45 protein-coding genes, 10 pseudogenes and 1 riboswitch are annotated in these 57,671 nt (G+C 68.1%); of the genes and pseudogenes, 25 read left to right on the top strand and 30 right to left on the bottom strand.

The annotated features are described in order from the left end of the window. The first annotated feature begins 324 nt into the window (after positions 1-324). From KPF47_RS11965 to KPF47_RS11945, 5 genes are all read left to right on the top strand, one after another. Positions 325-819: an XRE family transcriptional regulator gene (locus KPF47_RS11965; protein WP_224388943.1), complete on the top strand. Its 495-nt coding sequence runs from the start codon at positions 325-327 to the stop codon at positions 817-819. Between the two features lie 1,994 nt (positions 820-2,813). Beyond that, positions 2,814-3,287 carry a hypothetical protein gene (locus tag KPF47_RS11960; protein WP_224388941.1) on the top strand — a complete coding sequence of 158 codons (474 nt, stop codon included), beginning with the start codon at positions 2,814-2,816 and terminating at the stop codon, positions 3,285-3,287. A 448-nt stretch (positions 3,288-3,735) separates the two neighbouring features. Further along, on the top strand, positions 3,736-5,250 hold the full coding sequence (locus KPF47_RS11955; protein ID WP_224388939.1) for an ATP-binding protein: 1,515 nt from the start codon (positions 3,736-3,738) through the stop codon (positions 5,248-5,250). Between the two features lie 13 nt (positions 5,251-5,263). Beyond that, a complete protein-coding gene (locus KPF47_RS11950) occupies positions 5,264-6,448 on the top strand; it encodes an AAA family ATPase (protein WP_308015383.1) in 1,185 nt (394 codons plus the stop codon). A 319-nt stretch (positions 6,449-6,767) separates the two neighbouring features. After that, on the top strand, positions 6,768-7,400 hold the full coding sequence (locus tag KPF47_RS11945; RefSeq protein WP_224388937.1) for an ATP-binding protein: 633 nt from the start codon (positions 6,768-6,770) through the stop codon (positions 7,398-7,400). A gap of 189 nt (positions 7,401-7,589) precedes the next feature. Here the strand turns inward: KPF47_RS11945 and KPF47_RS11940 are convergent, their stop codons facing one another. The 6 genes and pseudogenes from KPF47_RS11940 to KPF47_RS11915 form a co-directional block, all read right to left on the bottom strand. Continuing rightward, complete coding sequence (locus tag KPF47_RS11940; protein WP_224388935.1) at positions 7,590-8,261, bottom strand: response regulator transcription factor; 672 nt, start codon at positions 8,259-8,261, stop codon at positions 7,590-7,592. Continuing rightward, positions 8,258-9,211 (bottom strand): histidine kinase, encoded by a 954-nt coding sequence (locus KPF47_RS11935; RefSeq protein WP_224388933.1) that lies wholly within the window; start codon positions 9,209-9,211, stop codon positions 8,258-8,260. Before KPF47_RS11935 ends, KPF47_RS11940 begins: the two co-directional genes overlap by 4 nt. Then, positions 9,208-10,557 (bottom strand): serine hydrolase, encoded by a 1,350-nt coding sequence (locus tag KPF47_RS11930; protein ID WP_224388931.1) that lies wholly within the window; start codon positions 10,555-10,557, stop codon positions 9,208-9,210. The genes KPF47_RS11935 and KPF47_RS11930 overlap by 4 nt, the downstream gene beginning before the upstream one ends. 144 nt (positions 10,558-10,701) lie before the next feature. Beyond that, positions 10,702-11,028 (bottom strand): annotated as a pseudogene (locus tag KPF47_RS11925) (hypothetical protein); the annotation flags it as partial. Positions 11,029-11,208: 180 nt separating this feature from the next. Continuing rightward, positions 11,209-11,826 carry a Fic family protein gene (locus tag KPF47_RS11920; RefSeq protein ID WP_224388930.1) on the bottom strand — a complete coding sequence of 206 codons (618 nt, stop codon included), beginning with the start codon at positions 11,824-11,826 and terminating at the stop codon, positions 11,209-11,211. Beyond that, positions 11,823-12,131, bottom strand: coding sequence for a type II toxin-antitoxin system Phd/YefM family antitoxin (locus tag KPF47_RS11915; RefSeq protein WP_224388928.1), 309 nt, complete (start codon positions 12,129-12,131; stop codon positions 11,823-11,825). Before KPF47_RS11915 ends, KPF47_RS11920 begins: the two co-directional genes overlap by 4 nt. Positions 12,132-12,575: 444 nt before the next feature. Here KPF47_RS11915 and KPF47_RS11910 point away from each other — a divergent pair, with 444 nt between their 5' ends. Further along, complete coding sequence (locus tag KPF47_RS11910) at positions 12,576-13,349, top strand: class I SAM-dependent methyltransferase (protein WP_224388926.1); 774 nt, start codon at positions 12,576-12,578, stop codon at positions 13,347-13,349. A 205-nt stretch (positions 13,350-13,554) separates the two neighbouring features. Here the strand turns inward: KPF47_RS11910 and KPF47_RS11905 are convergent, their stop codons facing one another. The 4 genes from KPF47_RS11905 to KPF47_RS11890 form a co-directional block, all read right to left on the bottom strand. Next, positions 13,555-14,484 carry a methylenetetrahydrofolate reductase gene (locus tag KPF47_RS11905; protein ID WP_224388924.1) on the bottom strand — a complete coding sequence of 310 codons (930 nt, stop codon included), beginning with the start codon at positions 14,482-14,484 and terminating at the stop codon, positions 13,555-13,557. 346 nt (positions 14,485-14,830) lie between these two features. Then, complete coding sequence (locus KPF47_RS11900) at positions 14,831-15,673, bottom strand: IS5 family transposase (protein WP_224386276.1); 843 nt, start codon at positions 15,671-15,673, stop codon at positions 14,831-14,833. A 125-nt stretch (positions 15,674-15,798) separates the two neighbouring features. Beyond that, entirely contained in the window at positions 15,799-16,872 is a 1,074-nt protein-coding gene (locus KPF47_RS11895; protein WP_224388922.1) for a hypothetical protein, read from the bottom strand. Between the two features lie 119 nt (positions 16,873-16,991). Beyond that, the gene (locus KPF47_RS11890; RefSeq protein ID WP_224388920.1) at positions 16,992-17,852 is read right to left on the bottom strand and encodes an inositol monophosphatase family protein; all 861 of its coding nucleotides are present in this window, start codon (positions 17,850-17,852) and stop codon (positions 16,992-16,994) included. Between the two features lie 1,050 nt (positions 17,853-18,902). Between KPF47_RS11890 and KPF47_RS40830 the strand changes: the two genes are divergently transcribed. The 3 genes from KPF47_RS40830 (at position 18,903) to KPF47_RS11875 (ending at position 21,209) form a co-directional block, all read left to right on the top strand. Further along, entirely contained in the window at positions 18,903-19,124 is a 222-nt protein-coding gene (locus KPF47_RS40830) for a 2-phosphosulfolactate phosphatase (RefSeq protein WP_374108831.1), read from the top strand. Between the two features lie 35 nt (positions 19,125-19,159). Then, positions 19,160-19,576, top strand: coding sequence for a hypothetical protein (locus KPF47_RS11880; RefSeq protein ID WP_224388918.1), 417 nt, complete (start codon positions 19,160-19,162; stop codon positions 19,574-19,576). A gap of 355 nt (positions 19,577-19,931) precedes the next feature. Next, positions 19,932-21,209: a hypothetical protein gene (locus KPF47_RS11875; protein ID WP_224388916.1), complete on the top strand. Its 1,278-nt coding sequence runs from the start codon at positions 19,932-19,934 to the stop codon at positions 21,207-21,209. 75 nt (positions 21,210-21,284) lie between these two features. On the opposite strand, the gene KPF47_RS11870 is transcribed toward KPF47_RS11875, so the two are convergent. After that, positions 21,285-22,532: an IS110 family transposase gene (locus tag KPF47_RS11870; protein ID WP_224386790.1), complete on the bottom strand. Its 1,248-nt coding sequence runs from the start codon at positions 22,530-22,532 to the stop codon at positions 21,285-21,287. 225 nt (positions 22,533-22,757) lie between these two features. On the opposite strand from KPF47_RS11870, the gene KPF47_RS11865 reads away from it, so the two are divergent. The 4 genes from KPF47_RS11865 (at position 22,758) to KPF47_RS11850 (ending at position 25,514) form a co-directional block, all read left to right on the top strand. After that, a complete protein-coding gene (locus KPF47_RS11865) occupies positions 22,758-23,078 on the top strand; it encodes a hypothetical protein (protein WP_224388914.1) in 321 nt (106 codons plus the stop codon). After that, positions 23,075-23,215 carry a hypothetical protein gene (locus tag KPF47_RS11860; RefSeq protein WP_224388913.1) on the top strand — a complete coding sequence of 47 codons (141 nt, stop codon included), beginning with the start codon at positions 23,075-23,077 and terminating at the stop codon, positions 23,213-23,215. The genes KPF47_RS11865 and KPF47_RS11860 overlap by 4 nt, the downstream gene beginning before the upstream one ends. Positions 23,216-23,632: 417 nt before the next feature. Next, positions 23,633-23,992 carry a hypothetical protein gene (locus KPF47_RS11855; RefSeq protein ID WP_075313129.1) on the top strand — a complete coding sequence of 120 codons (360 nt, stop codon included), beginning with the start codon at positions 23,633-23,635 and terminating at the stop codon, positions 23,990-23,992. Between the two features lie 133 nt (positions 23,993-24,125). Beyond that, a complete protein-coding gene (locus tag KPF47_RS11850; RefSeq protein ID WP_224388911.1) occupies positions 24,126-25,514 on the top strand; it encodes a hypothetical protein in 1,389 nt (462 codons plus the stop codon). Positions 25,515-26,201: 687 nt separating this feature from the next. On the opposite strand, the gene KPF47_RS11845 is transcribed toward KPF47_RS11850, so the two are convergent. After that, the gene (locus tag KPF47_RS11845; RefSeq protein ID WP_224386186.1) at positions 26,202-29,204 is read right to left on the bottom strand and encodes a Tn3 family transposase; all 3,003 of its coding nucleotides are present in this window, start codon (positions 29,202-29,204) and stop codon (positions 26,202-26,204) included. Between the two features lie 105 nt (positions 29,205-29,309). On the opposite strand from KPF47_RS11845, the pseudogene KPF47_RS11840 reads away from it, so the two are divergent. Further along, a pseudogene (locus KPF47_RS11840) lies at positions 29,310-29,717 on the top strand (transposase); the annotation flags it as partial. Between the two features lie 389 nt (positions 29,718-30,106). Here KPF47_RS11840 and KPF47_RS11835 read toward each other — a convergent pair. The 3 genes from KPF47_RS11835 to KPF47_RS11825 all read right to left on the bottom strand — a co-directional run bounded on the left by KPF47_RS11835 (position 30,107) and on the right by KPF47_RS11825 (position 33,183). Next, positions 30,107-31,180: an IS630 family transposase gene (locus KPF47_RS11835; RefSeq protein WP_255659547.1), complete on the bottom strand. Its 1,074-nt coding sequence runs from the start codon at positions 31,178-31,180 to the stop codon at positions 30,107-30,109. Between the two features lie 111 nt (positions 31,181-31,291). After that, complete coding sequence (locus tag KPF47_RS11830) at positions 31,292-32,224, bottom strand: hypothetical protein (RefSeq protein ID WP_224388907.1); 933 nt, start codon at positions 32,222-32,224, stop codon at positions 31,292-31,294. Positions 32,225-32,625: 401 nt separating this feature from the next. Continuing rightward, a complete protein-coding gene (locus KPF47_RS11825; RefSeq protein WP_224388905.1) occupies positions 32,626-33,183 on the bottom strand; it encodes a hypothetical protein in 558 nt (185 codons plus the stop codon). Between the two features lie 321 nt (positions 33,184-33,504). Here KPF47_RS11825 and KPF47_RS11820 point away from each other — a divergent pair. The 3 genes and pseudogenes from KPF47_RS11820 to KPF47_RS11810 all read left to right on the top strand — a co-directional run. Further along, positions 33,505-34,153: pseudogene (locus KPF47_RS11820) on the top strand (transposase family protein); the annotation flags it as partial. A 148-nt stretch (positions 34,154-34,301) separates the two neighbouring features. Next, positions 34,302-35,076, top strand: a pseudogene (locus KPF47_RS11815) (transposase family protein). Between the two features lie 174 nt (positions 35,077-35,250). After that, positions 35,251-36,315 carry an IS630 family transposase gene (locus tag KPF47_RS11810; protein WP_255659546.1) on the top strand — a complete coding sequence of 355 codons (1,065 nt, stop codon included), beginning with the start codon at positions 35,251-35,253 and terminating at the stop codon, positions 36,313-36,315. 215 nt (positions 36,316-36,530) lie between these two features. Here KPF47_RS11810 and KPF47_RS11805 read toward each other — a convergent pair. Both KPF47_RS11805 and KPF47_RS40825 read right to left on the bottom strand, forming a co-directional pair. Next, a pseudogene (locus tag KPF47_RS11805) lies at positions 36,531-38,143 on the bottom strand (ABC transporter ATP-binding protein). A gap of 16 nt (positions 38,144-38,159) precedes the next feature. Beyond that, complete coding sequence (locus KPF47_RS40825) at positions 38,160-38,537, bottom strand: lasso peptide biosynthesis B2 protein (protein ID WP_224388902.1); 378 nt, start codon at positions 38,535-38,537, stop codon at positions 38,160-38,162. Between the two features lie 135 nt (positions 38,538-38,672). On the opposite strand from KPF47_RS40825, the pseudogene KPF47_RS11795 reads away from it, so the two are divergent. Beyond that, positions 38,673-38,891 (top strand): annotated as a pseudogene (locus KPF47_RS11795) (DUF6444 domain-containing protein); the annotation flags it as partial. A gap of 1 nt (position 38,892) precedes the next feature. Continuing rightward, positions 38,893-40,155, top strand: a complete 1,263-nt coding sequence (locus KPF47_RS11790; RefSeq protein ID WP_308015381.1) for an IS66 family transposase — start codon at positions 38,893-38,895, stop codon at positions 40,153-40,155. Here the strand turns inward: KPF47_RS11790 and KPF47_RS11785 are convergent. Beyond that, positions 40,122-41,018, bottom strand: coding sequence for an IS3 family transposase (locus KPF47_RS11785; RefSeq protein ID WP_224388898.1), 897 nt, complete (start codon positions 41,016-41,018; stop codon positions 40,122-40,124). The two genes, KPF47_RS11790 and KPF47_RS11785, sit on opposite strands and share 34 nt — an antisense overlap. Then, positions 41,015-41,326: a transposase gene (locus KPF47_RS11780; RefSeq protein ID WP_224388530.1), complete on the bottom strand. Its 312-nt coding sequence runs from the start codon at positions 41,324-41,326 to the stop codon at positions 41,015-41,017. The genes KPF47_RS11785 and KPF47_RS11780 overlap by 4 nt, the downstream gene beginning before the upstream one ends. 625 nt (positions 41,327-41,951) lie before the next feature. Between KPF47_RS11780 and KPF47_RS11775 the strand changes: the two are divergent. Beyond that, positions 41,952-42,263, top strand: a pseudogene (locus KPF47_RS11775) (transposase); the annotation flags it as partial. Between the two features lie 99 nt (positions 42,264-42,362). On the opposite strand, the gene KPF47_RS11770 reads toward KPF47_RS11775, so the two are convergent. Both KPF47_RS11770 and KPF47_RS11765 read right to left on the bottom strand, forming a co-directional pair. Then, entirely contained in the window at positions 42,363-42,740 is a 378-nt protein-coding gene (locus tag KPF47_RS11770) for a multidrug efflux SMR transporter (protein ID WP_224388996.1), read from the bottom strand. After that, complete coding sequence (locus KPF47_RS11765; RefSeq protein ID WP_255659543.1) at positions 42,740-42,997, bottom strand: multidrug efflux SMR transporter; 258 nt, start codon at positions 42,995-42,997, stop codon at positions 42,740-42,742. The genes KPF47_RS11770 and KPF47_RS11765 overlap by 1 nt, the downstream gene beginning before the upstream one ends. Between KPF47_RS11765 and KPF47_RS11760 the strand changes: the two genes are divergently transcribed. Beyond that, the gene (locus KPF47_RS11760) at positions 42,966-43,151 is read left to right on the top strand and encodes a hypothetical protein (RefSeq protein ID WP_224388896.1); all 186 of its coding nucleotides are present in this window, start codon (positions 42,966-42,968) and stop codon (positions 43,149-43,151) included. The two genes, KPF47_RS11765 and KPF47_RS11760, sit on opposite strands and share 32 nt — an antisense overlap. Before the next feature lie 36 nt (positions 43,152-43,187). Continuing rightward, positions 43,188-43,255: riboswitch (guanidine-III (ykkC-III) riboswitch) on the bottom strand. 319 nt (positions 43,256-43,574) lie between these two features. Here the strand turns inward: KPF47_RS11760 and KPF47_RS11755 are convergent. The 4 genes from KPF47_RS11755 to KPF47_RS11740 form a co-directional block, all read right to left on the bottom strand. Then, the gene (locus tag KPF47_RS11755) at positions 43,575-44,546 is read right to left on the bottom strand and encodes an isocyanide synthase family protein (protein ID WP_224388894.1); all 972 of its coding nucleotides are present in this window, start codon (positions 44,544-44,546) and stop codon (positions 43,575-43,577) included. A 58-nt stretch (positions 44,547-44,604) separates the two neighbouring features. After that, complete coding sequence (locus tag KPF47_RS11750; RefSeq protein ID WP_224388892.1) at positions 44,605-45,744, bottom strand: cytochrome P450; 1,140 nt, start codon at positions 45,742-45,744, stop codon at positions 44,605-44,607. 118 nt (positions 45,745-45,862) lie between these two features. Then, positions 45,863-47,704, bottom strand: a complete 1,842-nt coding sequence (asnB, locus tag KPF47_RS11745) for an asparagine synthase (glutamine-hydrolyzing) (RefSeq protein WP_224388890.1) — start codon at positions 47,702-47,704, stop codon at positions 45,863-45,865. Further along, positions 47,704-49,077, bottom strand: coding sequence for an MFS transporter (locus KPF47_RS11740; RefSeq protein ID WP_224388888.1), 1,374 nt, complete (start codon positions 49,075-49,077; stop codon positions 47,704-47,706). Before KPF47_RS11740 ends, asnB begins: the two co-directional genes overlap by 1 nt. 404 nt (positions 49,078-49,481) lie before the next feature. Between KPF47_RS11740 and KPF47_RS11735 the strand changes: the two genes are divergently transcribed. Genes KPF47_RS11735 through KPF47_RS11725 form a run of 3 tightly spaced genes read left to right on the top strand, consistent with a single transcriptional unit; the run spans position 49,482 to position 52,236 of the window. Next, the gene (locus KPF47_RS11735) at positions 49,482-50,297 is read left to right on the top strand and encodes an ABC transporter substrate-binding protein (RefSeq protein ID WP_224388886.1); all 816 of its coding nucleotides are present in this window, start codon (positions 49,482-49,484) and stop codon (positions 50,295-50,297) included. Next, a complete protein-coding gene (locus KPF47_RS11730; protein WP_224388884.1) occupies positions 50,294-51,448 on the top strand; it encodes an iron ABC transporter permease in 1,155 nt (384 codons plus the stop codon). Before KPF47_RS11735 ends, KPF47_RS11730 begins: the two co-directional genes overlap by 4 nt. Continuing rightward, the gene (locus KPF47_RS11725) at positions 51,445-52,236 is read left to right on the top strand and encodes an ABC transporter ATP-binding protein (RefSeq protein WP_224388882.1); all 792 of its coding nucleotides are present in this window, start codon (positions 51,445-51,447) and stop codon (positions 52,234-52,236) included. The genes KPF47_RS11730 and KPF47_RS11725 overlap by 4 nt, the downstream gene beginning before the upstream one ends. Positions 52,237-52,422: 186 nt before the next feature. Here KPF47_RS11725 and KPF47_RS11720 read toward each other — a convergent pair whose 3' ends face one another. The 5 genes and pseudogenes from KPF47_RS11720 to KPF47_RS38620 form a co-directional block, all read right to left on the bottom strand. Continuing rightward, positions 52,423-53,016 carry a hypothetical protein gene (locus KPF47_RS11720; RefSeq protein WP_224388880.1) on the bottom strand — a complete coding sequence of 198 codons (594 nt, stop codon included), beginning with the start codon at positions 53,014-53,016 and terminating at the stop codon, positions 52,423-52,425. Then, entirely contained in the window at positions 52,973-54,193 is a 1,221-nt protein-coding gene (locus KPF47_RS11715) for an NAD(P)/FAD-dependent oxidoreductase (RefSeq protein WP_308015384.1), read from the bottom strand. The genes KPF47_RS11720 and KPF47_RS11715 overlap by 44 nt, the downstream gene beginning before the upstream one ends. Before the next feature lie 83 nt (positions 54,194-54,276). Next, a pseudogene (locus KPF47_RS40075) lies at positions 54,277-54,336 on the bottom strand (hypothetical protein); the annotation flags it as partial. 143 nt (positions 54,337-54,479) lie between these two features. Continuing rightward, the gene (locus KPF47_RS38625; protein ID WP_255659560.1) at positions 54,480-55,298 is read right to left on the bottom strand and encodes a DUF3556 domain-containing protein; all 819 of its coding nucleotides are present in this window, start codon (positions 55,296-55,298) and stop codon (positions 54,480-54,482) included. 103 nt (positions 55,299-55,401) lie between these two features. After that, positions 55,402-56,514, bottom strand: a pseudogene (locus KPF47_RS38620) (DUF3556 domain-containing protein); the annotation flags it as partial. A 561-nt stretch (positions 56,515-57,075) separates the two neighbouring features. Between KPF47_RS38620 and KPF47_RS11705 the strand changes: the two are divergent. After that, positions 57,076-57,671: pseudogene (locus KPF47_RS11705) on the top strand (DnaB-like helicase N-terminal domain-containing protein); the annotation flags it as partial.

The raw sequence follows: 57,671 nt of genomic DNA, 5'->3' as shown, positions 1-57,671 counted from the left end.
TCTTGGCTGGCCGACCGGCCGCGTGCTGTGGAGTCCTCACTGGGGGTGCTGGGACCCCGGGCAGGTGATCTACATGTGTCACAGGCTGGCCTCCACGATCGTCACGCCGCGGGCTGATCCTCGCGATCGACTCCGACCGGCCGTCGTCATCGTCGGATCGCAAGCTTCACCTCCACCGGCGAGGTAGCAGATACTCGGGTGGTCTCTTGCAGTGTCGTCGTCGCCTCACCTCTTGTCAATCACTCTCGCGTCCACGAGCATCGCGGAGAGCCGTGTCAGTGAAATTCCGTGAGCACCCCGCTACCGAGAAGAAGGTCTGTACCGATGTCTGAGCCTCGTCCTGAGACCAGCCCACCCGCCTCACAGCAGCTTCCGACGCTTGCCGAGAAGATCAACCAGGCGTTCGAGTCGATTCACCCACCGGGCCGGAAGCCGTATACCAATCGAGAAGTAGTACGTTGGCTAGCCGAGAATAAATTCGACGATGACTCTACCATTAGCGAGACTTACCTTTCTCTTCTGCGTTCGGGCGAGCGACGCAACCCGACGGTTCGGCATCTCCAGGCACTTTCTCGGTTCTTCGAACTTCCGGAGGAGTACTTCATCAGTTCTGGCCGATATTCTTTCGATGTGCTATCCGATCTGAAACTTCTCGCAGCCATGCGGGATGCGAAGATTCGTGGAATCGCTGCGCGAGCCGTGGATCTGCCGCAGGATATGCGCGATTGGATCTACGAGATAGTTGCGTTGGCGCCTAATCAGAATCGCCGTGATCGGGACTGGCAAAAGAGGTTTTCACTGGACGAGGGAGGAGAGTAGTCTCCCGTGGAGAGCGGCGTCGCCTCGTTCGTTCAAGGGACATGAATCTAGTTGATTTATACTCTCGAGGAGGAGGACTGTGCGGTATCTAACTCCTCATTCTGTGGCTAAGAGATGCGTTGAGAAGCTCGTTGCACCTGTCTTCGGGTCCGGTGAAGTAACGGATGTCTATGATTTATGTGAGCGCGTCGCTGTCACGCGAGGCCGGCCCATTCAGTTGATTCCGTTCGTGTTTTTGACTCCGGCGATTACTGCGCTGTACGTCAAGACCGCAAGTGTTGATTGCTTCCTGGTCGAGCCAGATATCGATCGTGAGTTTCAGATCTTCAGTGTGTGTCACGAGATTGGTCACTGCTTACTAGAGCACGGCTGTGAAGGCGACGCGGATATAGTTCAAAGTATTCTCCCACGTCTACCTCCGGAGGTAGTCAAGGTTTGTTTGCAGCGCTCTTACATAGGTACTCGTGCCGAACTTGAAGCCGAGGAGGTGGCGACACTTCTGACGTCACGACTCACTCGCCGAACGGCTCTCCAGAGCGAAGTGCCATGCACACCCATGGACGCGGCGTTCGGCACGAGCACGAGGAGTCAACCGTGCTGACCGCCTTACTTGATCTGCTGCAAGTGTTTCTGGGAATCTTGCTGGCAAGTGCTGCAATATGGCGCTTAGAGGTCATTTCAGAACGAGGTCGACGTGTCTGTTGTAGACGACAAGCGGCTATCTGACCTGCCGTTTGATCTGTCGTCGAGGGGTCAATGGAAACTCGACAAGTCGTTCTGAAACGACCTCTTAATAGCTTTGCTGACATCACCGAAGAGGCATGATACCTATCCCATTTTAGGAGCAAGTTTGTTCGTGCTGCTTGCCCTTGCATATATTATCGAGCTACCGATCGTTTCGGGGGCGCCGTAGTATCCGGAATTTTTCGGGCGGATATGGAGGATGCAGGGCTGTGACCTCGTGGTTCGTGGGGATAGGTCAGATAACGGGAGATTATCGCGTGTCTCAGCCGCACAGGCGGAAGCGACCAGGTGTGGCGCCCACGACGACCGACACGAGGTAGACCCGCCCGCGGGAAACGCCCCTGAACAGGGCGGACTCCCCTGCCCTTCCCGCGCCCGCCGGATCCTGGGAGGCTGGCTGCATGGCTCCGATCCGGAAGGTCCATGCCGCGTAAGCGCCCCGCCCAGGTACGGGCGAGAAACCAGCGTCAGCCGCGCCCGACTGCCATCCACGGTGTTCCGCTCTCGACCAGCCGGGCGCTCGACCGACTCGACCGGCCACAGCTCACCTCGGGCAGCGTCCACACCGATCTTCTCTCGTGGCGTCGCGTCACCCTCAAACCACGTTCCACGCTCCAGCGAGAGAACAACGACTGGGTCCAGTTCATCGGCCCGTTCAGCCGAGACGTCCTCGAACAGGCTCTGCACGCCCTACCTCGGCATCGTCGCGCATCGCTCCGCCGCCAGATCGCCCAGCTCGACGCCCGGTTCCTAAGAGGTCGTTTCAGAACGACTTGTCGAGTTTCCATTGACCCCTCGACGACAGATCAAACGGCAGGTCAGATAGCCGCTTGTCGTCTACAACAGACACGTCGACCTCGTTCTGAAATGACCTCTAAACAAGACTCTGAACAATTCCACCGCCGATCCGTCACTTCCCTGGTGGTGGCGCCGCACCTGAGCTGCACCGACTGGGATTGTCCGAACGATCGTGTGTGGCGGTGGTCCGGCAGCCTGAAGCGGAGTCGTTTCAGCCGGGAAGAACACCGCCACACACGATCCTTCGGACAATCCCGGGTCTCGTATCCGCATCTCAGGAGCGCCTCTGTTCGATGAGATCGGTCCTGCGGTGGCAGTGGGCGCCCTGACACATCGATGTTGCGTAGGGCGCTCCGTCCGCTGTGGCTGTTCCACGGCCATCGCAAGCGACAGGTGCCAGACGACCAGAAACTCACTACCGGCCGGCCGCTGCGGACCGGTAAGGGTGCGCCATGAATTTCGACGAACAGTGGCCAACGGTAGAGCTGATCCGGGCCGCAGTGGACCGCTTCACCGTTCAGATGCCTGGCTGGACCCCGACGGCGGCCTACGGTGTCGCGTTCGTCCCGACCGACGAGGCCGTCTCGTGGTCGTTCCCGGTGGTCAACGTCGGCTGGCTGCACCGCCTGCCGGCCTTGGTGCTCGGCATCGTGACCGGCCGCCGTACTGGCACGGGAACCTACGATCTGACGCCCGCGGATCTGCGGAGAGCGGTGGATCTCCTGGCACCGGCGGAGGCCGCGCTCATGTACCGGCATCCGAACCTGGTCGCGTGGCGAGCGATGCTCGACCGCATCGCGGCGGGAGAGCGCGGCCGGATCGTGGCGGTGTTCGTCGATTCGCTCGACGACGAGCCGAGCAGCCCGTTCGACGCCGTGTTCCGCGGGCAGATCGCCCGAGGCGAGCGCTCAGAACTGCACGTGTGACTGGTAGTCCGCTCATCTCCGAGACACTCCTCCGTCAGGCCCGCTGGAGTGGCTCCAGACGACGAGTACCGCAGATCTGGAATATCGCACGTGCGCCAGTCGAGACCGACCGGCCCCGCTCACCCAGACCGTCACGCCGGCCTAATGACGGGATCTTGCGCAACGAGATGGCCCCGTAGAAGACCAAAGTCACCGCAACTTCACTGACATCATGGCGATGACCGCGCTCGACCGGTCGCAGAACTTCGCCCATGCTGAGCAACCTGACCACGGGCCATCGCGCCGCACGGGCGCACAGCGAATCGGACCGCCGTTGTAAGCGACGATGGCTGCGCCGGCGTGGTCGCCGTGTCGTCTTCGCTCCGCCCCGAAGTTCGGGCATCATGACTGTTCAAGATAGATCGGTGACACGCATCTCCTGACACCGTTCGCTAGGACGGAGGTAGACGTGACCGCCGATGAGGTCTCGGTCAACTTGGGAGATGCGACGCCCCGACGCCTGCTGGTGGAATGGGCGAACGGGCAGGACGCGTGGGTGCGTGAGCTCACCGCTGAAACTATTCTCTCCCGGCAGGCCCCAAGTGACCCCCTGCTGAACGCCGCGTATGCCACCTTCCTCGCCGAGAAGGGTCTCGGTGACAGTGACGCCCCCGACATCCCCAAGCTCGAGCTGGTGGCGGTAGATGCAGCGGAGGAGGACACGCTCGAACTGGTCAGTCTGGCAAGCATCGAAGGTGTCAACGCACTCGCTGCGGACCAGGAACTCGGTTTTGATTCGGAGCTGACGGTGCTGTTCGGGCAGAACGGATCAGGGAAAACCGGGTATGCGCGAATCCTGAAGCGGATATCGGCCGTGCGCACGGCCGAGGATATCTTGCCGAACGCACACGCCGTGTATCTCGACACTCCGTCATCTCCCAGCGCAGACATCACCTATCGTCTGTCCGGCACTGAGTCGTCGGTTCGATGGCGCGATGAAGCTGGCCTGACACCGTTTACTCGCATCAGTGTATTCGACGCCAGTGCGGTCTCCCTGCATGTCGACAGCGACCTGGGCTATGTCTACACGCCCGCGGAACTCGCGCTGTTTGCTCACGTCGCCACGGGCATACAAGGAGTGCAGCAGCGGATTGCATCGGAGGTGAGCACCCTCGCGCCAGGGAGCAACCCGTTACTCTCACGGTTCGCACGCGGCACGAAGGTGTACCCCGTGATCGAGACGCTCGGTGCCGCCACCGACCTTGCGGAACTTGACGCCCTCGCAACGCTGCCCGATGACGCGGAGTCCGACCGCGAACGGCTGGAAGGCGAGGTCGCCGCGCTGCGCTCGAACTCTCTCGACGCGATCCTCTCTAGTTCTCAGGAGACGGAGCGGCAACTCACACGCTTGCTCGGCATCCTCAACGCCGCGCAGAAATTCAACGCGGCCGCCTATGAGATGGCGCGATCCAAGCTTGGACAGGCCGAGCAGCGGAGAGCGGAGGCACGGGAACAGCTCTTCAGCCAGGACGAACTGCCAGGAACTCCGGATGAAGAGTGGCAAGATTTCATCGTTGCCGGCGACTCGTATCGACAGCACCTTGGCCGTGAGCACTACCCGGCCACCGGCGACTCCTGCTTGTACTGCATGCAGGAACTCAGTCCGACGGCTCTAAGAGGTCGTTTCAGAACGACTTGTCGAGTTTCCATTGACCCCTCGACGACAGATCAAACGGCAGGTCAGATAGCCGCTTGTCGTCTACAACAGACACGTCGACCTCGTTCTGAAATGACCTCTAAACCTGCTCACTCGCTACCGCACGTTCCTGGACGAGACGCTCATCCGTCAGGTGCAAGATGCGAACGCCACGCTGGCGGCTTCGAAGTTCACCGTCAACGAAGCAGAACTCACCCGCGCGATCGAGTTCGCCTCGGAGCAGCAGGACCGCGAGATACCTCCTGCATGGGCACACCAAGCGTGTGAGGTTCTCGGGGCGATGCGTGTCATCGCGCAGGACACCGCTGACGGACAGCCAATCAATCAGGGCACGCTCCGCGAGGATGCACGTGGGGTTGCTATCGCCGTGTCAACAGAACTGGAGACTCTGAGTGTCGCCGTGCGGCAGATGGCGGACGACAAGGCCAACGCTGCTACCGCGCTCGCCGAGAAGCAGAGGGCCGTCTCGGAGCTCGTCGCGCGCATCGAGCTGAACCGAAACCTTGCCGCCGCCCGCGAGTATGTGCGACGCGCGCGACGAGCTCAGCAACTCGAGAAGCTCTCTCGTGTCATATCGAGCGGTGCATCGAAGCAGCTCACGGTGCAGTCGAAACTCGCGAGCGAGGATCTCGTGAACAAGAACTTCGAGACGCTCTTCGTCGAAGAGTGCGCCCGCCTGCGCGCGCCACAGGTCGCGCTCCGATTCCAAGGTAGGAGCGGGCAGGCTCAACGTAAGAAGGCGGTCGCGTCCTACAAGCCGTCCGCTGTGCTCTCAGAAGGTGAGCAGAAGGTCTTGGCGTTGGCGGACTTCCTCGCCGAAAGCCGGATGCGGGGGACGAAAGCGCCGTTGATCTTCGACGACCCAGTGACGAGTCTCGACTATCGTCGGCTCGACGAGGTCGCGGCTCGTATCCAGAACCTTGCCGAGACGCACCAGGTCGTTGTCTTGACTCACAACATTATGTTCGCGTCGGCGCTCATCGCGGCTCGGCAGAACAAGAAACTCCGAACACGCATCTACGAGGTCCGCGATGGCGGCGAGACCAAGGGAATCCTGGCGGCGGACGTCGAGCCGAGGTTGGACACGCCCGCTGACCTCGCGAAGCGGATCAACGTCAAACTGCAGGAGATGCTCAGTGCCGAACCTGTAGTTCAAGATGCGCTCATCAAGGAGACATACGACCTGATCCGCGCCTGGTGCGAGGCTTTCGTAGAGCAGGAGCTGCTGCAAAACGTCACGCAGCGTTACCGCAAGAATATCATGATGACGCGCTTGTCCAAGATCGACAGTTCCCGCCTTGATGACGCGATCGCGATCATCGAGCCTCTCTTCGACCGCGCGTGCGAGCGCATGACCGGGCACTCTCACGCGGTCGAGTACATGAGCACCAAACCGACCGTCGGAGATGTCCAGGAGGATTGGGAGAAAGCCAAGGCAGCGCGGGCTGCCTACAACGCAGCCTGAACGATGACGGCATCACCAGGGATGCGTCAGATCGTGGCCGACGAGGTCGTCTGCATCCTCGAGGTGAGTGTCAGCCTCGGTAGCGGCTCGCTCGCTCCTGGCCGACCGGCGGGCTACACGTGCGGAGTCGGAAGCAGTAAGCCGATAACAAAGATTATGACAGTCGATCTGTAGGTCCCGCAGCCGATCCCCGATCCGGGCGGGCCTAGAGCGGGCACTCGCTGCCCCTCGGGCACCGGACCGCAGGTCACAGCGAATGACACCGGAGAACGCCGCTGTCATCCTGGCTCGGGTGCAAAGCCATCCCGAGAACTGGGCCGTGACCACGCACGAGTGGACCCGCACGCTCGACCTCGAGCACATTCGACGCATCCAGGCTGACCCGTCTACCTTCGCGCGCTCGGTCTGGCACCTCCTCCTCGAAGTCCTCGCCTACGCTCGGGACGAAGCGTCCAGTAAGGGGACCGGGCACGCCACCGTCACGCTGCACGCCGACGGCACCATCGACGTCACAGACAACGGGCGCGGTACCGACACACGCACTAATCACACCGGCCGCCTCGTGCGCAAACCCGTTATGGCCACCCGAGACGTTCGGTTCTTCGACGACCCCACCGCCGAGCTTCTCCTCGACGGCTTCCCGCGCCGGGGCATGTCCGTCGTCGCAGGCTCCAGCGACGTCCTCGTTCACACCAACCGCCGCCATGACGGTGCCTGGACCCAACGCTACGAGCACGACCTGCCCGTCCAGGACCTGAGTCCCGCACCAACCGATGGGACGACAGGCACCACTGTGACTTTCAGGCCTCGCCCCGATCTGCCTGGCATCGCCAGCACCGCGACCGACCTCGGGTATCGCCTCGAAAGATTGCTGCCGCTCACCGTTGAGCTCCGGGACCAACGGACTCCGGCTGGGGATCCGAGTTCACCGTTGCCCGAGGGGTCAGATTGAAGGGCTCCCTTAGAGGTCATTTCAGAACGAGGTCGACGTGTCTGTTGTAGACGACAAGCGGCTATCTGACCTGCCGTTTGATCTGTCGTCGAGGGGTCAATGGAAACTCGACAAGTCGTTCTGAAACGACCTCTTAGGTCTGGTCTCAGAACCTCTGAGGTGTCGCTGCGGGTCTGTGACTTTTGGTGTTCATTGCTGGCTTGCGGCTGTCCAGATGACGGCGGCGCGGACCCGGTTGTCCACACCGAGCCGGGCCAGCAGGGCGCTGAGATGTGCCTTCACGGTGCCTTCCGAGACAAAGAGTTCGCGGCCGATCTCGTGGTTGGACAGGCCTCGGGCGAGCAGGGCCAGCACGTCGCGCTCGCGGTCGGTGAGGGTGGCAACGAGCTTTCGGGCTCGGACGCGTTCACTGTCGCTGTCCTCGTCGGGCCGGCTCTGGAGCCGGCGCAGGACGCGTGCGGTGATTCGTGGGGAGAGGTAGCCATCGCCGTCGGCAGTGGCGCGGATCGCGGCGAGCAGCTCTCGCGGGTCGGCGGCCTTGAGCAGGAAGCCGGCGGCTCCGGCGCGGACGGCACGGGCGACGTACTCGTCCTCGTCGAAGGTGGTGAGCACGGTGACCGCGATACCGGGCTGGTGGCGGCGCAGGTGCTCGATCGTGTCGAGACCGTCCCCGGCGGGTGTCGGACCGGGCATCCGAACGTCGAGCAATACAACGTCAGGTCTGTGTGCCTCGGTGAGAGTGATGGCCTCGCGGCTGTTGGACGCTTCGGCCACAACGGTGATGTCGTCATCGGTCTCGAGGATGCTGCGCAGACCGGCTCGGATGAGTGCTTCGTCATCGGCGAGCAGGACGCGGATCAACGCGGGGCCCGGAGCTCGGTGATCCAGCCGTCGCCGGCTGGTCCGGCGTGCACCTGTGCACCGAGGGCGCGGGCCTGCTGGCGCAGCTGGGCGAGTCCACGCCCGGTGCCGGGCTCACCTGCCCGACCGGTTCCGTTCACGACGCGGAGGACGAGCCCGGCCGGCTCAACGGTGTAGTAGACGGTGATCAGCGCGCCGTTGGCGTGGCGGGCGGCGTTGGCGATGCCTTCTCGGACGACGTGTTCGGCGAGGCGGGCCAACGGCTCCGGCAGGTCCTCGGTGTCCAGGGTGTCGGCGGTGACGCGCGTGAGCTCGACCTCCAGTCCAGCACGTCGGGCCCGCTCCACTACGGCGTCGACGGAGGTGGGCGGGCAAGCGGGTTCGAGCAGGTCGAGGGCGCGGCGCAGGTGGTCCGTGGCGGCAGCGGCGGAGGCGCGGAGGGCGGCCGCGGCGTCGCGCTGGGAGGATGAATCGCCGCTGAGCTCCAGGGCGCCGGCGCGCACTCCGAGCAGTGCGAGTTCATGACCGAGGGTGTGGTGGATGTCGGCGGCGAGCCGTGAGCGCTCGGCCAGGCGTGCCTGTTCGGCGACAGCGCTCCGCTCGGCGATCAGAGCTTCGCTGCGCGCCCGCTCGGTCGCGAGCAGCTCGACCTGCTGGCGCCGCGCCTGAGCCAACGACCACGGCAAAGCCACCGTCAACCCCGCGACCACGACCGCGGACACCGCCTCCCACACATCGAGAACGGCGACCACGACCATGAGGGCCCCGCCGGGCAGCAGCGCCCACGCGGCACCGCGGACGGGGCGGTAACGGCCGATGGCCGCCGCGGCGACAATCAGCACGACGTACAGCGGACCTGACCACGGTTGCAGGCCCCCGTCGAGGCCCAGCCCGGCGACCAGCCCCGCGAGGACGAGCACTGCGTGCCCGGCCACACGAAGCGCCCTCACGAACCGGAGCCTAGCCGAGCGATCCGGCGCAGCGCCGCGACGCGAGCAACCAGCGTCACCGCCCCCGCAGTACCCGCTACGACCACGAGGGTCGTGACCGACGCCAGGAAGGTAAACAGCACCGCCCAGGTCAGCGTTCGGCCGAACAGCACGCCGCCGATCCAGGGCAGACCCAGCATCACGGCGAGGGCGGCTGCCGAGGGGAGTAGGCGCAGCACCACGGTCCACCGTCGGGACGAGGCTCGCCGCTCGGACCATCGGCGTGCTCGGGCGACGCCGAGCGCGCCCAGTATCGCTGCGAGCAAGGAGGCTCCGGCCAGGACTCCGTCGACGATCTGCCGCACGGGCGGCGGCGGGTCGACGGGCGCGCCGGCAGCCGTGGCATAGAGCCGTCGGGCCATCTCGTAGGTGTCGTCCGACATCGACGCGCTTTCGGTGGCCACCGCGACCCCGATGCCGGTGCGGGGATCAATGATCTGCGCCGAGCTGCGGGTCAGCATGCTGCCGGTGTGTCCGAGCACTGGATGGTCGGCGGTGGCGTCGTCGACGATCCAGCCCATGGCGTAGGTCCGTCGAGGGTCGCCGGGGACGTGCATCGAGGTGAGGTCGCGCGCGGACAGTAGCGGAGCGCCGTCACCGTTCTGAAAGCCGAACCATCGGCCCATATCGCGAGCGGTGGACACGACCCCTGCGGCGCCTCCCGAGGACAGCAGCGAGGCCGGCCAAGTGCGGGGCGCCCACACCCCCAGCACGGACACCGCCCCGGGCTGGGTGTCGGTACGCGCCCCCACGCGGGTGTCGACCATGCCCAGCGGCGCGAAGACTTCCCGCCGCAAGATCTCGGCGAACGGCGCACCGCCGGCCACCTCCAGCAAGCGCGCAATGACCTCGTAGTTGGCGTTGGTGTAGGCGAACCGAGCACCAGGACCGGCCGCAAGGGTCGCGCTGTGCAAGCGCGCGACCGCACCGGCCGGGTCCCACGCATTGTCGATGGCCTCGGCGTGAGCGGTCGCATCGGTGAGACCGGAAGTCTGGGTGAGCAGATGGCGCGGCGTGATGAGCGCGCCGCGCGGGTCTGCCGTGTCGAACTCCGCCAGCTGGGCCACGACGGGGCGGTCGAGGGCGATCTCGCCCCGGGCGGCGAGGCGCACGGCGGCGACAGCGGTAAACGACTTGCTCAGTGACGCCAGGCTAAGCGGGGTCGTAGCGGTCATCGGTGCGCCAGCATGATCGACGCCGCGGCCGCCGGCACAGAGCAGCGAGGTGCCGCGCGTCACCGTGACGGCGAATCCCGGCAGACCGCTGTGTGCGGCCTCCGCATCGACCTGAGCCGCGATGGCGGCCACGGGCGGGGAGGCTGCCGCAGCAGACGGCATGGTCAGTAGGAGCAGCAGGACCGGGAGAACCAGCAGGAGCGGTCGGTGAGGCACGGCAGCGAAGGTCGCAGTTCGTACCCGAGCGCCGGATCGGTCGACCGGCTGGAGGAGTGGCTAGCCTGACGCGGACCGGGACGCAGGCCGGTCCTCGCTGTGCATCACGAGGCGACGGAGGTTGATGAACGACACGGCGAGCAGCAACAGCGGGCGCAGGGTGGCTTCGGTGCGGTCGTGACGCAGACCGAGGCGCTTGAAGCGGAGCAGCCAGGACACGGTGCGTTCCACGACCTAGCGGTGGCGCCCGAGCTTGGCCTTGTCCTCGATCCCGCGCCGGTGCAGGTAGCGCCGGCAGCAGGGGTAGCCGTAGCCCTTGGCGGCGTGCAGCTTCTCGGGTCGACGCCGAGGACGGCCAGGCCGGTGGCGGTGTCCGCGCACCGCCGGTTGGCCTCGAGCAGCGGCTCGAACAGCTTCCCCGTCGCGTCCGGCGTACGCCACGAAGCCCGCCGCGGCCGTCCCCAGCAGGAGCCACACGAAGTTGCCCTGGAAGGTCGGCGAGCTGAGGCCGATGGCGTGCAGCGAGTACGCCCCCCGGCTGGACCGAGGTCGAGGCGGAGGCGCTGCTCAGCTGTCGGTGGATGCCGGCCGTGACTGGGGTAGCTGACGGAGTGGCCTGATGAGGCGGGCGAGCATGGTGTGCAGGGCGGTGGTGTCGCCGGCCAGCGAGAGCGCGGACGCGCGGTTGTTCTCGGCGGGGTCCATCGTGGTCCAGCGCAGCTCGTAGCCGGCGTCGTGGGCGAGCTGGGCCAGGAACGCCCGCTGGGTGCGCCCGTTGCCCTCCCGGAACGGGTGCAGGGCGTTGATGTCGCCCAGTAGCTCGGCCAGGCCGGTGACGAAGCCGTCGAGGTCACGCCCCCGCAGCACGTGCTGGGTGTGGAGGCGATCGAAGATGTCGGCGGCGAAGGTCTCGAGGTGTTGAGGCAGGCAGAACAGCTGTCCCTTGCCGATGGACACGGTGCGCAGCTGCCCGGCCCAGTCGTAGAGGTCGCTGAAAATGTGGTGGTGGAAGTCCTGCAGATGGTCCAGGTCGTAGCGCCCGGGCAGCAGCTGCTCGCGCAGCTCGATCAGGCGTAGCGCGGTGAGCTCGGCCTCGGCCTGGGCGAGCTCTGCCGGATCGGTGATCCCCAGCCGGTTCCGCAGAACGCCGGTGTCGAGGTCGAGGTAGGGGTCCGGGCCGGTCAACGGCGGTAACGGGCCAAGACACGCTCACGAGCCTCGCCGGTACTCAACGAGCCGGCGGCGACACCGTCGAGCAGAGCCAGACCCACCGTGCTCGGCTCCAGGCCCTCGGCCCGGACCGAGGCGAGCGCCTCCTCGACATCGGCCCGTCGCTGCGCAGCCCCGATGAGCTGCTCGTAGCGGGCCACCGACATCACCACCGCCTCGGGCTTGCGATGAGCACCCACGAACACCGGCTCGGCCTCGGGCTCCTGCACCCGCTTCAACGTCGCCGCCAACGCCGTACGGAACTCACGAAACGACAACACCTCAGGCACCCACACACAGCGCAGAGTACCCGAACGCGTACACATTCGAGTACACACCGTGGAGTCGTTGAGGGCCCCTGCGAAGGCCGGCCAGGTCACCGACACGCATCCTGACCGCGCCGGCGTCCGTGGGCGACCCGCGCTGGTCGCCGGCGACCCCGCAGTCGACCTCGCCGCTGCCTGGGTACTGCCTCCGGACGGCAGCGCCGAGCGCTTCTTATCCGCCTACGGCGACATCGACGAAGCGACAATCCGGCGCGCCCGGGACTTGCCGTGTCCAAGAGCCCGTTCCTCATACTGATGAGTCAGAACGGCGAACGCGGCCTACCCGGCGGCAAGCGAGCATGGAGAAACGACTTGCGAAGCGTCACGGTTAAGTCGCCGACCAGACGTCGAGCGAGCACGTCAACTAGTCGAATGAGTCATTCGAAGGAAGGCAGGGACATGACGGACGATGGTGCCCGGCAGGAACGTGCCAGCGAGCTATTCGACAAGGTGGCCAGTGCATACGCAGGCCACCGCCCGATCTACCCCGCACAGGTGTATGAGCGGATCGCCGATGCGCTCGCGACACCGCTCGACGAAGTGTTCGCCGCAGACATCGGAGCGGGCACGGGTATCGCGACAGCCGTGCTGCACGCCTGTTGCGCTTCGGTGGTGGCGGTCGACCCAGCGGACAACATGCTGGCCCAGCTGAGGGAGGCGTTGCCCGGCGTCGATACCGTGCAGTCATCGGGTGACAAGCTCCCTTTCAGCGACGACTCGTTCGACTTGGTGACCTACGCTCAAGCGCTGCACTGGACTGACCCCGAGCGGTCCGTGCCCGAGGCGATGCGAGTGCTGCGACCAGGCGGGCGTCTCGCTGTGTGGTGGAACGTCCCCGACTTCACCGTTGGCTGGGTGTCTGAGCAGCGGGACCGCCTCCGACAAGCGGCGCCCCGCTACCACGCTTTCGCTGGCTCCGACCTCGGTGAGCGGCTTGGTGAAGCTCCGTTCGGCCTCGTGGCGGAGCACCACTCGTTTCGTTGGACCCGCCCTTCAAGCCCCGACCGGCACGTGGCGAACCTCGCCACTCAGTCCTATGTCGTCGCGATGCCCGACGACGAGCGGGAGCGCTTCCTCACCGACGAGATCAGCTACCTGCGCGCTACGTTTCCCGACGGCGAGCTGGACGAGCCCTACGTCACCGCCCTGACCATCGCCGCTCACCCTGACTGACACCCCAGCGCTTCCTCGTGCACTGGCTTCTCAGCGTGGCGCCCTCGGACGGAAGACCGCGCGGCTTCGCGATTGGGGCGGGGCCCGGGGCGGGAGGCTCGTTGTCGCAGAAACCAGCCCAGACCCTGTGCCAGTCCGCCAGCCGGTCATGATGCCGAGCACCAGAGCAGGCAGGCGGTGCCGCCGGCCGACGATGACCACTGAGTCATCGGCGCGGGCGGTGCAGTTCCTGCCCCAGCCGGGCGGCGAGCTGGACGGCCTGCTCGATCTCGGCGCGGCGGCTGGACACACTCTCGATGTTGAGCCCGAACGGGACACCGAGCCGCCGGCAGAAAGTGATGAGGTCGAGGGCACAGGACAAAGACTGCTCGTAGGAGGTGGAGAGCACGTCGTCGGAGTGGATCAAATCGTTCTGGATCCAGCGCGGTACCACCACCCCGAGCCAGCTCAGGAACTCCAGGGTCTTCGTCGAGCCCACGACGGTGAAAGTGAAAACGATCGGCGCTGGGGCGATGTCGCGGGCGATGCACTCGAGGCGGTAGTCGGAGACGACGTTCTTGGCCGCGTTCACGTCGTAGACGACCTGAGTGATGAAGAACCTGCACCCGGCGTCCTGTTTCGCGACCAGCCGTAGGTGTTCGTCGCCGCTGCGGGTATGTCGTTCCGGGATGGCGACTCCACCGACCGCGAGCTCCGGGCTGGCCTGGGCCCGCAATCCGTGGGCTTGCTTCAGCGACATCGCGACCTCCTTGTCCCGCGAGGAGGCGCCGACGAACACCGAGAGCACCTGCTCGGGATCCTGGGCGTCGAGCCAGGGCCGCAGTTCGGCTTCGGGATACTTGCCCACCACCCGGTAGATCACCGCGGGTGCGGTCCACGTGGTGAGGTACCGCGCAAGGTAGTCGGCCGGGTCCAACGTCGACACGAACGGGAACGGCCGCTGTTCGGCATTGCGATCGCTCTCGTCGTCGATGTCGTAGAGCACAAGGCCATCCAGACCCAGTGGGCGCAACCGGGCCATCGTGGCGTCGGCGATCTCCTCCACCCGCTGCGGCGAGGTCGACTTCCGGGGCGGGGTCACGGCGAAGAGCAGGAACTCGCCGTGACGGTCCGAGATGCGCCGCCGAAGATCCACGACAACGACCGTAGGTGTCGACCACCGCGACCGTCGACCCATCGCTCCACGGCGCCTGTCCACGAGGCATGCAGAGCGGGAGTACGGGTGGTCTCCGACGAGTGCAGCCGCGCCCCGAGCTCCAGGGCCAGCTCCAACACCTGCCCGCAGGCCGGCCGGTGTGTACCAGCACGCCGATCGCGTCGTTGCTATCGCCGGTGAAGACTGGTGAGCGGCCGCAGAAGCATCCGCGTCACGACGTGGTGGATGCGATCCCGGCAAGGCCACACCGTCCGGCACCCGCATGCTGAGCCCTACGCCGATCTGGACTCCGATCGTGTAAGAGGTCGCGCGGATTGGTTGGTGATCATGGACGTCGTGCAGGTCGGGCGTTCCAGCGGTGTGTGGTCCAGGCCTGCCGAATCAAGCTACGGAGTGTGACGATCGTGTCGGCGAGGTCGAAGAACGCGTCGACGACGATTTCTCGTCGTTCGTAGCAGCGCTGCAGCCGGTTGAAGCTGTTGTGCCAAGCGTTGGTCCGCTCGACGTGCCAGCGGCGGGTGGCCTGGATCGGCGCTTTCTCACCCTTGTGCGCGATCTCGCCGTGCAGGCCTCGTTCGGCCAGCGTGTCGCGGGTCTTGCCGGAGTCATAGCCGGCGTCGAGGTGCACGGTGATGTCGTCGGGCAGCGGGCCGAGAGCATCGAGGCGGTCGAGGGTGGGGCCCAGTAGCGGGGAGTCGTGCCGGTTGGCTCCGGCCAGGACTCGGCCCAGCGGGATGCCGTATCCCTCGACGAGCACCGAACGTTTCATACCCTGTTTGCGCCGGTCCACCGGCGACGGACCGGCGACCTCGCCGCCGCCGGGGGCCTTGGTGATGGCGCCATCGACGGCGATGTCGTGCAGCAGCAGACCGACGATGCGGTCGTAGGCGTCCAGGACGATCCGACGCAGCTGGGCGAAGACCCCGAGCCTGATCCACTCGTCACGACGATCGCGGATGGTGGTCGCCGAGCAGGTGCTGTCAGCGATGCCCTCATACGAGCAGCCGAACCGCAGTACCTGCAGGAGCTTGTCGAACACGATCCGATCCGCGATCCGGCGGCGATGGCAGCCCAGCGGATGGGTGGGATCGAACTCGTCTCGATGAGGCAGCAGCGCGGTGAACTGGTCCCACAACGGCTCGGTCAGCCATGATGGCAGGGTGGGCACGCGGCCTCCAGACGATCACGAAGCGTAGATAACTTCATGATCGGCAGGCCCGTACCCGCCCTCGCCCCCAGACACTCGACCGCGGCCAAGCTGTGACCAATCCGCGCGACCTCTAAGCGCATCGATCAGCAGGTCGGCAGATCAAGCGTCAGCGACGCCACCGACAGGTAGAACGGTGCGGGCACCGGCGGGCGACGCAGCCGGGCGACCCGCCCAAGCATCAGGCGAGGCCACCGCGGTGCGTCCCGGACCCCCGTCAGCAGCACCGTGACGCGAGCGGGATAGGCAGGATCGAACGCGAGCCCCGGGCCGTAGGTTCCGCGGGCCATCCAGATGGGAGTACCCGGCGCGTCGGTGTCGAGGAACCGCCGCGGCTGCGACCAGTCCGCGCGGTCGGCGCTGGGGTGCGCCGCCGTGCTCCACCACAGGCCCTGCGGCGGGAAGCCGCCCGTGTCGTGCAGGTCGGACCCGCGTGCATGCAGCATCACCCACCTGACGCCGCGCGGCGCGATCGCGATGTCGAAGAAGCCCTCGTCCGGCCCGGCGGATACGCGCGGCGGTGTCCATCCGGTCAGGCCGTCCTCACTCTCGACGCATCGCAGCTCGTAGTCGGGGTGCTCGCCGGGGCCGATCTCGTGCGGGTTCGCCTGGTACCACATCCGGTAGCGACCCCCGGAGTGAACGACGCGCGGTTCCAGCACGCTCCACCGTGGGGCGCCACCCTCCAGCACCGGCGTTCTGCGCTGCCGCCACTGGCCGTCGAGGTGCTCCAGCACGCCGATCGCGTAGCTGCTCCCAGGCCCGTAAAGCTTGGCGTTCGCCCGGCCCGAGTAATAGATCCGGGCGCCGTTGCCCGCAGCCGGCGGGACGTAGCTCGGGGTGTGCATGCCGGCAGCGTCCCAACTGCCCTTCGGCGGGTCGGCGCCCAGCGGTCGGACCCGGCCCCGAGGGTCGCGGTCGCCCCGGCATGGACCGCTGGGGCCGGTCGTCTCGTCGACCAGGTGTGCGCGGAACAGACGGTTGCGGAACGTGGTGGTGAAGCCGCCGACGAACAGGGTCCACCGGTCGTCGACGAGGTGGACGTTCGGGTCGCCGACCCCGAGAAGCCCTCGCGGCATCGGACCGTCAAGCATGTCCCACAGCACAATCGGCGCGGGGCTGCCCTGGGATCGCCACAGATCGGGCTGGTCGGCGTTCATGGGTGCGACCTCCTGGCTGGAGACGCGCGGCAGCGCGCTGACTCCCCCGCGGATCAGGTAGATCGGTTCCCAGAAACTACCGCGGTGTCCGGTTCGACAACAATCGGTTCACACGATGCCTACGTTCTTGCGGCCCTTACGTCCCGATCGCTCACGATGTCCCTCCGCGGCTGGTCCGGCTGTTCGCTCAGCAGGTGCCTGAGCAGGTCACTGATGCCCGGCACCGCAAACAGCACCTCGGCGCCGTTCAGATCCGGCGGCAGCGTCCGGGCGGGTCCCGGCAGGAGGGTGCGCACTGCGCCGGCCTCGGTCGCGATCAGGCCAGCCGCCGCGACGTCCCATGGGTGCAGGGTCTCGGTGTGCGCATCCAAGCGTCCGGCGGCGAGCCAGGAGAGGTCCAGAGCGGGCGAGGACGCCCGGCGGATGTCCTGGCAGTGCGTGATCAGCCGGCGCATACGCTCGACCAGCGCCTCGATGTCCGGGCGGACGTGGGGGAACCCGGTGCTGACGATCGCGGCGGCGAGCGAGTACCGGTCGGTCACCCGGATCGGGGCTCCGTCCAGAGCGGCGCCCTGGCCGAGGATCGCGGTGAACGTCTCGGCCAGCAGGGGGGCGTGCACCACGCCGACCCGGACGATGCCGTCGATGGCGAAAGCGATCGAGACGGCGACGTAGCGGTGCCCGCGGGCGAAGTTCGCCGTGCCGTCGATCGGGTCGACGATCCACAACGGCCCCTCACCGACGACGGGCACGTCATCGGACTCTTCGCTCAGCAACGGGACGCTTGGGAAGCATCTGCCGAGTACGCCCCGGATGATCCGGTCCGAGCGCAGGTCGGAGTCCGTGACCGGCTCGACGCCGTTCTTCATCCGCAGTACCGGCCCGCCGTCCGCCTGCGCCGCGCGGGCGATCTCCCGCCCGGCGGTCAGCGCAGCTGACACGGCGCAGTCGAGCACGGCGTGCAGGTCGTAGTGACTCACAGTCGTCCACTGTGCAGCACAGCGCAGATCCAGTCTCACCGGAAATGTTCGTGGTGTTGCGCGCAGGGTTGCGGAGGTGGGTGGCTCAGGTGAAGCAACGGATCCACGAGTTCGTAGCAGCACGGCCGGCGAGAAGGCGTGACGACAGCGATCCGGGAGCCCGCCCAAACGCGCTCAGGGGCTCCCTACTCCAGATCTGGTCCGGGCTACTGGTCACGAGGGAGTCTGACCCGGTGGAGGGCGGAGCTATCACCTGCCAACGAGAGCGCGGACGCATGATTGTTCTCGGCCGGGTCCATCGCGGTCCAGCGCAGCTCGTAGCCCGCGGCGTGGGCGAGCCGGGCCAGGAACGCCGCCGGGTACGCCCGTTGCCCTCCCGGAACTCTATCTGCACGGAGAAGAAAATCTTCGCCGGTGCGACGAGGAGCCGCGCGTCATGGACTAGTCCTCGGGCGACTGTGATCATCCGCTGCATCACTGATCGAAGTACTGTTCACCGCGTGACATCAGGGTCGACTGCCCATGGGCAGAGCGCGTATTCGCTCCGCATGGAGTGGGGTCTCGCCGGAGCCGCTGCTGTGGTTCCGGACTGCGATATCGCCGTAGTCGTCGACGTCCTGAGCTTCACCACGACGTTGACCGTGGCCGCCGATCGAGGCGTCGTCGTCTATCCGCTGACCTGGCGAAAGGACGCGGCCGCCACTTTCGCTGCTAACCTGTGCTGCGACTCTCGCCGTTGGCAGATCGGAAGCCCGAGCAGGTCAGGTCAGCTTGTCGCCGGCCAGCATCCGGAACGCTCAATCGTTAGAGCGTCTCGTACTTCCGTCTCCTAACGGGTCTTCGATCAGCTTCGAGCTCGCTAGGTCGCAGGCAGACGTGCTCGGTTGCAGCCTGCGCAACCGCGCCGCCGTGGCAAGTTGGATCCACGCCCGACGCGCCGCCGCCCCAGACATTCGCGTCGCAATTATCCCGGCCGGCGAGAAGTGGCCAGACCAGAGCCTCCGCCCTGCCGTGGAAGATCTATGAGGAGCAGGCGCACTGATCTCTGCATTGCACAGCTTTGGCTGGACTGACCTTTCGCCGGAGGCCTTCGTCGCAGCAACGGCGTTTGAGACCGCCTCGGCTCAGATCACTCAGCTCCTCCGTGAATGCGCCAGCGGGCGGGAACTGATCGACAGCGGACATGAGGACGACGTCCAAACCGCGAGTGAACTGGACTCCAGCTCACTCGTCCCGATCTTGCGGGGCGACATGTTCGTCGCCAACGTCTAGTTCGGGGACCCTCGCGACGACGGAAAGAAGCGAACATGACCGTCAGCCTGTGGGACGCGGCCGCCATCAGCCTCTACCGACGCTTCTGCGCCGGTGACGTCACCCCGGCGGAGATGGCGGTCGAGCTGCCGCCGATCTGGCGGTTCCGTTCTGATCGCGATCCTCTGCACGGCCCCGTGGCCTGGCAGGCCATGGTCGAGCATGCTGGCTACTTCTGTTGGAGTCCGGGCGGGCGCCGGCCGGGTCGGCGCCCGAGGCGGCCCCACCGACTGTTCCGGGGGGCGGTCCGCCAGCGGCGGCAGGGCATGTCGTGGACCACGAATCCGGCCATCGCCCGATGGTTCGCCGAGCATCGGCAGGCGCCCGCTGAGGTCGGCTTAGAGGTCGTTTCAGAACGACTTGTCGAGTTTCCATTGACCCCTCGACGACAGATCAAACGGCAGGTCAGATAGCCGCTTGTCGTCTACAACAGACACGTCGACCTCGTTCTGAAATGACCTCTTAGGACGGGTGTGGGTCGCGGTCGTGGAACCGAGTCGAGTCCTGGGATACCTCCACGACGAACGGGAGTTCCTCGTCGATGCCACTGATCTCGCCGTTCGCCCCTGGACCGGCTCCGACTCCGGTCCCGTCGTCCGAACCCGGCGATGGATCGCCGACAACGTCTACTGGTGAACAGGACGAGCACGGAGGCCAGAGACCCAGGCGCAGTTGCTGGCGGATACCGAGAATGCTCGCGCGGGGGCTGCCGTAGCGTCGCGGCGATGCCCCCTGCCAGGTCCGTCTCTGCGATCGCCCCGGGGCGCCGTGAGTTGGGGGGACTCGCTGGCTCTGACGCTCACCTCGGTGTTCAACTCCGTCGCCGGCCTTCTGGGGTTCCTGATCGCGGCGTGGGTGATGCCCCAGGACCAGGTCGGGCGGGCGACGGAGTTCGTCTCGGCCATGCAGCTAATCGGCGGCGCGGCCCAGCTCAATCTCGGTATCGGCATCATGAGGTGGCTGCCCGGGGCCGGCCGCAAGTCCGTGCGGCTGGTGTTCGGCAGCCTGTTGCTGATCATGCCGTTGTCCGGGCTGGCCGGCCTGGTCTACGGGCTGCTCGTCCCGCGGGTGGCCTTGGTCGCCGCCGGTGAGGGCGCCTTCGGGCTCGGCCTGTTGCTGCTGGTGCTGGGCTGTGCCGGGTGGGGCGTGTTCGTCGTGCACGACTTCGTCATGGTCGCCGCGGGCCGGCCCTGGCTGGCGGTCTGGCGCAGCGGGACCTTCGCCATGGCCCGCATCGGCCTGCTCGCCGTGCTCGGGGCAGGCCTGGCATCGCAGGGCATGGTGCTGTCCTGGGCGATCCCGGTCGTGGTGTGGATCGGGGTCGGCACGATCGTGCTGTGGTTCCTGGTCCGCAGATTCGCCGCCGCGGGCGGGCCCGGTGTCCTGCCCAGCCGGGCCACGATGGCCGGGTTCCTAGCCCCGACCGCGGTGGCCCAACTCGGGGCGGTACTGCTCTACAACCAGATCCCGCTGCTGGCGAACTTCCGAATGGGCAACGCCATCGGCGCGGTGTTCTTCATCGCCTGGCAGGCCACCGTCGTCATCGACACCGCCGCGGTGTACTTCACCAACTCCCTCGCCGTGCAGACCGCGCGCGAGCCCCACCGCGCCGTCGAGCTCGCCCGCCGGACACGACGTCGCATGCTGATGCTGTTCATCCCGCTCCTCGCCCTCGGCGCGGCCCTGGGCTGGCCGGTCCTGCGGGTCCTGGGACCCGGCTACACCGTCGGCGCACCGATCATCGCCGCGCTCATGGTCGGAGTGCTATTCCGGCTCGTCGTGGTCTTCGAGCTGGCACGACGCCAGGCCGACGGCGACGGCACCGGCTACGCCCGCCTGTCACTGCTCAACTGCGGGCTGGTCGTCGCTATCGCCTCGCTCACCCCGCTGCCGGACCCGGTGACGACACACTCCGCGCTGGTGATGCTGCCCTTCGTCCTCGGCTACGTCGTCGTTCAGGCCGCCTTCGCCACCGTCCTGATGATCGCCGACCGGCGGGCGCAGAACCGCCTCTCGACCCGGGCCTCTCCTCGGATGCCCAGGTGACCATTCACGGCCCTTAGGTGACAGGTGCGGCAGATATGCTGGAGGTCCGCGAGGGAAGGAATCCGAATGATGGTGTCAAGCCGCGGTAGCGGGTTGTGGTGCGGTGATGGTGAACATTCTCCGGTCACGCAGCAGGGCCCACAGGACGTCGACCAGGCGTCGGGCCAGGGCGAGCAGAGCTTGGGTGTGCAGCATTCTTTCGCTGCGTTTGCGCTGGTAAAAGGCCCGGGACGGGCCGTTGACCTTGAGGCTGGACAGCGCGGCCATGTAGAACACTCGCCGCAGGCGGCGGTTGTAGCGTCGTGGGCGGCGCAGGTTCCCGCTGATCCGGCCGGAGTCCTGGGGCACTGGGACGAGGCCGGCGTAGGAGGCCAGCCGTCCCGAGCTGGCGAAGCCACCCAGCTCGGAGCCGACATCAGCGCCGATACTGCTGCTGACACCGCCGTTGGTGGCGGTGAGGAATTCCGCGCCCAGAATGGGGCCGAGTCCGGGCAGCGACTCGATGATCGCCGCGTCCGGGTGGGTGCGGAACACGGTGGTGATCAGCTTGTCGGTGTCTTTGATCTCCCGGTCGAGCTCCAACAGCCGCCGGGCCAGGCCGGCGACAAGGACCGCGGTCCGCGTCTCGCTGGGCAGGGTCACGGTCTGGGCGTGGGCTGCGGCGACCGCGGTGGCCGCCATCGTGGGGATGCCTGGTGCCCATGCCCGGTGGGCGTGCAGATACTCGATCACTCCGGCTGTGTCCGCGTCTCGGAGCGCCTGCGGTGTCTGGAACCCGGTGACCAGCACCAGAGCGCTGCGGGTGGAGTAGTCGAAGGCCGCCTCGAGACCGGGAAAGATCGACCCGAGCAGGTCACGCAGCCGGTTGACCCCGCGTACCCAGTCAGCCATCAGGTCCTCGCGGTGGGCCACGAGCCGACGCAGCTCAGCAGTGGTCTCGTCAGTGGCGGTAACCACGGTGAGGTCGGCGCCGGACATGCGGGCGGTGTCGGCGATGACCTTTGCGTCGCGGGCGTCGGTCTTGGCCTCCCCACGGAACACGCCGCTCATCCGGTTGACGACCCGCCCGGGAACGTAGACCACCCGCTGGTCGGCTGCGGTGAGGACGACCTGCAACAGCGCGGCATAGCTGTTGGTCAGATCGATCGCCCACCGCACGTCCTCGGCCGCGGCGGACGCCCGATCGAGCAGAGCTTCGATCGCGGCCTGGTCGTTGCCGACCTTGCGGGAGAACACAACCTTGCCCTCGGCATCGACAGCGCAGGCGTGGTGGGTCCTTTTCCCGACGTCGATCCCGATCCAGACCACTGCTCGTCGCGCCACGAACAAACTCCTGTTGTTGCAGTTCACGCCCGTGGACAACCCGCCATCAGGTCCCTAATCAGCGACGGTTCGCATCAGATCCGAATCAGTGGCCAGGCCTGTCCAGAACGACGGGGCGGCCATTCCTTCCGAGCCACCGAAGCGGCAACAGCTCATCAGCCACACCCCGTCGTCCCGGGCATCCGGGGCATCAACCCCGAACACCTGCGACCTTAGGGACCGCCCATGGTGAGTTCGAGAACGGCGACCATCCCGGAAGACGTGGTTGCCGACCTCCCACGGCAGCAGTGGAGCAGCGACACCGCGGTGAGCTACGAAGCCGCGCAGGAAGCGATCAACGAGGTCCTCGCCTGCTACGTCGCCCTGCTCGAGCGAGAAGGCGGGAAGCCGGTGCCTGACCGCGAGCGGATCGAGGACCTGCGAGCGCGCATCGCTGACTGCGCGCACCAGCAGCGTGTCCTGTCGCCCAAGTACCCCGGGGAGCTCGCAGCGGTCCGTGGGAGCTACAGCCGTCGCCTTGCCGAGCTGCGAGACGAACTGGGGTGAGCTCCGATAGCGAGGACGTCGCTCGCTATCGGCTCAGCCAGGCGGACAACGAACGCATCTTCCGCGGCCTGATCATCCCCACCCGCCTCTCCAGCGTCGAGCGTCAGTCCACTCGCGACGACGCGGCCACACCGTGAACGGTGTCGTTCCGACGTGCCTCGGCCAAAGCCCGCCGCGCCAGCGGCGTCTGCGTCCGCGCTGACGGGTCCGTTGCTGCCGACGCTGGCGGGGCGACTCATCGCAGGAGCGGCCTAAGAGGTCGTTTCAGAACGACTTGTCGAGTTTCCATTGACCCCTCGACGACAGATCAAACGGCAGGTCAGATAGCCGCTTGTCGTCTACAACAGACACGTCGACCTCGTTCTGAAATGACCTCTAAATCGTCACCCACCTCGCAGCGTCTGAGCGTCGACGAGAGGGGGCCCGCCCCGATGTCGCTCCAGAATTTCTGAAAGTTGGCGGGCGTGTCGCGCTGTTCCCCTTTCAGAAAACCAGGCAGGATCATCGCCATGGCGAGAAGACCAACAGGGCGCCCGTCGAAGGGCCCGCGTGCAGTGGTTCTTCCACGGGTACTGCTGGCCGACGATCTTGCGCTCAAGACGCTGGCCACCAACCTCGGCTGGTACGTCTCAGAGACTGCCGCAAAGCTCATCAACATCGGGCTCCAGCACGTCGACGAGCTCCCAGACGAGTTGCCTCTTCGTGTCCCCACCAGCGAGTCGACAGACTTCACCGCCCGGATCCCTCTCACCGACGACCAGGTCGTCCGCGAGATCGCCCGGGAACGCGACCGCAGCATCTCGCTCGTCGCAGGCTCACTGATCCACCTGGGCCTGCGCTACCGCAACGAGATCCCGGGCCAGATCCCGGTCCAGTACAACCGCCCGGAGCAGCCCCTGACCAAGGCCTCCTAAAAGAACGAGACGGTCTCCCTGCCAGGAGACCGCCTCGGATCGTTCTCGCGTCAGCCGGACCTGCACCCGCCTGATGCCGTAGCCCCGGCGAACCGGGGCCGTTACCCCACCTGCGAAGAAGGGGCGCTTTCGCGTGTCCAGGATACATCCTGGGCCGGGAGCCAACCACCTTAGACACGGGGCGAATTCGTCATGCCCGGAAAACCGCCGCTCACCAGCGGCGGAGACCGGGTTCTGCATCCGCTGCTACGAGCACGGCGCGTTCACCCTGGCCTCCGGCCCCACCTCCGACCTCTGCCTCATCCACCAGCTCCCCCTCGGCGCGCAACCGCCCGCCGGCGACTTCGGCATCCGCTACACCACCGGGGCCCGACGCACGCCACGCGGCCGCGCCGCCCGCCCGCCCGCGGGCCCCACCAGCGGGCCCGGGCGCCCGAGCCGCGCCCTGCCTCCCACCGCCCGAGCGCGCGCCCGCGGTGTCACCCGCGCCCGCGCCCGACACGCCCGCGGGTTCACCCCGCACCCTGGGTGGCGCAACTTCATCGACCGCCAGTGGCGGGTACTGACTTCCCAGCACGAGGCCCTCGACTACATCGCCCGCCTCGTCGACGACGAGGAGTGGCGCTCGGACAAGCGCGCCAGCTGGTCGGCGATCCTGCGCCGCCTGGTCTGCCACATGGACTGGGACACCGGCCTGATCACCGGGCTCACCACCGACCGCCTCGGCGCCGCCGGCGGCCGCGCCGCCCGCACCGTGTCCCGTGTCCTGGCCTGGGCCCGCGACCGCGGCCTGCTCGTCGTCGTCGAAGCCGGGGCCAGTGCTGAGTTCCTCAGCACCGACACCGGCCGCACACCGACCTACGCCCTGGTCACCCACAGCCCTCTCCCCCAGCTCACCACGCCGACCGACCACACACACGGACACCCAGCTCAGACCACTGTGGATGAAAGTGGCGACCTCCCCACTTCTCACGTGAGTCTTAAGCCCTTGTCGGGCGGCAGACGGTCGGAGGTCACCGAGGCGAGCAAGTGGCACCCCTACGACGTCCCCGACACCCCCGGTGCAAGGAACCAAGCCACCCTCACCCTGCTTACGCTTCTCGGCCTAGGAGGCCGACAACGGGGCACGATCGACATCTGGCGTGCCCGGTCGCTGTTCAAGCCGTGGTGGGAGGCCGGCGCGACCGTCGCTGGGCTGCGCCACGCACTCGAACACCACCCCGACCACCCCGACCGACCGCGTGGACCGGTCACCACCGGCGCCCGGGACCCCCTGCGGGTCATCGGCGCCCGCCTGCGCCCCTGGCAGGGACGCCTCGGCGAGATCCGCGCCGTGCAGATCGGCCGGATGCGGGCGAGCACTGGCACCGGCAGCGGGCCCACCCCTCCTGCGCCGCTGTCGCCGGTTCTGCGGGACCGGCCGGCGGGACGAGGGGCGCGGATGGCCGCCAGGGAAGCGCTGAGCGAGCACCTCCGCGAGCTGCGCGAGGCCCGCGGCCTCCCGTCGAGCCATACCCACTGAAACCCGCACCGGTCAGGGACGAGGATCGGGCGAATCTGATGAGCTGGCCGCGCTCCGACCACAGCAGGACCCTCCAGCCCCGAGCCGAGCCGGGAGGGGTCCCGGGAGCGTGCTCCTAACCTCCGTCAGGTCCAAGATCATAAGCAGGAGGAGTAGGACGATGCGGGTTCTCAGGTCCACGATGATCGGCCTCGCACTCGGGGTCGCCACGCTGACGTCGGTCGGTGCCGGGGTCGCCGTCGCAGCTCCCATTGCCCCGGCCCAGTCTCCAACCTGGAGCTACGTCGCGACCTACGCGAACAGGGGTGCGTGCGAGGAGGCGATCGCTGCCTACCGAGGAAGGCCCGACACCTCCGAGTACCGCTGCATCTCCAACGGGAACCCGACCCAGAGCCAGGAGACCAGCTGGGGGCGCCGTAGTATCCGGAATTTTTCGGGCGGATATGGAGGATGCAGGGCTGTGACCTCGTGGTTCGTGGGGATAGGTCAGATAAGCCGCGATTATCGCGTGTCTCAATCTATCGAGGCGGAAGCGACCATGGACTCGTCTCGACAGCAGTGGCCACGGAGTGCGCTGCCAGAGACGACAGTGGGTCTGAGCAGCGACGATGGGTGCTGTGGTGGCTGGCCAGTGAGTGAAACTTGCCCGATGACGGGGGCGTCGCGTCGTGAGGACGGCGAACCTGATCAGAACAGGGTGTCGCGGACACGTAGTGGTCGGTAGCCGGTCGGGCTGAGTTGGGCGAGTTCGCCGTCGATGTCGACCTCGATGGCGCCGAAGAAGTTGATGTTCTCCGAGTGGGCCGGGGAGATGTGGGCCAGGACCTCGTCGTCGATGCGGCGACCGGCGGCGCGCATCTGCTCGACGGCCAGGCCGTAGTACTCGGTCGTCCAGGTGACCACGGCGTTGGTGACGAGGGTGAGGCACCACGCCTGCTCGGTCTGTCCCTCCAGGTGTCGGGCGCGGATCATGCCCTCGTGGGCGTAGAGCAGGTCCCGCTTGAGCGCGTGCAGCGACTCGCCCTTGTTCAGCTGCCGGGAGATCTTGCGCCGGTAGGCCGGATCGGACAGGTACCGGGCGGTGTAGACGGTTCTGCGCAGCGCGCCGTACTCCTTGAGCGCCGCGGCGAGCGCGTTCTGCCGCCCGGACGCCGAGAGTTTCCCGACCAGTAGCGATGCGGTGGCGTGCCCGAACTTCAGCGACCCGGCCAGGCGCAGCAGGTCGTCCCAGTGCTCGGCGATCAGGTCGGTGTTGAGCTTGCGAGCCAACAGCGGCCCCGTCAGGGGGAACGCCGTCTCGGCCGCCGCCTTCGCACCCGTCCGGTAGAGAGTGATCTTGCCCAGGTCCCGGATCCGCGGTGAGAGCTGCAACCCGAGCAGGTCGAACAGCCCGAAGTTGACCAGGGTGACGCCGTGCGTGTCGGTGGCGTGCTCGGTGATCGGGATGTCGGTCGCGTTGCCGAGGATCTCGTCCAGGACGTAGTGCGCCTCGCGTTTCGTGGCGACGATGATCTTCGTGCCGTAGGTGGTATGCTGATCGGTCACGTGCGTGTAGGTCGACAGGCCCTCGTGCGCAAAATACCTGCTCAGAGCCCTGGCGGTGACCGACTTACCTCGCGTCGGGAACCGCTGACCGTCCGAAGAGGACAGCGTGCCGGTGCCGAACACCGGGGTCAGCGGCAGGCGCTGGTGGTAGCCGATCAGCGCCAGGTTCGCCGCCCGCAGCGTTTCCTCCCGTACGTACCACTCGGCGGTCCAGGCCAGGATGTCGTAGGAGATCCCGCACGCGTCCGCCATCCGTGTGAGCCCGAGGTTGGTGGACTGGGCGAGCAACACCGCGATCAGGTTCCGCTTCAGCTCGCGCGTGCGGGCCTGCTTGCCGCCGGCGTGGGTGAAGCAGTCCAGGAACCCGGTGCGCTTGTCCATCTCGATCAGCAGCGACACGATCGGCGCGAACGGCAGCATCTCGGTCAGCTCCGCCTTCAACGCTCTCGCCTCGGCCGGGATGTCCTCCGCGGTCAGCGGGGAGATCACCAGATCGCCGTCGTCGTCCAGGCGGACCGGGCCGTCGCCGTGGGCGAGCGTCGTTTCCAGCTTGCCCAGCGCGGTGTGCAGCTCGTCTTCGGCCTCGGCCAGGCCGGTGGCGGCGTCGGAGGGTTTGCCGACCAGTCGGCAGAACTCCGCCCGCTGATCCGCCCACTTGTCCTCGGTGAGCAGGTAGGCGGCCGGGTCGGAGTAACGGCGGCTGCCCGGCACGAACACGTCCCCGGTGCGCAGCCCGTCCCGCAGGGCCAGCAGCACGCACAGCTCCCAGTAATGCCGATACGCCGTCGCGCTGCGGTTCGCCGCGGCGGTGTCCAGGTAGCCGCGGAAGCGGGCCGGGACGAACCCGCTCGGCGCGTCGTCGGGGACCTTGCGGGCGCCGGTGGCGTTGAGCTCCCGCAGGATCGCCACCGCCTCCAGCAGCTCGGCCGCGGCGGTGCCGCCGGCGAAGGTCACGGCGTCGAGGACGTTCGGGGTGAACTGGCGCAGGTACCCGTACGAGCCGTCCAGCGCGGCGAGGTGCCCGTGATCGCGCGGCAGCGGCGGCAACGCGCTCGACTGCGCCGAACGCAGCCGGTCCCAGCCGACCCGCTCGCCCCGGATCAGACCGCCGACATCGCCGTCCGGCACCGCCGGGTCGGCCACGATGGCCAAGATCGCGTCCAAAAGCTCCTGGCGGTCCTCCCCGGACTTGGCGCGTTCGGCCAGATAGTCCCGCATCCTGTGCGCGGCCTTGCTCTCCCGCGCCGAGAGCGCCTGGTCGAACAGCGCCACCACCTCGTCGAGCACCTCGGTCGCCGACTGGGCCAGCAACGTCAGCAAGATCGGGTACCGGCGTTCCGGCTCCCGCCGTTCCAGCGCTTGGGCGGTGAGGCGGCGACCGACCGTGGCCAGGAACCGGCGGCGTTCGGCCGGCAGCACCGACAGGTCCAACGCGTGGGCGTCCATTCCGCGCAGGAACTCCAGCTTCGCGATCTCGGCCTTCACCGCCGCGGGCGAGGCCTCCACCGGCCCCTTCCCCAGCCACCGCAGCCGGGTCATCCCGATCTCCGAATCCACCACCAGCAGCCCGTCCAGCCCGACGCGGCGGGCGTCGGTGAACTCGTGCGCCAACCGGTCGAACGTCTCCTGCCGGGCCACCTCGCGGGCGTGGGCGACCCGCTTGACCACCGTCACCGGTCCCGGCCGGATCACCCGCGCCGAGATCAGGAACTCGCACGCCAGCCGGAACAGCAGCGTCGGCGAATCATGCTCCATCGCCCGCGCCAGCAGGAACTCGTCGAGCTCCTTGATCTCCAGCGTCGTCGGCGGCCGCCACCCCAGATACTGCGCCGCCAGCCGAAGATGCTCGGTGCGGGTCTTCGCCCGGCGCCCATACGAACCGATCACGGCCGGATCCACGCGCAACTGCTCAGCCAGGCGCACCACCGCCGCCTGCGGCGCCGACGCCACCTCATCCGGCACGAACCCCAACCACGACAACGAGCACACCGCGACCGCCAGACCCAGCCGATCCGCCGCGCCCCGGCCCCGACCGGGATCAACAAACGCAACGTCCGCCGGGGCCAGCGTGAAGAACCGGAACAACTCCTCCCGGCCGATCTCCGGGAACCGCCGCAGCCTCTCCAGCTCGACGTCTGTGAACACCGGAGCGACCACCCGACAACCTCCCGACCAGAACCCCAGAAACCCCCTGGTCAGGAGCCTACCCAGCCATATCCGCCCGATTATTCCCGGATACTACGGCGACCCCTGATCAGCGCCCGCGCCAATGACCACGACTCGCCGTTGCTGAAACCGACCCTGATCGGGATCTACGACATGATCGGGCCGCGGCCCGAGCGACCGTGCCTGCACCTGGACCGGGGCTATGACTCAGGCAAGACCCGCGATCTGCTCGAACGACTCGGGTTCGACGCACAGATCGCCACCAAGGGCCGGCCCGCCCCGATCCAGGTCGGTAAGCGGTGGCCGGTCGAGCGCACCCATTCCTGGATGAACGGCTACGGCAAGCTCCGCCGCTTCACCGACCGGCGCACCGTCATCGCCGCGTTCTACCTCGACCTCGCCGCCGCACTCACCGTGATCCGCAGACTGATCAACGCGGCCCGCAACCGCTACCGCTGGCCGGATAGGCCCACCACCCGCCGGCTGCGGTAACGATCAATTGCCGGACGCTCTTAGAGGTCATTTCAGAACGAGGTCGACGTGTCTGTTGTAGACGACAAGCGGCTATCTGACCTGCCGTTTGATCTGTCGTCGAGGGGTCAATGGAAACTCGACAAGTCGTTCTGAAACGACCTCTTAGAGCGCCCGGCAAATGAGGTCGTGGGGGTGTCGTTGCAGGTAGAGGCACGGACTCTCCAGGCGACCATCAGGACATCAGCAATCCCATGATCACTTGCAGGTCCGTGTCTCTACCAACACCGACACACGGCCACCTCTACTGCCGGACGCTCTTATTCGTAAAAGTGCAAAAGTGCTAAAAGTGCGAACGGATCAAACCGGAGCAGGTCGGCCGGGCTAACCGTCCTGACTGCCGACCGTATCTAGTGTCGCGTAAACGATGTTCTTTGACCGGGTCGGCAGTGGTTGAGTAGGTGGTCTGCGGGTTTGGTCCAGATGAACGGGTGGCAGCGTTCGTTCCAGCCGTCGATGAACCGGCCGATCGCGCCGATCAGTTCTCTGACGCTGCCGAAGCTGCCGAAGCTGCCGTGGCGAATGGCCTGGCGGGTGATGACCCCGAAAAAGACCTCGACCATGTTCAGCCACGATCCCGAGGTCGGGGTGAAGTGCAGGGTGATCCGCGGGTTGCGGGCCAGCCAGGCCTTCACTGCGGGGTGCTTGTGGGTCGCGTAGTTGTCCACCACCAGGTGCAGCTTGCGCCGCGGGTAGGCCTTCGCGACCTGCTTGAGGAACCGCAGGAACTCCTGATGGCGATGCCGCGGCAGGCACGCCTGCTCGACCCGCCCGGTCGCGACCTCTAACGCCGCGAACAGCGTGGTGGTGCCGTGACGGACGTAGTCATGCGTCCGTTTCTCCGGGATACCGGGCATGATCGGCAGGATCGGCGCTGTCCGGTCCAGGGCCTGGACCTGGGATTTCTCGTCGACGCAGAGCACGACGGCCTTGTCCGGCGGGTTCAGATACAACCCGACGATGTCGCGGACCTTGGCTTCGAGCTCGGGATCGGTGGAGAACTTGAACGTCTCGGACTTCCACGGCTGCAGCCCCCACCGCCGCCAAATCTTGCCGATCCACACGTGGGAGATCCCGAGCTCGGCACCGAGCAGCCGTGACGACCAGTGCGTGACTCCGAGCCGCTCAGGCGGCGGTTCCAGCGTGGCGAGCACGACCGCGACCTCGTCGATCACCGGCGGCCGGCCCGCCTTGGGCCGGTCGGCCAGCCCGGCGATCCCCTCAGCGGCGTAACGCTTCTTCCACCCGATCACCGTCGCCTTCGACGCCCCGACCAGTGTGACGATGTCCTTGACCGCCACCCCGTCCGCGGCCAGCAACACGATCCTGCCCCGTCGGGCCAGTCCCGCCGAAACCGACGAGGAACGCAGCCAGGACTCCAGCACCTCGCGGTCGGCGGCCGGAACGTCCACGGTCACAGTCAACGGCACAGCTCATGATCCCGTAAACCAGCCCGTGAGTAAAGTAACCTAGTTACCGCAATACTAGGACACTGCCTCGCCCGGGGACGCTTCGGTCCCCGGGCCGCTCCATTTCTACAGTTCGGGGGCTGCGTCGCGGATGAGGTCGGTGGCGTAGTTCTCCCGTCGGATGCGCTGGTCCTGATACAGCAGGGCGGTCGCGCCGATGCCGTAGCTGGAGCCGAGGCCGAACACCACGGTCAGCACAGCGGCGGCGGTGCCGATCGCGACCCAGAGTGGGCCGGCGATCCCGATCACGGCGGCGAAAGCGATTGCAGGCAGGGTGATCAGGGTGGTCGGGATCAGGATGAGCACGCTGATCGCGGCCAGCACGGCGAAGCAGCGCCACCAGGACCGGTGGACCAGGTCGAAGGAGCGGCGTAGCGCGGCCCCGGCGGTGCGCCCTTCGACGACGATCGCGGCGGGGGCGAAGGCGATCAGGACCGAGACGTAGATCAGCAGCAGGACCGCTACCACGGTCAGGATCCCGGCGACCGTGCTGATGGTGTCGCCGTTGCCGGCGGGGTCCGGGGTGCCCCAGAACGGGGCCGCCGCGGCGGTCTTGATGAGGGTCGGGATCAGGCTGATCAGGGTGACGACCGCCCACACCTCGTAGAGGGCCCGCAGGTGAGGGCGGGCGGTGGCCCAGGCCTGGGACAGGGTGAGGCGGGGTCGGCCGAGGACGGCGGGGCGCAGGGTGGACAGCACGACGCCCAAGGTGGGCGGGGTCACCACGAAGCAGAGCGCGACCAGCACGAGGGTGAACAACACCTCCTGCGGCGAAGTCCCCACGGGAGCGGCTTGCGCTGCGGTTTCTGCTGCGGCCGGGTCGGCTGCCGCGGCATCGGCGATGGCGGGGCCCGGGTCGAGGAGCCACCACCCGGCCAACACACCGCCCCCGACCAGCAGGAGTGCTTCCAGCAGTGCCGGGACCAGCACCGCTACCGGGTTCGCCCGGACGAACCGGACCGCCGTGGCGGCGATCTGATGCCACCGCAACGCCTGCAACGCTATGATCCCCGGACGCGGCGCTACCCCACCAGGCCCTGTCGGAACGTCCTCTTCCATGTTCCCCCTTCGTTACGATAAGGAGTGGAATCGATCATATTTTCGGTGGGCAACAGTTCTGGCGAGGGTTACTGATTCCGTGGTCTCGGCCTGAATTCCTTGTCTCTACGGTAGATTGCGAAGTTGAACCATAGCGTGACCGCGCCCTGAAGGATGAGGCTTCCGAAGAACATCAAGTCTGCCCACGGCTCATCTGAGAAAACGCGTGTGGACAGATACATCGCCACGCCGCAGCCGCATACAACAATGAAGGCAGTGAGGAATGACGGCTTCCGGATGGGTTCAGCGGGCATGGTCATCCGCTCGGACGGATAGTGTCCTGGCGGCGCGGCAAGGCGGGGCTATTGGAAGCATCCGCTCACCACTGCGTTGAGCGAGAAGAATTCGAGGAGCACGCCCTGGGCGACGCCGCCACCGTTTTTGACGATAGCGGCCTGAGTCGCGGCGACTGCCGCGCCGACGGATTCTCCCCGCGCTCGCGCTGCCTTGAAGGCGTCAACGCCCAGTTGGGCGACCTTCTTGACGCCTCCGGCGGCTTTGATCGCGGTCTTCAGCTTGAGGATCTTCGCCGGGGCGAAGCCGTTGGAGACGATCGCGATGGCGATCGCCGAGCTGCATGCCCAGACATTTGCCCGGTCGGGCGCGGAGAGGTGAGTCTTCTTCCACTGATCCCATGCGGCATCGCTGACGAGCGCGGAGTCTGGGATGGACTCAATGATCCGTAGTCCTTCTTCGAGGTTCTTGCTGTCTTGTCCAGCGAAAGATTCCTGGACTTGCTGTTCTGCTGAATGCGGTACGTGGGTAAGTGCTCTGGAGGTGAATCCGGTGGTCATGCTCATCGGGATCGCGGCGGCCAGGATCACGGTGATGGCGCGTTGTGTGTACGTCGTTGTGCTCACGCTCTGCAGTGCAGCACGTCGCGGACTATCCTGTCAAGATCAGATACGTATCGCACATATGTTGCCGCGGAGCGTGTTATTTAGGGCAGGTGCTGCCTGGAATTGCACCCATGTGCGTGTTCGTCTGATTAGGGGTGCTGTTGTGGTGTGTGGGTGTTCTGTCGTTTCCGTGCGAAGTGGGTCGGTCGCGGTGGCGCGGATCTTGCCGCTTCTACTGAGGTGTTCTCAGTAGCGCGGTGACAGATCGGTCGACACGCCGAAGACGGCGAGGTCGCAGGAGAACAGGCAGGACCCCGGTAGATCAGGTCGGTCCGACCAAAGATCGACTCCACCACCGAGGTCCTGCATGCACGATCCTGTCAGCTACACCGGTGTGCTCCCGATCGGGGAGCCCACCGTGGGCTCCCTGGCTCGGCTTCTGGCCGGTGAACGTGCCCGCCGTGGCACCCGAACCGGTCGCCGTGCTCTGGCCCCCGTCGCCCAGGCGGTCCTGGTCCTGCGGTGGTTCCTCGATGCGAGCCGTGTGGCGCGCCTGGCGGCCGACAACACGATCAGCACCGCAACCGCCTACCGCTACCTGCACGAGGGCATCGACGTCCTGGCCTCGGCCGCGCCCGGGCTCCATGGAGCCCTGCTGGCCGCCCGCGCAGCCGGCCACACCCACGTGAGTCTCGACGGAACGTTGATCACCACTGATCGGTGCCGAGCGATCGGGCCCACCGCCGGGGTGGACCTGTGGTGGTCGGGCAAGCACCACCGCCACGGCGGCAACATCCAGATCGTCACCGCACCCGACGGATGGCCGTTGTGGACCTCCCCGGTACGACCGGGCCGCGAGCACGACACCCGCTGTGCCCGTACCCACCCCGGCCTGCTCGACACCCTGGTCGCGTTCACCGACGACACCCACGCCGTCCTGGCCGACCTCGGATACCAGGGCGAAGCCGACCGGCTCACCGTGCCGTTCAAGCCCGTCCCCGGCAGCGGCCGAACAGGAGCCTTTTCCGTCGTGATTTCGCTGGTCAGCGGCTTTTTGAGGGGTCGGGGGCGTAGTGGGGTGAGGCTCCCGGGAGGGCAGCAGTCGTCCAAGATCGACCATCCTGACCGGGAGCCTCGTCGTGTTGTCCTACCCTGCTGCGATCGCGTTGTCGACTCATACTCTTGCCCAGCTCAGCGCGATGATCCGTCGGGAACGGCGTGGGCGGGCAGGACGCTGGTGGCGGCTCACCGCAGGTCAGCAGGCCCTGCTCGGCCTCGCGCATCTACGCAACGGTGACCACCTACGCCCGTCTCGCGGCCGGGGTCAAGATCGCGACCAGTACCGCTTGGCGCTACGTTCACGACACCCTGACTCTGCTCGCTGCGCTGGCCGAAGACATCGGCCAGGTCGGACATCGAATCGGGGCTCTGGCCTGGGTGCTGCTGGACGGGACCCTGGTCCCGATCGACCGCGTCGCCGGTCAGCGCCGCTTCTATTCCGGACGCCACCGCCGCCATGGAGTGAACGTCCAGGTCCTCGCTGATCCGTTCGGTCGCCTGTTGTGGGCCTCACCGCCGTTACCGGGTTCCACCCACGATGTGACCGCCGCCCGCCGAACCGGTGTGATCGACACCCTGGACAGCCGAAACATCGAGACCTGGGCGGACAAGGCCTACCAAGGCGCCGGCGGGACGATCCGGACCCCCTACAAGCGTCACCGGACACGACATCGTCTGTCGACCGGGCAGAAAGCGGTGAACCACGCTCACGCCCGTATCCGCTGCCGAGTCGAACAAGCCGTCGCTGAACTCAAGGGCTGGCACGTGTTGGACCGGCTCCGCTGCTGCCCCCGCTACGCCGGGACCATCATCGCCGCGATCACCGTCCTCAACCGGATCGAGACCCACCACTGACCTGCGGAATCACGATGGAAAAGGCTCACCGATCGTCCTTCGTCGACATGGACCGGATGTCCTCCCCGGAGGGATTCAGCGCCGATCGGCGTAGCGTCTCCGCGTAAAGGCTAGTGTTGCGGTAACTAGGTTACTTTACTCAGGGGCTGGTTTACGGGATCATGAGCTGTGCCGTTGACTGTGACCGTGGACGTTCCGGCCGCCGACCGCGAGGTGTTGGAGTCCTGGCTGCGTTCCTCGTCGGTTTCGGCGGGACTGGCCCGACGGGGCAGGATCGTGTTGCTGGCCGCGGACGGGGTGGCGGTCAAGGACATCGTCACACTGGTCGGGGCGTCGAAGGCGACGGTGATCGGGTGGAAGAAGCGTTACGCCGCTGAGGGGATCGCCGGGCTGGCCGACCGGCCCAAGGCGGGCCGGCCGCCGGTGATCGACGAGGTCGCGGTCGTGCTCGCCACGCTGGAACCGCCGCCTGAGCGGCTCGGAGTCACGCACTGGTCGTCACGGCTGCTCGGTGCCGAGCTCGGGATCTCCCACGTGTGGATCGGCAAGATTTGGCGGCGGTGGGGGCTGCAGCCGTGGAAGTCCGAGACGTTCAAGTTCTCCACCGATCCCGAGCTCGAAGCCAAGGTCCGCGACATCGTCGGGTTGTATCTGAACCCGCCGGACAAGGCCGTCGTGCTCTGCGTCGACGAGAAATCCCAGGTCCAGGCCCTGGACCGGACAGCGCCGATCCTGCCGATCATGCCCGGTATCCCGGAGAAACGGACGCATGACTACGTCCGTCACGGCACCACCACGCTGTTCGCGGCGTTAGAGGTCGCGACCGGGCGGGTCGAGCAGGCGTGCCTGCCGCGGCATCGCCATCAGGAGTTCCTGCGGTTCCTCAAGCAGGTCGCGAAGGCCTACCCGCGGCGCAAGCTGCACCTGGTGGTGGACAACTACGCGACCCACAAGCACCCCGCAGTGAAGGCCTGGCTGGCCCGCAACCCGCGGATCACCCTGCACTTCACCCCGACCTCGGGATCGTGGCTGAACATGGTCGAGGTCTTTTTCGGGGTCATCACCCGCCAGGCCATTCGCCGTGGCAGCTTCGGCAGCGTCAGAGAACTGATCGGCGCGATCGGCCGGTTCATCGACGGCTGGAACGAACGCTGCCACCCGTTCATCTGGACCAAACCCGCAGACGACCTACTCAACCACTGCCGACCCGGTCAAAGAACATCGTTTACGCGACACTAGATGCTTCTTGCAGTTCACTGGGGCGGCCGAACTCGGCGATGCACCCGTCGGATACGACTGCGACCTTATCAGCTGTCGTGACAGTGGAGATCCGATGCGCAATGACGATGACAGTCCGATCCCTTAGCAGATTTTCCAGGGCGCGTTGCACCTTGTGCTCAGAGTGTACGTCCAGGCTAGAGGTGGATTCATCCAGGACGATGACACGTGGATCGCTAAAGCAGGAGTCGAGCAATAGCGATGCGTTGCCGTTCTCCGCCTGAGAAGCGGTAGCCGCGTTCACTAACGAGCGTGCATAGGCGGTCTGGAAGCTCTGCGATCTTATCAGATAAGCCGACTGCGGACAAGGCTCGCCAAAGCTGATCGTCGCTTGCATCTGGGCAAGCCACTCGCAGATTCTCTGCTATTGACTCCTGAATAAGAAGGTGTCCTGCGGAAGCATTCCCACCTCCTTGCGGATGGTCTCCCGACCTAACCGGCGAAGATCGACTCCACCAATGACGATCCGACCGGAGTCAGGCTGGTAAAGCCGTGCAATTAACGCTCCAATAGTAGATTTTCCCGCCCCGGAGGGACCGATCAGAGCAAGTCGTTCTCCCGCGCCCACTGTGAGGGTTAGCCCGCGGAGAACACATGGGCGGATGGCGAATTCCTGATCGTGGTATGAAGGATCAGAAATACCCTCGACTGCAAGTTCAGCAGGGCTCGGGTAGGAGAAAGACACGCGCTCCAAACGAACCTCGAGCGGTCCGTCCGGCAGGCGGTCCTCGCTTCTCGGCTCCCCTGGCTCTGCTTGGACGTTCAAGACATCGAAAATCATCTTGAAGCTAGCTAGTCCCGTAGCCATCTCTGCTCGAACCGTGGATAGGTTCACGATTGGAACGTAAAGACGCGCTACGAGTAACCCTAGGGTTACTACGACGCCCGCATCTACAGCATCAGCTTCAGCAAGAATCCCTCCCAACCCATAGGTCATGGCCACCGCCAACATTGAGACACAAGACAATGATGTCACGTACACACTTTGTCGTGTATCGATCTGCACACCGAGGTTGGCCATACTCTGCGCGGTTCGCTCAAACTTTCTGGAGTCGTCGTCGGGTCTGCCCATCAGTCGGACCAGTAGCGCTCCAGATGCTCCGAGCCTCTCCTCTACCTGACTAATCAAATAGCCAGTTTGACTGCCCATTCGGTAGTGGAGCTGCGCTATAGACCGAACAAGGAAGCGGCCAGGAACTAGAAACAGGGGGAAGAGCAGCAGTGCGGCCACTGCCACTACGGGTGAAAGTGCAAGCATGGTTACGAACGTTATGACAACCATCACGGAGTTCGTGACTAGAGTCTGCGAAACAGTAGTGATCAACCGCTGAGCAAACGCCGCCTCGTTACTTATTCGGCTCACGAGACCGCCTGTGCGGTTGATGCTGAAGAACTGCATTGGCAAGTTCTGAACATGGTTGTAGACATCGCTGCGTAGGCGAGTAGCTACATCGTGACCGATACGCGCCGCTTGCCAGTCACAGATCACCTGAAGCGCGAACTCGGCGAGTGCGACACCCGCGATCGCAACTGATATCCAAATAACCAAGCTCGCGGCTTCTCCGGAAACAATCGAGTTAACCGCCCACCCTGCGAGCACGGGGGCGAGCACAGCGAGGCCAGCAGCCGTTCCCGCCGCAACTGATAGCAGGACGATCCGGCGGCTGTGAGGTCTCAGGTACTTGGTGGCGCGCAGCAAATCCGAACGCGACAACCCGCCACCTTGGATCGTCGAGTAACTCAAGGTATGTGCGACTAGCGCTTTTCCTGCCGCATCCTGGGAATCCATTCTTTAACCAGACCTCTTAATCTGACGCGCCTCTAATCGAAAGCAAGTTCACTTCGGATAGGATGACGAAGCGCTCGACATTCGGCTCCTCCAATATGGGCTTACCCGCGGCATCACATACCCATGAGTGAAACTGGAGCGGAGCCACGCCGATGCCGATACGCGCAGTTACTGCCCGACGTTTTGAGAGACACAATATGCTGCAGCACAGCGTCTGCTCGAAGCACGCGATGCGGATGGGAAGCGACGTGCCTACATTCCGTACCTTTCGAAGGGTAGCCTCCAGGTCGTCTCGGCCACTCCAACGAGTGTTCAGGTTACGGGCAAGAATGGTGAGTAGAGTGAAGCACCGTGAATTTCCGAGAGTCCATACGAGTAGCCGCGATAAGAGCAAAAGCGCACCGATCCATACGTGCGAGAACAGGGAGAATCCCTGCCGTCTGCCAGTGTAACCATTCAGGTCCTGGCTCGATGATCTACCGGTGTGTCGGTGCGTGACCCGAGGTCGGCGGTGTGCTGATCATGTGCGGTGTCCGGGTCGCAGCAGCCGTCGCGCGAGGAGCTCCTCGCGCTGATCGAGGCGCAGGCCCGCACGATCGAGGAGTTGCGGGGCGAGGTCGCCGAGCTCAAGCGCCGACTGGGTCGCAACTCGGGCAACTCCTCGCAGCCTCCCTCGGCGGACGCGCCCACGGCCTCGCCGTCGAGGATGGCCAGGCGGCGCAGCGGCCGCAAGCCCGGCAAACAGCCCGGTGCGGGCGGATCGGCGTTGTTCCAGACCAGTGGCCCCGGACGAGGTCGTCGATCACGTCCCGGATGCCTGCATCGGCTGCGGCACCGAACTATCCGGTGCGAACGTGGCCGGGATGGTGCGTCGCCAGGTCCACGACATCCCGACCATCCGCCCGGTCGTGGTCGAGCACCGGCTGCACCAGAAGCGGTGCGGCTGTGGCGCGACGACGACCGCGGCCGCTCCGGCCGGGGTGGGCGCGGCGGCGGTCTACGGGCCGAACCTGCGTGCGCTGGCGGTGTACCTGCTGGTGTTCCAGCACGTCCCGGTCGCCCGCACCGCTCAGTTGATCGCCGACGTGACCGGGGCGCGCCCGTCGACCGGCTGGATCAGCTCGGTGCTGACCACCGTGGCCGAGCTGCTGGTCGACGTCGAGAAGCTGATCAAATCTCTGATCGTGCTCGCGCACGTGATCCACGTCGACGAGACCAGCAGCAACATCAACGGGGCCCGGTGGTGGCTGCACGTCGCGGGCACCGAGAAGTTGACCGCCTATCACCTGCACCCCTCCCGCGGACGCGCCGCTGTGGCCGAGTTCGATGTGCTGCCCGCGTTCAGCGGAACCGTCGTGCACGACGCGCTGTCGGTCTATGACGCCTACCCGCAGGCCCGGCACGCCCTGTGCGGGGCGCACCTGGCCCGCGAGCTGGTCGCCGCCGGCGAGACGCACCCCGACCAGGACTGGCCAGAGCAGGCACTACGCGCCCTGCACGGGCTCAACACCGCCGCCCACCAGGCCCGCGAGCAGCACCTGTCGGCGATCCCAGCCGAGATCGTCGACCCCCTGCTCGACTCGTGGCGCCACGCGCTGCTGGTCGGGCTCGCCGAGCACCGCCGCGTGCCCGGGCGCCGACAATCCAAGACCCGTAACCTGCTCGAACGCCTGCGCGACCGTGACGACCAGGTGCTGCTGTTCGCGCGCGACCTCGCCGTGCCGTTCACCAACAACCAGGCCGAACGCGACGTCCGACCGACCAAGACCCAGCTCAAGATCAGCGGCTGCCACCGCTCGGAGACCACCGCGAAGGCGTGGCTACGGATCCGCGGCTACATCTCCACCGTCACCAAACACGGCGACGACATCCTCACCGCACTCCGCGACGCCATCACCGGAAACCCCCTGGCCACCGCCCCACGCAGCACCGACCTGAATGGTTACCTTGAGCTTCCCCCGGTTTGCCGGAGTGCGGGTTACCTGTCGGCGTCGCGCTGGGCGCGACGATAGTCGTCTTCGTACTCGTCGGGTGAGAGCCCTCCGAGGCGGGCCTGGATCCGGCGCGGGTTGTACCAGCCGTCGAGGTAGCGGATCAGCGCATGCTCGGCCTCGCAGCGGGTCGCGAAGCCCGTCCCGGGCCAGTAGAGCAGCTCGATCTTGAGCGTGGACCACAGGTTCTCGGCGAGGGCGTTGTCATAGCTGTCCCCTGTGGACCCTGTCGACGGGGCGACACCCGCGTCGACCAGGCGCTGAGTGAATCGCAGTGCCGTGTATTGGGCCCCCTTGTCGCTGTGAAAGATCAACTGACCGGGACGCAGGCTCCGGGAGCGCAGCGCGTGGTTGAGCGCGGTCAGCACCAGCACCGTCGTGGCTCGCGGGTCGGTGGCCCAGCCGACGACCCGGTTGGAGAACGCGTCCCGCACCGAGGCCAGCCACAACACGCCCTCACCGGTGACGATGCGAGTCAGGTCCGCCACCCACACCCGGTTGGGCGCGGTCGCGGTGAAGTCGCGTTCGAGCAGGTCCGGCGCCGGGCGGTGGGCCGGATTCTGCCAGGTCGAGCCGCCCTTCCAGCCGCGACGCAGGTGCGCGCCCTGAAGGCCGTGCTCGCGCATGATCCGAGCGACGCGCTTGCGCCCGACGTGCACGCCCTGGCGGCGCAGCTCCAGCCACACCCGCGGGGATCCGTAGGTGGTGGCGAACTCGCTCACCGAGCGGATCTTCACGATCTGCTCAAGCAGGACGGCGTCGTCGAGCTGCCGCTGAGAGGGGTTCGCGCGGCGGGCGCGCCAGTCGTAGTAGGTCGAGGCCGCGATGTTCAGGACCCGTAGTACGAGACCGGCGGGGAAATCATGGGCATCGACGAAGCTCATGATTTCCTCCGGGTCGGGCCGATCTCGCTGGCGAAATAGGCGCTCGCCGCGCGCAGGACCTCGTTGACCCGCCGCAGCTCAGCGTTCTCCCGCGCGAGCCGGCGGTTCTCGGCGAGCATGTCGGTCGACGGCCGATCATGGCGCTCGCCGGTGTCTGCCTCGGCCTGACGGACCCAGTTGCGCAGGGCCTCGTGATGCACCCCGAGCTGCTCGGCGAGCCCCCGGAACGTCGGGCGAGGGTCGGACTCCCGATACAGCCGAACCGCTCGTTCGCGCAGCTCATCGGGGTACTTTTTCGGTGCGGGCACCAGTGCCTTCCTTCCTGGCCCTCAAGATCGAACCAGTGTTCAGACACTCCGGCAAAGCGGGGGAACCTCACATCGACGACGAATGGCGCTTGCTGGCGTCCCAGAGCGAGGCCCTGGCACACATCGCCCGCCTCGTCGACGATGAGAAGTGGCGCTCCGACAAGCGCCGTAGCTGGTCGGCGGTCCTCCGCCGCCTCGTCCGCCACATGGACTGGGACACCGGTCTCATATCCGGGCTGACCAGCCAGCACCTCGCGGCCGCCGGCAACCGGGCCACCCGCACCGTGTCCAGAGTGCTGACATGGGCCCGGGACCAGGGTCTCCTCGTCGTCGTAGAGCCGGGCGCGAGTGCAGAGTTCCTCGGCACTGAGGCAGGGCGAGCCCCGACCTACGCCCTGGTCACCCACCAGCCCGCACCTGGGGTGGCAACCGAATACGCCAGAAAGGGGGCGCGGCCGGACATAGCCCCTGGTCGGAGCTGGTTTGAAGTGCCGCCTGCGGGAGCGGCTAGGGTGTGGGTTGCGTCCGCGGATGTGGTGGATGGGGATCGGCACTACCGCGTGAGCCTTCGTGGTCAATCTAGGCGCTGATCGCGCTGGTCGTCACCTCCACGGTCGTCTCGGCGGTGGTGGACAACTACGCGACCCACAAGCACCCCGCGGTAAAGGCCTGGCTGGCCCGCAACCCGCGGATCACCCTGCACCTCACCCCGACCTCGGGATCGTGGCTGAACATGGTCGAGGTCTTCTTCGGGGTCATCACCCGCCAGGCCATCCGCCGTGGCAGCTTCGGCAGCGTCAGAGAACTGATCGGCGCGATCGGCCGGTTCGTCGATGGCTGGAACGAACGCTGCCACCCGTTCGTCTGGACCAAGCCCGCAGACGACCTACTCAACCACTGCCGACCCGGTCAAAGAACATCGTTTACGCGACACTAGGGAGATTCAGCTAGCGCTATCAATGGTGCGCTGGCTTGACGGGTGGGGCAACTCGGGCCACTGCCGCCGCTCGCGACAGCAGCTCTGGTCCGGTACGTCCTACTTCGGCTGCTCAGCGTCTACGGACAACGCCTCAGCCGTCGCTTCAGTGATCGAAGTAGAGGCCTTGGTGAACTTCAGACCGACGATGCAGCTGATCAGGATGGTCAGCACGACGGCCTTGGCCGCGGTGAACTGCTCACCGCCAGTCACCATGGCGTAGGCGACGGTGAGCACGGCACCGATCCCGATCCAGACCGAGTACGCGACACTGATCGGGATGTGACGCATCGCAAGCGCCAATCCGATCATGCTCAGAGCCAGGAAGACCACGAAGACCACCGTCGGAGCCAGCCTGCTGAACCCATCGGACTGTCCGAGTGCGGTCGCCCAGACTGCCTCGAACACTGCGCTGACGACCAGGACGATCCAGCTCATCACGACACCACCTTGAGCGCGACGACGCTGCCGACCAGCCCGGCGAGCAGGATCGCCTTCATCGGGGTGGCCTTCTCCTTGCCGCTGAAGATCGCCCATCCGGCGGTCAGCACGGCGCCGACGCCGACCCAGACCGCGTACGACGTACCGGTGGGCAGGCTCTGCATCGCCACGGCAAGACCGATCATGCTGAACACCAGCGCGACAGCGAAGACGATCGTCGGTTTGCGACGCTTGAATCCGTCCGAGGCCGACAATGCTGTCGCCCATACCGCCTCGAGGACGCCCGCCGCGATTAAGAGGTCATTTCAGAACGAGGTCGACGTGTCTGTTGTAGACGACAAGCGGCTATCTGACCTGCCGTTTGATCTGTCGTCGAGGGGTCAATGGAAACTCGACAAGTCGTTCTGAAACGACCTCTAAGATGCCCCAAGCCATTAGGAACTCCCTGAACCAGTCTTGTCGCTGCGCGGGTACTGGTTCACCTCGTCCGCGAGGCTCCTTTAGCCTCCAGCCTACAACGTAGCGAGTCAGAGCCAAGTAAGCGCTCCGTGGTGGCCGAAGCCTCCAGCGTGTTCATGCGGCCGTGGCTGCGACGGCGCTCGAGTCCGCCCGCGTCTGGCCTCGGCGAAGCGCTGGATTCCGGCCGGAGCCGTAAGCCGACCGCTGTGAGGATCGCCGCAACCGCAGTCACACCCGGGCGGTCCCGCGCGACGGGCCCCGCACGGCGTCATCGGTCATCGACGGTGGCGACCAGCAGTACGGCAACCACCGGGGCCACGCCATCGGTGTCCGGCGGTGGGACGGGCAATGGTCGAAGAACGGTTCGTGTGATCACGGCGACCATCCTGTACCGGGCTGACCAGCGGCGACGTGGTCAGGTCGTCCCGCGCGCCTGACCAGGCCGCCCGAACGCCGGGCCCGGTCGGCCCGCTGGAGCGACCAGGTCCCGTCCCGCCCCCGCACCGCGCACGAGTGCCACGGGGTCATCCATGCGTCGTCGGCCGGCACCAGGCGCACACCCAGCTTCGACGAGCCGGCCGGATGCGGGTGGATGGACAGCCGCACGCCGTCGGGGAACCGATCGGCGACCAGCGCGCTCCAGGCGTTGCTGCGGGCCACGACCCGGTAGCCGCGCTCCCGGGAGCGGCGCTGCAGGGCGGCGCGGCTGCCCTCGTGGTCGCCGGCGTCCTCGACGAGGAACCGCACGATCCCCAGGTAGAGCGCGCGTTCGGAGGGGTCGGCGCGGCAGCGCTCCCGCAACTGCTCGACCGACGGCGCCCACAGCCGGTCGAGCAGCGCACGGCGTTCGCAGTGGCTGCGATCGGGGTAGGCGTCCGACAGGTCGAAGAACTCGAAGCCCGGCAGCCGCTCCGCCGCGGCGAGCTCGCGGAGTGCGGCGCCGTACTCGTCGACGTGCACGTCGGGCACTCCGATGAGGTCGGCGAAGACGTGCCCGTCGGAGCAGACGGGCACCCGCGAACCCGGTTCGTGCACGGCGGCGATCTCGGCCCGGACGCGGTCCAGGTGGTGCAGCGACAGCCGCTCCCCCGCGTCGGGCAGCCGGCCGAGCACCTTGGCCGGGTTCGGGGACTTGCAGGGGAACGCCGGTAGCACCAGCCGCAGTGGTGTACCGGCGGTGACGGCGGCCCGGATCTGGGCGCGCTGCGGGTCGAAGGCGGAGGGCTCGGGCGCCGGCTCGTCGCGCGGGGCGCGCCGGTGGCGCAGCAGGATGTCGAGGACGTCCTCGACGACGGCGTCGGTGCGGGTCCGGTCGGTGACCGGGTCCGGGGCACAGGCGATCAACGATGCTCCGATCGGCGGGTCGCCACGGGTGACGACGGCGTGGTGGGTGTCGGTCGGGTCAGCGGGCGTGCGACGACGCGTCGTGGGTCACGAGGAGTGCGCGGACACCGCGGCCCAGCACGGCCGGGGTCCAGTCGAGCGCGGCGGGATCGGTGGCGAACCGCATGCCGGGCAGCCGGGCGAGCAGGGTGCCCAACGCGACCTGCAGCTCGACGCGGGCCAGCGCGGCGCCAGGACAGAAGTGGATGCCGTGTCCGAACGCGAGGTGCGGGTTCGGGCTGCGGTCGAGCACCAGCTCGTCGGCTCGGTCGAAGCGGCGCGGGTCGCGGTTGGCCGCGCACAGCGACACGATCACCGAGTCCCCGGCGGGGACCTCGCGGCCGTGCAGGTCGTCGGTCTCTGCGAGGAACCGCCAGGTGGTGAGCTCGAACGCGCTGTCGTAGCGCAGCAGTTCCTCCACCGCGCGCGGCAGCAGCGCCGGGTCGGCGGCGAGGCGGTCGAGCTCGTCGGGGCGGTGCAGGAGCGCGACCAGCGCGGTGGTGATCTGGTTCGTCACCGGCTCCTGCCCGGCCACGAGCAGCTGGAAGACCATGGAGTTGAGCTGCTCCGCGGTGAGCTCGTCGGCGTCGCGGGCGGCGACCAGACGGGTGAGCAGCCCGCCGCCGGGCAGACCGCGCACGCCGTCGACGACACGGACAATGTAGTCCTGCAGCCCGTGCAGCAGCCCCTCGTAGTGGGCGCGGCGCGGGTCGGAGGGCCCGACCGGGGCGACGACGCCGACCCACTCCCGCCGGAACCCCGACGCGAGCTCGTCGGGCAGCCCGATCGCCAGGGCCAGCGCGGCGAGCGGGAAGTGGGCGGCGGACCCCGCGACCAGGTCCACCGGTCCGTCGGTGGCCGTCAGGTCGTCCAGGAGCCGGTCGGCGATCTCCTGCAGCCGTGGGCGCAGTTCCTCGGCAGCCCGCGGGGTGAAGGACTCGGTCACCAGCCGTCGCATCACGGTGTGGGTGGGCGGGTCCTGGTGCAGCAGGTGGACCTGCAGCTGGGAGTGCTGCGGTTCGGGCATGATCGACGCCCGCGCCCGCCAGCGGTCGTTGCCCAGGCGGTGGTCCTTGCCCAGGCGCCGGTCGTTCAGGGTGGCGTGGGCGGCGTCGTAGCCCGTGACCAGCCAGGCGTGCACGCCGCTGGCGAACGCCACCCGGTGGATCGGGCAACGGCGGCGCAGCTCCCCGTAGAGCGGGTAGGGGTCGCGTTTGTAGTCCGGGCCGACGAGCGGGACCGGCTCAGTCTCGTGGTGGGAGATTATCGGTGTCCTCTCAGATCCGCAGCGCGGGCCGGGCGACGTCGAGCCACAGGGCGAGGTCGACGACCCGCTCCAGGCGCAGCCGGGTGCCCCAGTCGAGCCCCTCCGCGGGCGCGTCGAGCAGCGGGTCGATGCGGGTGCGGTCGACGACGTCGGTGACGCCGTCGACGGTCAGGGCGTCGCGGGCCAGCTCCTGCAGCCCGGTGGCGTAGCCGGGGTCGTGGGTGGCCGGGTAGTGGTTCTTGGCCCGCCACAGCACCGAGTCGGGCAGGTGCTTCGCACCCGCTCTGCGCAGCAGCGACTTCTCCCGGCCGTCGCGGGTCTGCTCGCTCCACGGGACCGAGAACGCGTACTCGACGAGGCGGTGGTCACAGTAGGGCACGCGGACCTCCAGGCCGTGCGCCATCGACAGCCGGTCCTTGCGGTGCAGGAGCTGACGCACCCAGCGGGTGAGCGAGAGGTGCTGCAGCTCGCGCGAGCGGTGCTGCTCGGGTGACTCGTCGTCGTGGTGCGGGACGGCGGCGAGCGCGGCGGCGTAGGTGTCGGCGCGGAACTCGGTGATCCGCATGGCGGCCGCGAGGTCGGGGTGCAGCGGGACCGCCGCGTCGTCGCCGGTGACCAGCAGCCACGGGAACGTCGCCGTGGCCCGCGGACGCTCGGCGTGGAACCAGGGGTAGCCGCCGAACACCTCGTCGGCGGCCTCCCCGGACAGCGCGACCGTCGAGTGCTCGCGGACCCGGCCGAACAGCAGGTACAGCGAGGTGTCCATGTCGCCGACGCCGATCGGGGAGTCCCGGGCCGCGACGACGGCGCGCCGGTGCTCCAGGTCGAGCAGCGCCGCCGGGTCGAGCACGGTCACCGAGTGGTCGGTGCCGATGTGCGCCCCGGCCTCGGCCGCATAGGGGGTGTCGTGCCCGGTGCGCAGGACGTCGCCGGTGAACTCACGGGCCTGGTCGGTGTAGTCGACGGCGTAGGAGCGCAGCACCGCGTCGGGCCCGCGGCGGTCGCGCAGTTCCGCCGCGGCGAACGCGGTCACGACCGAGGAGTCGAGCCCGCCCGAGAGCAGGCTGCAGATCTCGACGTCGGCCTCCAGCCGGGACCGGGCCGCCCGCTCGACGAGCGCCGCGACGTGGTCGGCGGTCGCCTCGGGGCCGTCGGTGTGCTCACGCAGCTCCAGCTGCCAGTAGCGGCCGGTGCGCACGCCGTCGCCGTCGAACAGCAGCCACCCGCCGGGCTCGACCTCCGCGACACCGGCGTAGACGCCGGGCCAGGTGGAGAACAGCAGCGAGTAGCCGTCGCGCAGGCTCTCGACGTCGGCGACCGGGTCGATACCGGGGTGGGCGAACAGGGCCTTGGGCTCGGAGCCGAACGCGACGCCACCGGTCGGGGTGCGGGCCCAGTACAGCGGTTTGACGCCGAGCCGGTCGCGGCCCAGTACGAGCCGCCCGGTCGGCTGGTCCCACACCGCGAACGCGAACATGCCCTCCAGCCGGTCGAGCACGGCGAGCCCCCACTCCCGGTACCCGGCGAGCACGACCTCGGTGTCGTTGCGCGTGTCGAACCGGTGCCCGCGCGAGCGCAGCTCGGCGCGCAGCTCGTGGTGATTGTAGACCTCACCGGAGTAGGACAGGACGGTGCGGGTGCCCTCGCTGCCGGCGAGCATCGGCTGCACGCCACCGTCGAGGTCGATCACCGCGAGGCGGCGGTGCCCGAGCGCGGCGCGTTCGTCGTGCCACACCCCGCCGGCGTCGGGTCCGCGCAGAACCTGGGTCGCGGTCATGGCCTCGGTGACCGCTCGGAGCGCCGCCGGGTCGGCGACGGGAGTGGGCTCGGCCAGGCCGGCGATGCCACACATCAGGGGGTCTCCTCGGTGGTGGGACGGTCGCGGTGCCCGATCAGCAGCAACGCGGCGACGACGGCCGTGAGCGCCGTGACGACGAGGGCGGGACGGGTGGCGAGCACCGTGCCGTCGGTGTTCCAGGCGAGCGCGGCGGCGGCCGGGCCGACCGCGAAACCTAGGGCGCGGGCGCACTGCACGACGGCGCCGGCGGTCGTCATCCGGTCCCGCGCGGCCCCGGCGAGGACGAGCACCTGGGTGGGGCCGCCGTAGAACCCGGTGCCCAGTCCGGCCAGCGCCACTCGCCAGGCGACGTCGACCGGGGTCCAGGACCCCCCGTCGGGGAGGGCGGCGAGCAGCGTGAAGCCGACCGCCGCGAGGGCGACGCCCGCGACCGCGACCGCGCGCGGGGAGAAGCGGTCGGCGAGCCGGCCCGCGGGCGGCCCGGCCACGACCATCCCCAGCGGGAACGCCAGCAGCGCCAGCCCGGCGGCGGCCGGACCGGAGCCCCCGGCCTGCAACCCGACGGCGACCAGGTACGAGGCGGCCGCGAACGCTCCGGCGAGCAGAGCCACAGCCGCGGCGGGCGCGACGCCACGCGGCCGAAGCGCCGCGGCGACCGCGCGAGCGCCGGGGCGCGACGCCGAGGTGGCGAGCGCGGCGACCGCGACCACGATCGCCGTGGCCACCACCGCCGGGCCGGTGAGAACACCGGTGACGACGGCACACACGAGTCCGAGACCGGCGACGAGCAGCGCGGCGTCGGCCAGACCCGCCCGGTCCGGCCCGGCCAGCACCCCGGCCGGGATCCGGGACCGGCGGACCAGCGCGACCGCGACCAGCGACACCAGCACCGCAGGGACGAACGCAACGCGCCAACCGGCCAGCTCGATCATCGGCCCGCCCACCGCGGGACCCAGCACGCCGCCGATCGGGCCGGCCGTCGCGGGCACCGCCATCGCCCGGCCCCGGCGCTGCGGGGCGACCGCGGCCACCGCGAGCACCGGCATGAGCACCATCAGCACTGCGCCGCCGGCACCCTGCAGGGCGCGCAGCCCGACCAGCACCGGCAGCGACGGCGCGGCCACGGCCGTGAGGTTCGCGGCGGCGAAGACACCGACGGCGGTGAGCAGCGCGGGTCGCGCGGCGACCCGGTCCAGCCACCGACCCGCCGGCAGCAGCAACGCCACGGCCGGGATCGCATACGCCAGCACAACCCACTGGACCGACCGGGGATCGGCGCCGAATCCCTCCGCGATCCGCGGCAGGGCCACGGTGACGACGTTCATGTCGAACATCGCCGTGAACGACAGCAGGCCCGCCACCGCGACCGCGACCCGGTCGTCACGCACCTGCCCGGCCGGCTCCGACGCCGTTCCGCCCCCGACCACTCCACCTCCGATCGCCACACCGTCGAGTGATGAGTCGTCACCACGCGTGGTCGAGTTCCCGGGCGATACGGCTGAACGGCGCGATCCAGATCACACCGCTGTGACGACGAGCGGAGGAACCGGGTGCCCGCGGACGCCGACTGGTGAGGTGTCCAGGATGAGTGCGGCATGAAGGACGTGTGCGGGTGCGACGACACCGACGGACGATCACGACGGCACTGGCCGCCCTCGCCGCCACGGTACTCCTGCTGGCCGGGTGCGGCAGCGGCGCACCGGCCGCCGGCCACGCAGGTCACGAGGGTGGGGACGGCGGCGGTTCGTCGGCGGGTGGTGCCGGTCATCCGGCTGCACCCCCCTGTCCCCCGACCCCGCAGCTCGCGGCCCCGCCCCGGCGCGTGGTCACGATGGACGGCGGGGCCGCCGCGATCCTGAACGAGCTCGGCCAACGTGAACGGATCGTCGGTACGGCGGCCCCGGACTTCTTCGCGGCCTTCACCGGCGCCGAGCGGACCGAGCTCGACTCGATCCCGGTGCTGGACCCCGGACAGGGCAGCACCGAGTCGGTCGTCGCGGCGAAGCCCGACCTCGTCGTCGGGATCTCCAGCTACAGCTTCGGCGGTTTCGACGGCACCCCCTCGGTGGAGCGGCTGCAGCAGGCCGGCGCCGCCAGCCTCGTGGCCTGCGACGACGCACCCTCGCCGGTGCAGGACATCGACGAGACCTACGCGTTCATCCAGAAGGTCGCGACCGTGTTCGGCGCGCAGGAACGGGGCACGCAGCTGGTCGACCGGATCAAGGCGCAGGTCGCCGCGGCGGCACCCGCCCCCGGCACCGCGCCGGTCCGGGTGCTGGCGCTGTCCTCGGCCCCGCAGACCGCCCAGCCGCTGATGACCCAGGGCGGCTCCGGCCTCGCCAACGGCATCATCACCCTCGCCGGCGGACAGAACATCGCCGCCGACCAGGACGGCGACTTCGCGAGCCTGTCCGCCGAGCAGGTCGCCGCGCTCGACCCGCAGGCGATCGTCGTGATCACCGGGTTCTCGCCGCAGAGCGACGCCGAGCTGACCGCGGCCATCCGGTCCAGTCCCGTCCTCGCCTCGACGACAGCAGTGCGCGAGAACCGGCTGGTCACCGTCCCGCAGTCGATCGCCCTGTCCCCCAGCGTGCTCAACGGGCAGGCCGTCGCCACGATCGCCAAGGACATCCACGGCACCGGATGACCACACACGACGAGACCGCGCGGACCGACAGGCCCTCCGGTGGCCCAGGCTCACCCCGCCGTACCCGGCTCCCGCGACCGGGGGCTGCTCGGCCGGGTCCCGCGACCGGGGGCCTGCTCGGCCGGGTCCCGCCGGCGGCGGTGCTCACCGGGCTGCTGCTCGCCCTGCTGGCCTCGGTCGTCGTGGCGATCGGGCTCGGCCCCGTGTCGATCCCGCCCGGCGGGGTGCTCGACGCCGTGACCGCCCACCTGGCCGGGGGTTCCTCCGGGATCGACCGGGCCGAGGACTTCATCGTCTGGGAGCTGCGTACCCCGCGGGTGCTGCTCGGCGTCGTCGTCGGGGCGGGGCTGGCCGTCGCCGGTCTGCTGGTCCAGACGATGGTCCGCAACCCGATCGGCGACCCCTACATCCTGGGGCTGTCCTCGGGTGCCTCGGTCGGTGCCGTCCTGGTCATCACCACGATCGGCACCGCGACGGCCGGACTGTTCACGCTGCCCGCCGCCGCGTTCGCCGGGGCGGCGCTCACCGGGGTGGGCGTCTTCGCCCTGTCCCGGGTCCGTGGGCGGCTGCACGCGACCCGGATGGTGCTCGCCGGCGTCGCGGTCGGACAGCTGCTCGGTGGTGTCACCTCGTTCCTGCTGCTGCGCACCCGCAACACCGATGCCCAGCAGCAGGTCCTGTTCTGGATGCTCGGCAGCCTGGCCGGGGCCCGCTGGGACCTGCTCGGCCTGTCCGCAGCGGTGGTCGGGGTGCTGCTGGTCCCGCTGTGGTGGCAGGCGAACCGGGTCAACCTGCTCGTCCTCGGCGAGGACACGGCCTCGGCGCTCGGTACCGACCCGACCCGGCTGCGAGCGGCGCTGTTCGTCCTCACCGGACTGCTCACCGGGGCGGTCGTCGCGGTGGCGGGCAGCATCGGGTTCGTCGGCCTGGTCGTGCCGAACCTGGCCCGGCTGCTGTTCGGCGCCGACCACCGCCGCACCCTACCGGTGTGCGTGCTGCTCGGCGCGCTGGTCGTCGTCTGGTCCGACACCGCCGCCCGGGTCGTGATCGCCCCGACCGAGCTCCCGATCGGCATCCTCACCGCCGCGATCGGCGTGCCTTTCTTCCTCTACGTGCTGCGCCGCAGCGCGACCGGGGCGGTGGGGGTGTGAGCTCCCGGCTCGTGATCGACGGCGTCAGCGTCAGCCGCGGCGGGGATCCGGTCGTGCACGACGCCACCCTGACCGTCCCCGACGGCGCGGTGCTCGCCCTCGTCGGGCCCAACGGGTCGGGCAAGTCCACCCTGCTCAAGAGCCTCTACCGGGTGCTCAAGCCGTTGCGCGGGCATCTGCTGCTCGGCGACGACGACCTGGCCGCGATGCCGCACCGCGACAACGCCCGCGCGGTCGGGGTGCTTTCCCAGGACAACGCCGGCGGTTTCGACTTCACCGCGTGGGAGGCGGTCATGCTCGGCCGCTCCCCGCACCTGGGCACGTTCGGGCGTCCCGGCCCCGGCGACGCCGCCGTCGTCGCCGACGCGCTGGAGCGCACCGGCTGCAGCGCGTTCTCCGCCCGCCCGCTGTCGGGGCTCTCCGGCGGGGAACGGCAACGGGTGCTCCTCGCCCGCGCGATGGCCCAGCAGCCCCGGGTCCTGGTGCTCGACGAGCCCACTAACCACCTCGACCCCCGCCACCAGCTCGGAGTCCTACGGCTGGCCAGGGACCTCGGGACCACCGTCGTCGCCGCGCTGCACTCCCTCGACCTCGCCGCCCAGTACGCCGACCTGGTCGCGGTGCTGTCCGCGGGCCGCATCGCCGCAGTGGGCACACCGACCGAGGTGTTGACCCCCGGGCTGCTCGCGGCGCACTTCCGGGTCGACGGCTCGATCGTCGCGGACCCCGTGACCGGGGCGCCCCGGGTACTGCTGCGCGAGCTGGACGCCGGTCGGACCACTGAGTGACCGCACCGGCACCGGCCGCCCTTCCGGCGGCGGCACCCACACCCGCACGGCGAGTCACCCACCGGACAGAGCGCCGCCCGGTACCTGCGCCCTGCGGGGCGGGCAGCCGGCTCCCTGCCGTCCCGTTCCGAACCGACGTCACCACCGGAGCATGCAGAACCGGAGACGACGCCGACTGCAGAACGGTCAGGGCAGGCGCCGACGGTCACGCCCGGCAACGATCTCCACGTGCCGGACGGGCAGGTCGGTCCGGTCGTCCGGGAGCGTCTCCGTCGACGCCAGGCCTACCGTGACGGCCCGCACGGCGGTCGCGGCCCGGACGGCGTCGACCGTCGCAGGGGTGTCGTCGTCGCCATGAGCTGCGCGGACGATGAGGTCCTGCCACATCAGGTCGACCGACGCGACCGCTCCGACGGCGATCTCACCCGGCCAGCACCGGACCGCGCGCTCCAGCGCAGGTGGGCGGGCGAGCAGCGCCCGGATGGCCTCGGCGAGGCCCGGCGGGTCGGTACCGACGAGCTGGTGCATCGCGTTCTGATGTGTCTCCGCCCAGCGCGTGAGCAGCGTTCGGAGGTAGACCGACCATGTCGCGAAGTGGTGGGAGAAGGACCCGGTGGTGCTCCCCAACTCGACGCACACCCGTCGAACCGACAGGGCACGGTTGCTGCCGTCCTCGTCGAGGATCTGTAGCCCGACGGCGATGTAGTCGTCCGGTCCGAGGGGGGAGGTCGCGCGCTCAGCCACGCTGCCGGAGATGACGTAGTGCACGGTGTGCCGCATGTGCACCGCACATTCCGTGAGCACCGGGTCCGGGCGGGGTCGCGGCCGAACAGAGGTAGTGCCCGGGGGCACCGGTGTCGTACGGCTGCAGCGTCGCCCGCGGTCCGAACACCAACTGCCGCAGATCCTTCGCACCGGTCAGGATGTTGCCGCCGACGAAGTTCGGGTTGCCGCCGAACTCGGCCGGGTCGGTGACCATCGTGCCGACGATCCGGGCCCGGAACCCTGGGGCGAAACGCTCGATCTGGGCGGTGACGGCCTCGGTCGCATCGCCGGTGTAGCCGTGGGGGACGTGGGCGTAGGCGTAGACCGGGTGCACGTCGCCGGCCGAGCGGGTCGGGTCGGCCAGGTACTGCTGCCCGACGAGGACGAAGGGCCGCTCCGGCATCCGACCCGCGTGGACCTCACGTTCCACGACGGCGTTCTCCGCTGCGGTGCCGACGGCGTGGACGGTCCCCGCGCGGCGAGCACCGGGGTGGGTCCACGGGATCCCGTCCTGGACCGCGTAGTCGACCTTGAACGCAGCCGGGCCGTACCGGAAGCGCCGATAGGCCCGTCGTAGGCGGATCGGTAGCCGCTCACGAAGCAGGTTCGGGAGCCGGTCCGGGCCGACGTCCCACATCACCACATCGGACGGCAGGAGCTCGTCCGCCGACCGCACATGGACTCCGGTCTCGCTCGTCGCGCCGTGCTCGGCGAGCACCGCGGCGAGCGCGTCGGCGATGGCCCGGGATCCGCCTTCGGCGACACCCCAGCCGTGGCGGTGGCCGGCGGTGAGGATTCCCAGACCGATCGCGCTGGACAGCGGCCGGTTCAGCGGGCGGAAGGCGTGTGCGGCTGTGCCGAGGAAGAGCGCCCGACCACGCTCGGTACGAAACGCCCGGGCGAGCACCTCGGCCGGCAGGACCGTCGGCGCCCCGAAACGAGCCAGCAGCAGCGGGTGGCGGGGCATGCGCAGGAGCGGTCCGAGGACGTCCTGGGACAACAGGTCGTAGGAGCGCGACGGAGAGCCGAACAGAGCTCGCCACAGCGACGCGTCCGCACCGAGTCCGGCCGCAGTCTCCTCGACCGACCGGAGCAGCACTCCGGCGTCGCCGTCGTCGAGCGGGTGTGCACAGTCGACCTCGGGCAGCCGCCAGCGCAGCCCGAAGCGATCCAGTCCGAGGTCGGCCAGCACCGGGAGCCGACGGCCATCGGGTGCACAGCCGAGCAGTGGTCCACCAGCAGGCCCGGGACGAGCGCCTCGACCGTCCGGGTGCCGCCACCGGTCTCTGCCGCGGCCTCCAGAACCGTGACCTCGACCCCGGCGCGGGCGAGCACGGCGGCGGCGACGAGCCCGTTCGGGCCGGAGCCGACCACGATCGCGGTGGTCACCCGACCGCCCGGTTCCGACAGGCTCGGTCCGGTGCCCGGTGCCCGGTGCCCGGTGCCACCGCCGGTCGCCGGTCGCCGGGCGTCAGGCGTCAGGCGTCAGGCGTCAGGCGAGCGTCCGGCTCCGGGCCGCGCGCCCGGGAGCCGACGACTGGAGCATGGGGTGGCGGGTGTACGAGCAGCGGCGTGGTCGGCCGAACCATCACCGGTACCGACGAGGTGCGGGCGGCGGGCCGTGGACGGGTGGGGGCGCGGTCGGGGTGGTCAGCCGACCCGCGCGTCCCGCGTGCTCCGGTCATCCTGTGCTCCTCACGGGGTCGAACGGTCCGGGCGTGCGACGACGGGTGAGCCGGGTGTCGTGTGGCCCCGCCCCACCCGTGTCGGCTACCGGCCGACCAGCGCCCCGGACCGCCCAGGGCGGCCAGGCCGGCCTCTGTGCGGACCACGTCGTGCACCGGGTAGTTCTCGCCGTCCTCGTTCCAGGGCTGACGCTCGCGCATCTCGCGGACGGTGACCGTCCCGCTCTCCAGGAGCCCGAGCGCGGCGTCGTGGATCTCGTAGTGCTGGTCCTGTCGCTGGATCGGCTGCCCCTCCAGCGTGATGATGCGCACCTCCCCCGGGCCGAACCGGCACTGCTCCTGGATGGCGGCGAGCAGCTGGTCGCCGTGCAGATGCCCCTCGCCGAAGTTCCAGCCGATGGCGAAGCCCGCGACGATCTCCCCGTCGATCACGACCACGTCGGGGTCCTCGCCCACTACCCGGTCGACGAGCCCGTTGTGCGCACGGCCGTGCGAGTGCATCGACCGCCACGTCTGGACCTTCTCCGCCATGAGGATCGCTGTCCGCTGGTCGTAGAGCCGGGTGAGCTGCTCGGTCGGCAGGTCGCAGCTGGTGGTCAGGGTCGCGGCCATCTTCGTCAGCGCCGGTCGGCTGACCATCCACGTGTTCGTGGCCCCAGCTGCCGGCGTAGTAGCGCATGGCCGGAAGGAACGACACGAGGTCGGGCCGGACGTTCCCCAGGATCGGCAGGAGCAGCAGGCTCGGCAGCAGTACCGCGAGCAGCCACGGGTTCTGCAGGTCCCACACGGTCACGTCGCTGTGCGCGCCGAAGAGGTAGAACAGCGAGAAGATGAAGAAGACGTTCCACTCCAGCGGCACGCCCATCGGGATCGTGGGCAGGATGTGGAGGTGGAACACCGCCATGTAGATCAGGGCGATCCACGTGACGGGGCCTCCGTCACCGAGGAAGACCAGGACCAGGGGAACGGCGTACTCGGTGACCGTCCCGACGTGGGCCAGAGCAGCCGGGATCCACGAGGGGCGCAGGTCGTCGGGGTAGCTCCGGTACATGGCGCGCTTGATCGCGGTGATCCGCATGAACGGCGCATTGCTCATCATGACGGCCACCACGTACGGGAAGCGGTGGTTGAGCTTCGAGGTGGCCGCGCCCCACCAGAGGGCGAGCATAACCAGCTGAAAACCGATCAGCTGGTCGTCGAAGGCGAAGAAGAGGATGAACAGCGACAGCCAGAACTGCTCCCCCCGGGCGGCGAGAAAGATCGTCTTGTCACGCAGTCCGAGCAGCGCGACGGAGATGATCAGCGGTAGGGCGTTGAGCGGCGCGAGCAGGCCGACGCCCTCTGCACCCTCGACACTCAGCTCACCCGGCTGGAGGAGGAGATGGATCGCTGAGGCCAGCACCAGCGCGTACAGGGCGACGTCGACCACGGTGCGCCGCGAGCCCGCGGTGAACGGGACCGCGCCGGGCCACGGGAGGAGCCGGATGGTCCCTGGTCGGAGCCAGTAGAGCACCGACCCGATCGGGGGCATGAACCGCGAGGTCAGCGGCCCCGACCCGCACCCGAGGCCGATGATCTCGTACAGCAGCGTCCAGACGATGAGCTTCTGGTAGACGATGCCCTCGGTCCACCAGGACGCGATGTCGGTGACCCCGCCGATGCCCGGGGTGGTGGCGGAGATCAGAAGGATCGCGCCGCCGACGTAGACGACGAGCTTCAGGAGATAGAAGCCGTAGGCGAGCAGGGGGCTCCCGAAGCCGTGGTCCACCCAGTGACGGCTCGTCACCTGCATCCGCTGACGGCGGGTGCGCGTCTGCCACTCGGCCATGTCGTGGACATCGGGCAGGGACGGTTTCAACAGGGCCATGGTCGACACCTCGTCGTGGTCGGTTACGGCAGGCGGGCCGCAGGGGCGGACCGCCGCGGTGGATGCGCGGACCGTGCGGGGTCAGGCGGGGGCGGGGAGCGCCTGCGCGCGGGGCTGGGCCGGTAGTGCAGCTCGACCAGGCGCTGCTCGCCCGGCCGGCCGGCCGGGGGGCGAGACAGGCCCGTCAGTGGGCCGCCGAGTTCACCGCCCGCCGCAACGCCACCCGCCCCGCCGCCGAAGTCGCCACGGTCGAAACCAGCAAGCGCTACTACCGCCGGATCAGCCGCGCACTCGACGAAGGGCGCACTCGTCGCGCAGCCACTCCCCCGCCGCTCGATCCGGCGGATGGTCACGGGGCGTGCCTATCTCAAACGCCTCGAACGACACCAGCTCACCGCGCAACGACGAATGCAATGCCCTCGATGAAGGTCGGACCGCCCACGAGCGTGCGCTCGCGCGGGCACGGGCTGAACGCATCTCCCGGCCTCTCCCCCGAGCTCACCGGAGGCTCCGATGACCGCCATGCCCTCGCGTTATGACAGGAGTGGCGAAGCAGGCGCACCACCTGCAGGCGCACCACCTGACACGTTCGACCGTCAGCCCCCGCAGGACCTCACGGCCGAGCAGGCGGTGCTGGGCGGGATGCTGCTGAGCAAGGACGCGATCGCCGACGTCGTCGAGGTGCTGCGCCGACCGACTTCTACCGGCCCGCGCACCAGACCGTCTACGAGACGATCCTGGACCTCTACGGCCGTGGTGAGCCGGCCGACGCGGTGACCGTGTCGGCGGAGCTGCAGCGGCGCGGTAAGCTCGTGCGGCTCGGTGGGGCGCCGTACCTGCACACCCTGATCGCGACCGTGCCGACCGCGGCGAACGCGGCGTACTACGCCGAGATCGTCGGGGAGAAGGCGATCCTGCGGCGGCTCGTCGAGGCCGGCACCCGGATCGTGCAGCTCGGCTACCACGGTAACGAGGGCGGCGAGGTCGAACAGGTCGTCGACCGGGCACAGGCCGCGGTCTACGAGGTCACCGAGCGGACCACCACCGAGGACTACACGGTGCTGGAGGAGCTCCTCCAGCCCACGATGGACGAGATCGACGCGATCGCCTCCCAGGGG

The organism is Pseudonocardia sp. ICBG1293, assembly GCF_020131355.1.
GTDB lineage: Bacteria > Actinomycetota > Actinomycetes > Mycobacteriales > Pseudonocardiaceae > Pseudonocardia.
Note: the sequence above shows the minus strand (reverse complement) of the source record. Positions and strands in the feature narration are given on the sequence as shown.

Bases quoted from the DNA above. Each gene is read 5' to 3' on its own strand.
- KPF47_RS11770 (WP_224388996.1), bottom strand. From the start codon at position 42,740: ATGAGCTGGATCGTCCTGGTCGTCAGCGCAGTGTTCGAGGCAGTCTGG.
- KPF47_RS11785 (WP_224388898.1), bottom strand. From the start codon at position 41,018: ATGAGCTTCGTCGATGCCCATGATTTCCCCGCCGGTCTCGTACTACGG.
- KPF47_RS11720 (WP_224388880.1), bottom strand. From the start codon at position 53,016: ATGCGGCACACCGTGCACTACGTCATCTCCGGCAGCGTGGCTGAGCGC.
- KPF47_RS11880 (WP_224388918.1), top strand. From the start codon at position 19,160: ATGACCGTCAGCCTGTGGGACGCGGCCGCCATCAGCCTCTACCGACGC.
- KPF47_RS11895 (WP_224388922.1), bottom strand. From the start codon at position 16,872: ATGAACGCCGACCAGCCCGATCTGTGGCGATCCCAGGGCAGCCCCGCG.
- KPF47_RS11960 (WP_224388941.1), top strand. From the start codon at position 2,814: ATGAATTTCGACGAACAGTGGCCAACGGTAGAGCTGATCCGGGCCGCA.
- KPF47_RS11735 (WP_224388886.1), top strand. From the start codon at position 49,482: ATGGACGGCGGGGCCGCCGCGATCCTGAACGAGCTCGGCCAACGTGAA.
- KPF47_RS11730 (WP_224388884.1), top strand. From the start codon at position 50,294: ATGACCACACACGACGAGACCGCGCGGACCGACAGGCCCTCCGGTGGC.
- KPF47_RS11950 (WP_308015383.1), top strand. From the start codon at position 5,264: ATGCGTGTCATCGCGCAGGACACCGCTGACGGACAGCCAATCAATCAG.
- KPF47_RS38625 (WP_255659560.1), bottom strand. From the start codon at position 55,298: ATGGCCGCGACCCTGACCACCAGCTGCGACCTGCCGACCGAGCAGCTC.
- asnB (WP_224388890.1), bottom strand. From the start codon at position 47,704: ATGTGTGGCATCGCCGGCCTGGCCGAGCCCACTCCCGTCGCCGACCCG.
- KPF47_RS11865 (WP_224388914.1), top strand. From the start codon at position 22,758: ATGGTGAGTTCGAGAACGGCGACCATCCCGGAAGACGTGGTTGCCGAC.
- KPF47_RS11910 (WP_224388926.1), top strand. From the start codon at position 12,576: ATGACGGACGATGGTGCCCGGCAGGAACGTGCCAGCGAGCTATTCGAC.
- KPF47_RS11965 (WP_224388943.1), top strand. From the start codon at position 325: ATGTCTGAGCCTCGTCCTGAGACCAGCCCACCCGCCTCACAGCAGCTT.